43 protein-coding genes, 2 pseudogenes and 1 riboswitch are annotated in these 57,671 nt (G+C 72.0%); of the genes and pseudogenes, 14 read left to right on the forward strand and 31 right to left on the reverse strand.

Annotation, left to right across the window (positions count from 1 at the left end):
* Positions 1-344: 344 nt before the first annotated feature.
* The 4 genes from AB0G84_RS27420 to AB0G84_RS27435 all read right to left on the reverse strand — a co-directional run bounded on the left by AB0G84_RS27420 (position 345) and on the right by AB0G84_RS27435 (position 5,143).
* Positions 345-1,034 carry a GntR family transcriptional regulator gene (locus AB0G84_RS27420; RefSeq protein ID WP_361326170.1) on the reverse strand — a complete coding sequence of 230 codons (690 nt, stop codon included), beginning with the start codon at positions 1,032-1,034 and terminating at the stop codon, positions 345-347.
* A 173-nt stretch (positions 1,035-1,207) separates the two neighbouring features.
* On the reverse strand, positions 1,208-1,996 hold the full coding sequence (locus AB0G84_RS27425; protein WP_361326173.1) for a M23 family metallopeptidase: 789 nt from the start codon (positions 1,994-1,996) through the stop codon (positions 1,208-1,210).
* A 12-nt stretch (positions 1,997-2,008) separates the two neighbouring features.
* Positions 2,009-2,165: riboswitch (cyclic di-AMP (ydaO/yuaA leader) on the reverse strand.
* A gap of 210 nt (positions 2,166-2,375) precedes the next feature.
* A complete protein-coding gene (locus AB0G84_RS27430) occupies positions 2,376-3,767 on the reverse strand; it encodes a pitrilysin family protein (protein ID WP_361326397.1) in 1,392 nt (463 codons plus the stop codon).
* A gap of 29 nt (positions 3,768-3,796) precedes the next feature.
* Positions 3,797-5,143 (reverse strand): pitrilysin family protein, encoded by a 1,347-nt coding sequence (locus AB0G84_RS27435; RefSeq protein WP_361326400.1) that lies wholly within the window; start codon positions 5,141-5,143, stop codon positions 3,797-3,799.
* Positions 5,144-5,444: 301 nt separating this feature from the next.
* On the opposite strand from AB0G84_RS27435, the gene AB0G84_RS27440 reads away from it, so the two are divergent.
* A complete protein-coding gene (locus AB0G84_RS27440; protein WP_361326176.1) occupies positions 5,445-7,892 on the forward strand; it encodes a DNA topoisomerase IV subunit A in 2,448 nt (815 codons plus the stop codon).
* 84 nt (positions 7,893-7,976) lie between these two features.
* Here AB0G84_RS27440 and AB0G84_RS27445 read toward each other — a convergent pair whose 3' ends face one another.
* Both AB0G84_RS27445 and AB0G84_RS27450 read right to left on the reverse strand, forming a co-directional pair.
* On the reverse strand, positions 7,977-9,131 hold the full coding sequence (locus AB0G84_RS27445) for a GTP-binding protein (protein ID WP_361326179.1): 1,155 nt from the start codon (positions 9,129-9,131) through the stop codon (positions 7,977-7,979).
* Between the two features lie 187 nt (positions 9,132-9,318).
* Positions 9,319-10,488 carry a citrate synthase/methylcitrate synthase gene (locus AB0G84_RS27450; protein WP_361326182.1) on the reverse strand — a complete coding sequence of 390 codons (1,170 nt, stop codon included), beginning with the start codon at positions 10,486-10,488 and terminating at the stop codon, positions 9,319-9,321.
* A gap of 111 nt (positions 10,489-10,599) precedes the next feature.
* Here AB0G84_RS27450 and AB0G84_RS27455 point away from each other — a divergent pair, with 111 nt between their 5' ends.
* The 4 genes from AB0G84_RS27455 (at position 10,600) to AB0G84_RS27470 (ending at position 16,024) form a co-directional block, all read left to right on the forward strand.
* Entirely contained in the window at positions 10,600-11,862 is a 1,263-nt protein-coding gene (locus tag AB0G84_RS27455) for a citrate synthase (RefSeq protein ID WP_361326185.1), read from the forward strand.
* A gap of 157 nt (positions 11,863-12,019) precedes the next feature.
* Positions 12,020-13,000 carry a sucrase ferredoxin gene (locus tag AB0G84_RS27460; protein ID WP_361326188.1) on the forward strand — a complete coding sequence of 327 codons (981 nt, stop codon included), beginning with the start codon at positions 12,020-12,022 and terminating at the stop codon, positions 12,998-13,000.
* Positions 13,001-13,691: 691 nt separating this feature from the next.
* Positions 13,692-15,353: a sensor histidine kinase gene (locus tag AB0G84_RS27465; protein WP_361326403.1), complete on the forward strand. Its 1,662-nt coding sequence runs from the start codon at positions 13,692-13,694 to the stop codon at positions 15,351-15,353.
* On the forward strand, positions 15,350-16,024 hold the full coding sequence (locus AB0G84_RS27470) for a response regulator (RefSeq protein ID WP_361326191.1): 675 nt from the start codon (positions 15,350-15,352) through the stop codon (positions 16,022-16,024). The genes AB0G84_RS27465 and AB0G84_RS27470 overlap by 4 nt, the downstream gene beginning before the upstream one ends.
* 65 nt (positions 16,025-16,089) lie before the next feature.
* Here the strand turns inward: AB0G84_RS27470 and AB0G84_RS27475 are convergent, their stop codons facing one another.
* The 6 genes from AB0G84_RS27475 to AB0G84_RS27500 all read right to left on the reverse strand — a co-directional run bounded on the left by AB0G84_RS27475 (position 16,090) and on the right by AB0G84_RS27500 (position 22,946).
* Entirely contained in the window at positions 16,090-17,694 is a 1,605-nt protein-coding gene (locus AB0G84_RS27475; protein WP_361326194.1) for a cation acetate symporter, read from the reverse strand.
* The gene (locus AB0G84_RS27480) at positions 17,691-18,182 is read right to left on the reverse strand and encodes a DUF485 domain-containing protein (RefSeq protein WP_361326197.1); all 492 of its coding nucleotides are present in this window, start codon (positions 18,180-18,182) and stop codon (positions 17,691-17,693) included. The genes AB0G84_RS27475 and AB0G84_RS27480 overlap by 4 nt, the downstream gene beginning before the upstream one ends.
* Before the next feature lie 107 nt (positions 18,183-18,289).
* Complete coding sequence (locus tag AB0G84_RS27485) at positions 18,290-18,964, reverse strand: response regulator transcription factor (RefSeq protein ID WP_361326200.1); 675 nt, start codon at positions 18,962-18,964, stop codon at positions 18,290-18,292.
* A complete protein-coding gene (locus AB0G84_RS27490; protein ID WP_361326203.1) occupies positions 18,961-20,127 on the reverse strand; it encodes a histidine kinase in 1,167 nt (388 codons plus the stop codon). The genes AB0G84_RS27485 and AB0G84_RS27490 overlap by 4 nt, the downstream gene beginning before the upstream one ends.
* Positions 20,128-20,168: 41 nt before the next feature.
* Positions 20,169-20,657, reverse strand: coding sequence for a DUF1453 domain-containing protein (locus tag AB0G84_RS27495; RefSeq protein WP_361326206.1), 489 nt, complete (start codon positions 20,655-20,657; stop codon positions 20,169-20,171).
* A 168-nt stretch (positions 20,658-20,825) separates the two neighbouring features.
* The gene (locus AB0G84_RS27500; RefSeq protein ID WP_361326209.1) at positions 20,826-22,946 is read right to left on the reverse strand and encodes a DNA topoisomerase IV subunit B; all 2,121 of its coding nucleotides are present in this window, start codon (positions 22,944-22,946) and stop codon (positions 20,826-20,828) included.
* A gap of 443 nt (positions 22,947-23,389) precedes the next feature.
* Here AB0G84_RS27500 and AB0G84_RS27505 point away from each other — a divergent pair, with 443 nt between their 5' ends.
* On the forward strand, positions 23,390-23,620 hold the full coding sequence (locus tag AB0G84_RS27505) for a hypothetical protein (protein WP_359360885.1): 231 nt from the start codon (positions 23,390-23,392) through the stop codon (positions 23,618-23,620).
* 141 nt (positions 23,621-23,761) lie between these two features.
* Here AB0G84_RS27505 and AB0G84_RS27510 read toward each other — a convergent pair whose 3' ends face one another.
* From AB0G84_RS27510 to AB0G84_RS27535, 6 genes are all read right to left on the reverse strand, one after another.
* Positions 23,762-24,571, reverse strand: a complete 810-nt coding sequence (locus tag AB0G84_RS27510; protein ID WP_361326212.1) for a serine protease — start codon at positions 24,569-24,571, stop codon at positions 23,762-23,764.
* 138 nt (positions 24,572-24,709) lie between these two features.
* A complete protein-coding gene (locus AB0G84_RS27515; RefSeq protein ID WP_361326215.1) occupies positions 24,710-26,257 on the reverse strand; it encodes an RNA polymerase sigma factor in 1,548 nt (515 codons plus the stop codon).
* Between the two features lie 400 nt (positions 26,258-26,657).
* The gene (locus AB0G84_RS27520; RefSeq protein ID WP_361326218.1) at positions 26,658-27,659 is read right to left on the reverse strand and encodes a FadR/GntR family transcriptional regulator; all 1,002 of its coding nucleotides are present in this window, start codon (positions 27,657-27,659) and stop codon (positions 26,658-26,660) included.
* Positions 27,660-28,499: 840 nt separating this feature from the next.
* On the reverse strand, positions 28,500-29,264 hold the full coding sequence (locus AB0G84_RS27525) for an NUDIX domain-containing protein (RefSeq protein ID WP_361326221.1): 765 nt from the start codon (positions 29,262-29,264) through the stop codon (positions 28,500-28,502).
* A gap of 49 nt (positions 29,265-29,313) precedes the next feature.
* Positions 29,314-31,362, reverse strand: coding sequence for a glycogen debranching N-terminal domain-containing protein (locus tag AB0G84_RS27530; protein ID WP_361326406.1), 2,049 nt, complete (start codon positions 31,360-31,362; stop codon positions 29,314-29,316).
* A 176-nt stretch (positions 31,363-31,538) separates the two neighbouring features.
* Positions 31,539-32,864 carry a DUF4192 domain-containing protein gene (locus tag AB0G84_RS27535; RefSeq protein ID WP_361326224.1) on the reverse strand — a complete coding sequence of 442 codons (1,326 nt, stop codon included), beginning with the start codon at positions 32,862-32,864 and terminating at the stop codon, positions 31,539-31,541.
* A 561-nt stretch (positions 32,865-33,425) separates the two neighbouring features.
* On the opposite strand from AB0G84_RS27535, the gene AB0G84_RS27540 reads away from it, so the two are divergent.
* Positions 33,426-35,591 carry a RecQ family ATP-dependent DNA helicase gene (locus tag AB0G84_RS27540; RefSeq protein WP_361326227.1) on the forward strand — a complete coding sequence of 722 codons (2,166 nt, stop codon included), beginning with the start codon at positions 33,426-33,428 and terminating at the stop codon, positions 35,589-35,591.
* 244 nt (positions 35,592-35,835) lie between these two features.
* On the forward strand, positions 35,836-36,573 hold the full coding sequence (locus tag AB0G84_RS27545) for a hypothetical protein (protein ID WP_361326230.1): 738 nt from the start codon (positions 35,836-35,838) through the stop codon (positions 36,571-36,573).
* Between the two features lie 138 nt (positions 36,574-36,711).
* Here AB0G84_RS27545 and AB0G84_RS27550 read toward each other — a convergent pair whose 3' ends face one another.
* The 5 genes from AB0G84_RS27550 to AB0G84_RS27570 form a co-directional block, all read right to left on the reverse strand.
* Positions 36,712-37,365 carry a hypothetical protein gene (locus AB0G84_RS27550; protein ID WP_361326233.1) on the reverse strand — a complete coding sequence of 218 codons (654 nt, stop codon included), beginning with the start codon at positions 37,363-37,365 and terminating at the stop codon, positions 36,712-36,714.
* A 66-nt stretch (positions 37,366-37,431) separates the two neighbouring features.
* Positions 37,432-38,133: a ribonuclease HII gene (locus tag AB0G84_RS27555; protein ID WP_361326236.1), complete on the reverse strand. Its 702-nt coding sequence runs from the start codon at positions 38,131-38,133 to the stop codon at positions 37,432-37,434.
* 488 nt (positions 38,134-38,621) lie between these two features.
* Complete coding sequence (locus AB0G84_RS27560) at positions 38,622-39,533, reverse strand: ADP-ribosylglycohydrolase family protein (protein ID WP_361326239.1); 912 nt, start codon at positions 39,531-39,533, stop codon at positions 38,622-38,624.
* A gap of 11 nt (positions 39,534-39,544) precedes the next feature.
* Positions 39,545-40,204: a histidine phosphatase family protein gene (locus AB0G84_RS27565; RefSeq protein ID WP_361326242.1), complete on the reverse strand. Its 660-nt coding sequence runs from the start codon at positions 40,202-40,204 to the stop codon at positions 39,545-39,547.
* A gap of 265 nt (positions 40,205-40,469) precedes the next feature.
* Positions 40,470-42,086: an ABC-F family ATP-binding cassette domain-containing protein gene (locus AB0G84_RS27570; protein WP_361326245.1), complete on the reverse strand. Its 1,617-nt coding sequence runs from the start codon at positions 42,084-42,086 to the stop codon at positions 40,470-40,472.
* A gap of 85 nt (positions 42,087-42,171) precedes the next feature.
* On the opposite strand from AB0G84_RS27570, the gene AB0G84_RS27575 reads away from it, so the two are divergent.
* On the forward strand, positions 42,172-42,861 hold the full coding sequence (locus tag AB0G84_RS27575; RefSeq protein ID WP_361326248.1) for a TetR/AcrR family transcriptional regulator C-terminal ligand-binding domain-containing protein: 690 nt from the start codon (positions 42,172-42,174) through the stop codon (positions 42,859-42,861).
* Positions 42,862-42,938: 77 nt separating this feature from the next.
* On the opposite strand, the gene AB0G84_RS27580 is transcribed toward AB0G84_RS27575, so the two are convergent.
* Positions 42,939-43,544: a YdbC family protein gene (locus AB0G84_RS27580; RefSeq protein ID WP_361326251.1), complete on the reverse strand. Its 606-nt coding sequence runs from the start codon at positions 43,542-43,544 to the stop codon at positions 42,939-42,941.
* Positions 43,545-43,614: 70 nt separating this feature from the next.
* Positions 43,615-43,761, reverse strand: a pseudogene (locus tag AB0G84_RS27585) (indole acetimide hydrolase); the annotation flags it as partial.
* On the opposite strand from AB0G84_RS27585, the pseudogene AB0G84_RS27590 reads away from it, so the two are divergent.
* From AB0G84_RS27590 to AB0G84_RS27600, 3 genes and pseudogenes are all read left to right on the forward strand, one after another.
* Positions 43,748-44,053 (forward strand): annotated as a pseudogene (locus AB0G84_RS27590) (TetR family transcriptional regulator C-terminal domain-containing protein); the annotation flags it as partial. The pseudogenes AB0G84_RS27585 and AB0G84_RS27590 sit on opposite strands and share 14 nt — an antisense overlap.
* Before the next feature lie 285 nt (positions 44,054-44,338).
* On the forward strand, positions 44,339-44,860 hold the full coding sequence (locus tag AB0G84_RS27595; RefSeq protein ID WP_361326408.1) for a TerD family protein: 522 nt from the start codon (positions 44,339-44,341) through the stop codon (positions 44,858-44,860).
* Positions 44,861-45,015: 155 nt separating this feature from the next.
* Complete coding sequence (locus tag AB0G84_RS27600) at positions 45,016-45,525, forward strand: hypothetical protein (protein WP_361326254.1); 510 nt, start codon at positions 45,016-45,018, stop codon at positions 45,523-45,525.
* A 239-nt stretch (positions 45,526-45,764) separates the two neighbouring features.
* Here AB0G84_RS27600 and AB0G84_RS27605 read toward each other — a convergent pair whose 3' ends face one another.
* Positions 45,765-46,319, reverse strand: a complete 555-nt coding sequence (locus AB0G84_RS27605; RefSeq protein WP_361326257.1) for a CGNR zinc finger domain-containing protein — start codon at positions 46,317-46,319, stop codon at positions 45,765-45,767.
* Positions 46,320-46,526: 207 nt separating this feature from the next.
* On the opposite strand from AB0G84_RS27605, the gene AB0G84_RS27610 reads away from it, so the two are divergent.
* A complete protein-coding gene (locus AB0G84_RS27610; RefSeq protein WP_361326260.1) occupies positions 46,527-47,810 on the forward strand; it encodes an MFS transporter in 1,284 nt (427 codons plus the stop codon).
* Positions 47,811-47,941: 131 nt separating this feature from the next.
* Here AB0G84_RS27610 and AB0G84_RS27615 read toward each other — a convergent pair whose 3' ends face one another.
* Both AB0G84_RS27615 and nrdR read right to left on the reverse strand, forming a co-directional pair.
* Complete coding sequence (locus AB0G84_RS27615) at positions 47,942-50,821, reverse strand: vitamin B12-dependent ribonucleotide reductase (protein ID WP_361326263.1); 2,880 nt, start codon at positions 50,819-50,821, stop codon at positions 47,942-47,944.
* Between the two features lie 124 nt (positions 50,822-50,945).
* On the reverse strand, positions 50,946-51,476 hold the full coding sequence (nrdR, locus tag AB0G84_RS27620; RefSeq protein ID WP_361326266.1) for a transcriptional regulator NrdR: 531 nt from the start codon (positions 51,474-51,476) through the stop codon (positions 50,946-50,948).
* A 613-nt stretch (positions 51,477-52,089) separates the two neighbouring features.
* Between nrdR and lexA the strand changes: the two genes are divergently transcribed.
* A complete protein-coding gene (lexA, locus tag AB0G84_RS27625; protein WP_361326269.1) occupies positions 52,090-52,890 on the forward strand; it encodes a transcriptional repressor LexA in 801 nt (266 codons plus the stop codon).
* Positions 52,891-52,974: 84 nt separating this feature from the next.
* Here lexA and AB0G84_RS27630 read toward each other — a convergent pair whose 3' ends face one another.
* The 3 genes from AB0G84_RS27630 to AB0G84_RS27640 all read right to left on the reverse strand — a co-directional run bounded on the left by AB0G84_RS27630 (position 52,975) and on the right by AB0G84_RS27640 (position 57,545).
* Positions 52,975-54,945, reverse strand: coding sequence for an ATP-dependent DNA helicase (locus tag AB0G84_RS27630; protein WP_361326272.1), 1,971 nt, complete (start codon positions 54,943-54,945; stop codon positions 52,975-52,977).
* 41 nt (positions 54,946-54,986) lie between these two features.
* Complete coding sequence (locus AB0G84_RS27635) at positions 54,987-56,798, reverse strand: IucA/IucC family siderophore biosynthesis protein (protein ID WP_361326275.1); 1,812 nt, start codon at positions 56,796-56,798, stop codon at positions 54,987-54,989.
* Between the two features lie 69 nt (positions 56,799-56,867).
* Complete coding sequence (locus tag AB0G84_RS27640; protein WP_361326278.1) at positions 56,868-57,545, reverse strand: GNAT family N-acetyltransferase; 678 nt, start codon at positions 57,543-57,545, stop codon at positions 56,868-56,870.
* Positions 57,546-57,671: the final 126 nt, after the last annotated feature.

The raw sequence follows: 57,671 nt of genomic DNA on the forward strand, positions 1-57,671 counted from the left end.
CTGCCCCCCGGCCGGGGTGATCGGTCGTCGCGACGGGGCCGCTGCACATGGTCCGGCAATACCGTGCCGGAAGTTCCGTCCCGGCAGGTCCGTCTCAGCAGTTCCGTGTCGTCGAATCCACGCCGATCGCCCCCGCGCGGGAATTCCACACCTCTCGGCAGGGCAGGTGAATTCCGCGCACGACGGCCCGGCGCGGATCCATTCGCCCGCGCCATTCCACATCCCGGCCGATAAATGCGCGATGCGTACGCCAGCGGCACCGGACCGGAAATGCGGGAGCGAAAGGGCCGACACCCTGCGGTCGGCAACCCGAATTCCGCACCCCTTTGTATACGGCCCGATTGTTAAGAGCGGGCACGCGCCGTGTTGACGGGCCGTTTCGGATCCCTCACGTCGGCGGCGGCCGGGCGGCGCAGCCGGTACACGGGGAGGGAGCGTTCGATGTGGGCCGCCATCAGGGCACGCGCGCGTTCCGCATCCCCTCGGGCCACCGCGTCCAGCACCGCGCCGTGCTCGTCCCACGCCTCACCGGACCGGGCCGGCGGCTCCACCGCGTACATCCACTCGATCTTGCGCCGCAGCTGGGTCAGCAGCGCGGTCAGGCTGGAGCTACCGGCCGCCTGGGCAAGCGTCTCGTGGAACCAGCCGTCCAGTTGCCGCAGGTCGGCGGGGTTCCCGTGGCGGGCCCGGTCGCGGCCGAGCTGCACCAGGCCACGCAGCACCTTCAGATGGGCCGGGCTGCGGCGGGTGGCGGCGCGGGCCGCGCCGAGCGGCTCCAGGAGGGCACGTACGTCGAGCAGGTCGGCGGCCTCCTGCTCGGTGGGCTCGGCGACGCAGGCCCCCGCGTGGTGGCGGGTGGTGACGAAGCCCTCCGACTGCAGGGTGCGCAGGGCTTCGCGCACCGGCACTCTGGAGACGCCGTAACGCGCCGCCAGGATCTCCTCGATCAGCCGGCTCCCCGGCGCCAGCGCACCGGAGACGATGTCCTCGCGAATCGCCGTGCACACTGCATGCGCGGAAATATGGCCTCGCATCGTCCGTGCCTCCGCCGTAATCCCCTGGAAAAGCCGCCGGTCGGCGACTTTTCCGTGACTCTATTCGACCGGAGCGGCTTTTCCGACGGAGTCCGGTTGATCGGGGATAATTTTTGGCCAGCGGACGGATCCGCTGGCCGGAGGTGCGGAGCGCCGGAGGGGCCGGCGCCTCGTCAGACGTTCACGCCGTGCGCGCGCAGATAGGAGATCGGATCGATGTCCGAGCCGTAGTCGGGCGAAGTGCGGGCCTCGAAGTGCAGGTGCGGGCCGGTGACGTTCCCGGTGGCGCCGGAGAGGCCGATCTGCTGGTCCTTGGTGACGGTCTGGCCGACCGAGACGCCGATCGAGGACAGGTGGCCGTACTGGGTGTACGTGCCGTCGTGCATCTTGATCACGATGTTGTTGCCGTACGAGCCGCCCCAGCCGGCCTCGACGACGGTGCCCGAGCCGACGGAGTGCACCGAGGTGCCCGAGGCGGCGTGGAAGTCGATGCCGGTGTGGCTGCCGGAGGACCACAGGCTGCTGGAGGCCTTGTAGCCGGTGGAGACGTATGAGCCGGCGACGGGGGCGACGAAGGTGTTCAGCCGCTTGCGCTCGGCCGCACGGGCGGCGCGCACCTTGGCCTCGTGCTCCGCCTTGGCCTTCTTCCTGGCCGCCTCGGCGAGCCGCCGGGCCTCGTCGGCCCGCTTCTTGGCGAGCGCCTCGGCGTGCTCCTTCGCGGCGACCGCCTGCTGGGCGTCGGCCTGGGCCTCGACCCGGTCGGCCAGTTCGTCACCGAGGACCACGGCCTGCTGCAGACCGGTGTCGTGGGTGCGCGGCTCGTCCGTGGCCGCCAGCGCCGGCGAGGCCACGGAGGCGACGACGCCGGAAGCCGCGAGGGTGGCTATGCCGGCGATGTTGCGGGTCGTACGCGGGGCGGGGGCGGTACGACGGTGCTTCCCGGTGCCACGGGTGAAGGCCATGTGCTGGCTCGTCCTTTCCTTCCTTCTCGCCTACCGGGTTAGCTGACGGGTTCGGAGCAGGAAGGTCTCCTACGGGCTCCTCCGGAGAGGAGTCCGATTCACCCCAGGGGACGTGTGGGTCCCCGGCTCCCCTGGCTCGCGCCGTACGGGGACTCGGCGATGACTGCCCGGTGCCACTGTTGTGGCGGAGTTGTGACGAACAGCCGGACCGACGCTAAACGGGGCAACTTTCAATCGGCAAACAGAACCTGTTTTTTGTGCGGGATGCCACAAGAACCACAGCGGCCAGCCGCCACAAACCGGACATACGACGGCTCCCGCGGCGGCCTGCGCCACGGGAGCCGTGCCGGTACCTGACCAGCTGTCAGGCGACGGGTCGTCAGCCGCTGACGACCGTCACCTCACCGATGCCCAGCGCCTTGATCGGCTCGGCGATCTGCGCCGCGTCCCCCACCAGGACCGTCACCAGTCGGTCCACGGGGAAGGCGCTGACCGCCGCCGCGGTCGCCTCGACCGTGCCGGTCTCCGCGAGCCGGGCGTACAACTGCGCCTGGAAATCGTCCGGGAGCTGCTGCTCCACCTGGTCGGCGAGGGTGCCCGCGACGGCCGCCGCGGTCTCGTACTTCAGCGGGGCGACCCCGACGAGGTTCTGCACCGCGACGTCCCGCTCCTCGTCCGTCAGCCCCTCCGCCGCGAGGGTCCGCAGCACCTGCCACAGGTCCTGGAGCGCGGGGACGGTGGAGGCGGTGTCGACCGAGCCGCTGATGGCGAGCAGCGCGGCGCCGGTGGCCCCCTCCGGGGACGTGGGGGCGGTGGAGCGCAGTACCTGGCCGAAGGCGCGCACCCCGTAGGTGTAGCCCTTCTCCTCCCGCAGCACGCGGTCCAGCCGGGAGGTGAGGGTGCCACCCAGGCAGTACGTGCCGAGGACCTGCGCGGGCCAGACCCGGTCGTGCCGGTCGGAGCCGATGCGGCCGATGAGCAACTGGGTCTGAACGGCACCGGGGCGGTCCACGACCACCACCCTGCCGGTGTCGTCGGCGGTGATCGGCGCGGCCTTCCGCGGCTCGGCCGCGGAGCCGGTCCAGGCGCCGAGGGTGTCGGCCAGCGCCGCGTCCAGGTTCACGCCGGTGAAGTCGCCGACGATCACGGCGGTGGCCGTGGCAGGCCGGACGTGGGCGTCGTAGAAGGCGCGGACGGCCGCGGCGTCGATCCGGGCGACGGTCTCCTCGGTGCCCTGGCGCGGCCGCGACATCCGGGAGGTGGCCGGGAACAGCTCCCTGGACAGCGCCATGGCGGCGCGCCGGGCCGGGTTGGCGAGCTCGTGCGGGATCTCGTCGAGGCGGTTGCGCACCAGCCGCTCGATCTCGCTCTCGGGGAAGGCGGGGGCGCGCAGCGCATCGGCGAGCAGGCCGAGCGCGCGGGGCAGCCGGGAGGCCGGGACCTCCAGGGAGACCCGTACGCCGGGGTGGTCGGCGTGCGCGTCCAACGTGGCGCCGCAGCGCTCCAGCTCGGCGGCGAACTCCTCGGCGTCGTGCTTGTCGGTGCCCTCCGACAGGGCGCGCGCCATGATCGTGGCAACGCCGTCCAGGCTCTCGGGCTCGGCGTCCAACGGGGCCACGAGGTTGACCTCGACCGCGACGACCTGCTGGCCGGGGCGGTGGCTGGTCAGCAGGGTGAGCCCGTTGGACAGTTGGCTGCGCCCCGGCGCCGGGAAGGCCCACGGCTTGGGCGCGCCGCCCCGGGGCTGGGGGTGGAACTCCATGGTGGCCATGGGGGAATCGGTGCGGCTGGTGGCGTCGCTCACTGGTCCGCCTCCCCTTCCTCGGTGTCGGCGTCGGTGGTCTCGGCGGGCTCCGTGGGCTCGTAGACCAGCACCGCACGGTTGTCGGGGCGCAGCCGGGCCTGGGCGACCGCCTGCACCTCCTCGGGCGTGATCTCCAGGACGCGCTGCACGGCGGTCAGCGCGAGCTGCGGATCGCCGAACAGCACGGCGTAGCGGCACAGTTCGTCGGCGCGGCCGCTGACCGTGGCCAGCCGGTCCAGCCACTCCCGCTCCAGCTGGGCCTGTGCGCGCTCCATCTCCTCCGGGGTCGGTCCCTCGGCGGCGAAGCGGGCCAGCTCCTCGTCGACCGCCCGCTCGATGTCCGGGACCTCCACCCCGCCGGACGTCTTCACGTCCAGCCAGCCCAGCGACGGCGCACCGGCCAGCCGCAGCAGGCCGAAGCCGGCGGTCACGGCGCTGCGGTCGCGGCGGACCAGGCGGTTGTAGAGCCGGGAGGACTCGCCGCCGCCCAGCACGGTCAGCGCCAGGTCCGCGGCGTCCGCCTCGCGGGTGTTGTCGTGCGGCAGGCGGTAGGCCGCCATCAGGGCGCGGGAGGGCACCTCCTCCTCGACGACCTCGCGCAGCTCGCCGCCCATGGTCTCCGGCAGGGAGCCCTCACGGGGCGGCTGCTTGCCGTCGTGCCCGGGGATGGAGCCGAAGTACTTCTCGACCCAGGCCAGCGTCTGCGCGGGGTCGATGTCGCCGACGATCGACAGCACGGCGTTGTTGGGCGCGTAGTAGGTGCGGAAGAACGCCCGCGCGTCCTCCAGGGAGGCCGCGTCCAGGTCGGCCATCGATCCGATGGGCGTGTGGTGGTACGGGTGGCCCTCCGGGTACGCCATGGCCGTCAGCTTCTCGAAGGCCGTGCCGTAGGGGACGTTGTCGTAGCGCTGGCGGCGCTCGTTCTTGACGACGTCGCGCTGGTTCTCCAGGGACTCCTCGTCGAGCGCGGTCAGCAGCGAGCCCATCCGGTCCGCCTCCAGCCAGAGCGCGAGCTCCAGCTCGTGGGCGGGCATGGTCTCGAAGTAGTTGGTGCGCTCGAAGCTCGTGGTGCCGTTCAGCGAGCCGCCTGCGCCCTGGACCAGTTCGAAGTGGCCGTTGCCCTTGACCTGGGCGGAGCCCTGGAACATCAGGTGCTCGAAGAGGTGGGCCAGGCCGGTGCGGCCCTTGACCTCGTGGCGGGAGCCGACGTCGTACCAGAGGCAGACCGCTGCGACCGGGGTCAGGTGGTCCTCGGAGAGCACCACGCGCAGGCCGTTGGCCAGCCGGTGCTCGGTCGCTGTCAGGCCGCCGGAGCCGGCTTGTTCTGTGGCCGTGTGACCCATGGGCATGTACGTCCCTTCGATCCGCTTGCGAGGAAGTTCTGTCACTGTATGCAACCGCGTCGGCATCTGGCGAAGTTCCGGGTCCTCCGGCCCCGAACGTGGGCCGCGCACGGCGTCGCGGACGGGACAGGGGGAGTCGCGGTCGGCGTTGTCAGCGGGGCGGTCCACAATGGTCCGCGTCAGACTCAGAGCTACCCGCCGGTTGTTCCCCCGGCCGATCGACCCGACCGCTTGACCGACGTCACCCGACGTCACCCACCCGACCTCGGCAGTAGACGCAGCAGAAGGAGCCGCAGCCGCGATGGCCCGCCGCAGCACGAAGACCCCGCCGCCGGACGACTTCGAGGAGAGGATCCTCGACATCGACGTCGTCGACGAGATGCAGGGTTCCTTCCTTGAGTACGCGTATTCGGTCATCTACTCGCGCGCCCTGCCGGACGCCCGCGACGGTCTCAAGCCGGTGCACCGTCGCATCCTCTACCAGATGAACGAGATGGGCCTGCGCCCCGACCGCGGCTATGTGAAGTGCGCCCGGGTCGTCGGCGAGGTGATGGGTAAGCTCCACCCGCACGGCGACGCCTCGATCTACGACGCCCTGGTGCGGATGGCGCAGCCGTTCTCGATGCGGCTGCCCCTGGTGGACGGCCACGGCAACTTCGGCTCGTTGGGCAACGACGACCCGCCGGCCGCCATGCGGTACACCGAGTGCCGGATGGCGTCCGCGACGTCGCTGATGACCGAGTCCATCGACGAGGACACCGTCGACTTCGCGCCGAACTACGACGGCCAGGAGCAGGAGCCGGTGGCCCTACCGGCCGCCTACCCCAACCTCCTGGTCAACGGCGCCTCCGGCATCGCCGTCGGTATGGCGACGAACATGCCGCCGCACAACCTGGGCGAGGTCATCGCCGCGGCCCGCCACCTGATCAAGCATCCGGGCGCCGACCTCGAGACCCTGATGCGCTTCGTGCCGGGTCCGGACCTGCCGACCGGCGGCCGGATCGTGGGCCTGGGCGGTATCCGGGACGCGTACGAGAAGGGCCGCGGCACGTTCAAGATCCGCGCGACGGCCACGGTGGAGAACGTCACCGCCCGCCGCAAGGGCCTGGTCGTCACGGAACTCCCCTTCACGGTCGGCCCCGAGAAGGTCATCTCCAAGATCAAGGACCTGGTCGGCTCGAAGCGGCTCCAGGGCATCGCCGACGTCAAGGACCTCACCGACCGCGAGCACGGCCTGCGGCTGGTGATCGAGATCAAGAACGGCTTCAACCCCGAGGCCGTCCTGGAGCAGCTCTACAAGCTCACGCCGATGGAGGAGTCCTTCGGCATCAACAACGTCGCGCTGGTGGACGGCCAGCCGCTGACCCTGGGCCTCAAGGAGCTGCTGGAGGTCTACGTCGACCACCGCTTCGAAGTGGTGCGTCGACGCAGCGAGTTCCGGCGCGGCAAGCGGCAGGACCGTCTCCACCTGGTCGAGGGCCTGTTGACGGCCCTGGTGGACATCGACGAGGTGATCCGCCTGATCCGCTCCAGCGAGAACAGCGCGCAGGCCAAGGAGCGGCTGATCGAGCGCTTCTCGCTGAGCGACATCCAGACCCAGTACATCCTCGACACCCCGCTGCGCCGGCTGACCAAGTTCGACCGGATCGAGCTGGAGTCCGAGCGGGACCGGCTGCAGAAGGAGATCGAGGAGCTGACCCGGATCCTGGAGTCGGACGCCGAGCTGCGCAAGCTGGTGTCCGGCGAACTGGCCTCGGTGGCGAAGAAGTACGGCACGGACCGGCGCACGGTCCTGCTGGAGTCGTCCGGCACCACGGTCGGCGCGGTGCCGCTGGAGGTCGCCGACGACCCCTGCCGGGTGCTGCTGTCCTCGACGGGCCTGCTGGCGCGCACGGCCACCGGCGAGCTGCCGTTCGATGTCGACGCCAAGCGGGTCAAGCACGATGTGATCGTCTCGGCGGTGCCGGCGACGACCCGTGGCGAGGTGGGTGCGGTGACGTCCGTGGGCCGGCTGCTGCGGCTCTCGGTGGTGGATCTGCCGCAGCTCCCGGAGACCGCGGCGGCGCCCAGCCTCGCGGGCGGCGCACCGCTGGCGGAGTTCCTCTCGCTGGAGGACGGCGAGGAGGTGGTCTGCCTGACCACACTGGACGAGTCCTCCCCGGGCCTGGCGCTCGGCACGGAACAGGGGGTCGTCAAGCGGGTGGTGCCCGACTACCCGGCCAACAAGGAGGAGTTGGAGGTCATCTCCCTCAGGGAGGGCGACCGCATCGTGGGCGCGGTCGAGCTGCGCACCGGTGAGGAGGACCTGGTCTTCATCACCAGCGAGGCACAGCTGCTGCGCTATCCGGCCTCACAGGTACGGCCGCAGGGCAGGCCGGCCGGCGGTATGGCGGGCGTCAAGCTCGGCGACGGTGCGAAGGTGATCGCGTTCTCGGCGATCGATCCGTCCGTCGAGGCGATGGTGTTCACGGTCGCCGGTGCGCACGACACGCTGGACGACTCGGTCGCGACGGCCAAGCTGACGCCCTTCGACCAGTATCCGCGCAAGGGCCGGGCGACCGGTGGGGTGCGCTGCCAGCGCTTCCTCAAGGGTGAGGACTGCCTGACCCAGGCGTGGGCCGGGCCGGCGCCGGTACGGGCCGCGGACGCCAAGGGCGCGCCGGTCCCGCTGCCGGAGCCGGATCCGCGGCGGGACGGCTCGGGAGTGGCGCTGGCCAAGCCGGTGGCCGTACTGGCGGGGCCGATGTAGGCGCGACGCCGCAACGAAGACGGACGCCGCCGGGCCGGTCACGCACCGGCCCGGCGGCGTCCGTGCGGAAACGCCCGTGCGGCGTTAGTCGTCCTCCTCGTGGGCCGCGACGTACCGCAGCACGCCCCACATGCTGTTCGCGTCGGCCTCCGACGGGCCGGTCTCCCGGCAGTTCGCCAGCTCCTTGCGCAGCGCCGGGGCGTCGATATCGCTGCCGATCATCACGAGCTGGGTGCACCGCTCCTCGCCCTTCGGCCAGGGCTCGGGGTAGAAGCGCAGGAAGTCGCCGACGGCGTGCAGCGTGAACTTCTGGCGGTTCTCGGGGACATCGAAGTGGACGAAGCCCTTGATCCGGTAGAGGCCGGCCGGGCGGCTGTCGAGGACGTCCATCAGCCGACGCGGGTGCAGCGGCTCGGCCGAGGTGAACTCGACGCTCTGGTAGGCGGCATGGAAGTGCCCGGTGTGGTCGGCGTGCTCGGCGTGGTCACAGGGACCGCCGTCGTGGTCGCACGGTGCCTGGCCCTGGCCGTCGGGGTGGTCCCGGTGGTCACCGGTGCGCGGGGCGGGCCCGTCGTGCGCCGCGGCCTCCCTCAGCAGGTCCTCGAAGGACAGCTGGCGCACCGGCGCATCGCGGTCGTCCCCCGCTCCGCGGTCGAAGAACAGCTCGGGGTCGATCCGCCCGTACGCCGTGCAGAGCACCGGCCTACCGGGAGCGAGCTCCGCCAGGGTGTCCTTCAGGGACTGCCGGGCCGCGGCGTCGATCCGGTCGGCCTTGTTGAGCACCACGATGTCGGCGATGCCCACGTGCCGGTCGAGTTCCGGGTGCCGGGCCCTGGTGGCCTCGAACTCGGCGGCGTCCACGACCTCGATCAGCCCGCCGTAGACGATCCGGTCGTTGTCGCTGGCGAGGATCATCCGGATGAGTTCCTGGGGCTCGGCGAGCCCGCTGGCCTCGATCACGATCACATCGATACGGGCGGAGGGGCGGGCCAGCCGCTCCAGATAGGTGTCCAGTTCGCTGGTGTCGACGGCACAGCACAGACAGCCGTTGCCGAGCGAGACCATCGAGTCCACCTGCCCCGCGACGGTCATCGCGTCGATCTCGATGCTGCCGAAGTCATTGACGATGGCGCCAATACGGGTCCCGTCGCCGGCGCCCAGCAGGTGGTTGAGGAGCGTCGTCTTGCCCGATCCGAGGAAGCCGGCGAGGACGACGACCGGGATCTGCTGCATGGCCAAGAGGGCGCCTCCAGAGTGCGGGTGGCGGGCCGCACGGACCGGCGGCGGACGAGCTGTCGATCGTAACGGACCGCCGGTGGCGCGGCCCGGGGCCGGGGCCGCGTCACGGAGAGCGGACCGGCCCCCGCGCGCCGCCGGGGCCGGGGCGGCGCCACTCCGACCGCCGCGGGGCCGGGACCTGTGTGCCCTAGCGGGGCGCGACCTCGGGCAGCGGCTGCGGCGGGGGCGGGCCGACGTAGCGCGCCGCCGGGCGAATGATCTTCGTGTCCTCCGCCTGCTCCAGGATGTTGGCGCTCCAGCCGACCACCCGGGCCGCGCAGAAGGTGGGGGTGAACATCTCCCGCGGCAGCCCGCACAGCTCCATGACGACGCCTGCGTAGAGCTCCACGTTCGTGTGCAGTTCCCGGCCGGGCTTGAGCTCTGCCAGCAGCTCCTCCACCCTCGCCTCCACCTGGACGGCGAATTCCACCAGCGGGCCGCCCAGCTGCTGGGCGATCCCGCGCAGCATCCGCGAGCGCGGGTCCTCGGTGCGGTAGACGGAGTGGCCGAAGCCCATGATCCGGTCGCCGGTCAGCACCCGCTCGCGGACCCAGTCGTCGATGCGGTCCGGGGTGCCGATGGCGTCGAGCATGTCCAGGGCGCGGCTGGGCGCGCCACCGTGCAGCGGCCCGGAGAGCGCTCCGACGGCGCCCACGAGGCAGGCCGCGAGGTCGGCTCCGGTGGAGGTGATGACGCGGGCGGTGAAGGTCGAGGCGTTGAAACCGTGGTCGATGGTGGAGATCAGATAGGACTCGATCGCCCGGACCTGCTCGGGGTCCGGTTCCTCGCCGGTGAGCATGTAGAGGTAGTTGGCGGCGTGGCCGAGGTCCGCCCGCGGCTCCACCGGCTGCTGTCCTCGGCCGAGCCGGTGCAGCGCGGTCAGCAGGGTCGGTACGGCCGCGCAGGTGGCGAGTGCATCGGCGCGGCGGCGGCCGGCGTCGATGTCGTACAGCGGCCGGAAGCCGGCCGACGCGCCGAGGAGCGACAGGGCGGTGCGCAGCCCGGCCAGCGGTCCGGCGAGCGCCCCAGCCCGGGCGAGGGCGGGCAGTGCGTCCCGTACGGCCGGCGGCAGCGGGCGCAGTGCGGCGGTCTCGGCGGTGAAGGCCGCCCGCTGCGTCGCGTCGGGCAGGGTGCCGTGGAACATCAGGTACCAGACGTCCTCGAAGCTCCGGCTGGTGGCCAACTCGACGGCGGAGTACTGCCGGTAGTGGTAGAAGCCCTCGCGGCCCCGTACATCGCCGAGCCGGGTCTCGGTGACGATGACGCCGGAAAGCCCGCGGGGCACGTCGACAGGTGCGTTCGCCTCAGCGATCGACATGGCGGAACTCCTCTTCTTCCTCCCTGGATATTGATTCGACTATCTATGCTTGACTCAATAATCGTCAATATTGATTGAATCAATGTGTATGGGTCTGGATACGGTGACCCCATGGCGGATCAGGACAGGGCACAGGACCCGGGCGAGCGGCGACTGAGCACCCGGGAAACGGCCGACCGGCTCGGCGTGAAGCCGGAGACGGTGTACGCGTATGTCAGCCGCGGCCAACTGACCAGCCGGCGTGGGCCCGGCGGCCGGGGCAGCACCTTCGACGCGAAGGAGGTCGAGGCGCTGGCCCGGCGCGGCGGCCGGCGCGAACCGGCCAGCCCCAGCAGCGAGTTGGCGGTGCGCACCGGCATCACGCTGATCGACCGCGACCACTGCTACTTCCGCGGCGTCGACTCCTCCGAGCTCGCCGCCCACTACCGCTACGAGGAGGTCGCCGAGTGGCTGTGGACCGGTGAGATGCACCGCGGCAAGCGGTTCGTCGCCCCGCGCGACGCGCTCGCCGCGGCCCGCCGCGCAGTGGCGGCGCTCCCCGCCCACAGCGGCCCGATGGACCAGCTGCGGGTCTCGGTGATCGCCGCCGCGGCCGCCGACCCGCTCCGCTTCGACCTCTCCGAGCGCGCCGTCCTCGACACCGCCCGCACCCTGATCCCCACCCTCGTCGACGCCCTGCCGACACCCGCCTCCGGGCAGCCGGCCGTCGAACAACCGGACACCGGCCCGCTGGCTCCCCGGCTGTGGTCACGGCTGACTGCCGAGCCGTCCGACGCGCCCTGCCTCCGCGCCCTGGACGCCGCACTGGTCCTGCTCATCGACCATGACCTCGCCGGCTCGACGCTCGCGGTCCGGGTGGCCGCCTCCGCGCGCGCCCATCCGTACGCGATCGTCTCCGCCGGCTTCGGGGCGCTGGACGGCGCCCTGCACGGCGCGGCGAGCGGGCTCGCCCACCGGATGTTGCTGGAGGTACTGGAGCGGGGCAGCGCGGCCGCGGTCGTCGCCGACCATCTACGGGCCGGCCGCCGGGTGCCGGGGCTGGGGCACCCCGTCTACCCGGGTGAGGATCCGCGGGCCCGCACCCTCTTCGGACTATTGGAGGACGTACCGCGGGCCCGCCCGGCCCTCCAGGCCGCCCGCGAGGTGATCACCACCACCGCCCGGCACACGGAGCTCCACGCCAATATCGACCTGGCCCTGGCCGTGCTCACCGTCGCGACCGGTATGCCGGCCGAGGCCGGGGAGACCGTCTTCGCCGTGGCCCGCACCGCTGGGTGGGTCGCCCATGCCCTGGAGGAGTACGAGGAGACTCCCGCCCGGTTGCGGCCCCGCGGGCAGTACTGCGGCCCCCGGCCGCCGCAGCCGCTGCCCTGACGCCGCTCGGCACGCGGGGCGCGGCCCGGCTCCGGCCGCCCACCACGACACCGCCCCCATCCCTGACACCGCCATCGCCACCGTCATCGCCGTCGCCGTGGCCGTCGACCACCCTCCCGACCACCGGCCGCCGGCTAATGAGGTTAGGCTCGCCTATGTGAGTCTCTGCGCCAGCGCCTCCCAGGAAGCCGCCGAACCTCTCGCCGGCACCGCGGCCACCGCCCGGACCTGGCTGCTCATCGAGCAGACCGGGCCCTGGGGTGCCCACGCCCTGACCAACAGCCACCTCGACCCCGACCTCGGCCGGGCCCTGGAAGCCGCCGCCGAGGGCACCGGCGTCCGTATCGCGCTCATCCGCAGACCGGGCCGCCATGCCGACTGCCACGGCGTCTCCAAGCGCCGACTGTTCCTCGCGCACACCGCCCCGGGGCGGTCCTGGATCCGTACGACCACCGTCGCGGATCCGCGGGAGGCCCTCGACCTGGACTTCACCGCACTGGGAACGGGCGAACACGGCGGCCGGTGGGCGGAGTACACCGGCGAACCGCTGGTCCTGGTATGCACCAACGGCAAGCGGGACCGCTGCTGCGCCCTCCTCGGCCGCCCGCTCGCCGCCGAACTCGCCGCCGCCGGAACCGAAGCCTGGGAGGTCACCCACATCGGCGGCCACCGCTTCTCCCCCACGCTCTTCGTCCTCCCCTACGGCTACGCCTATGGACGCGCCTCGGCCCCGCTGGTCAAGGACGCCATCGAGGCGGCGCGCGACGGCCGGATCACCCTCGACCACTGCCGGGGCCGCTCGGCGTGGGACCGACCGGCCCAGGCCGCCGATCTCGCCGTCCGCCGGCTCACCAGGGAAGACCGCGCGGACGCCCTGGAGATCATCGAGACCGTACGGATCCACCGCCCCCTGCCGTCGGACGGCGCCACGCCGGGCCACCCGGCGACGGTCACCGACTCCCCCGCCTGGGTCGTGACCGTCGCCCACAACGACGGCCGCGTCTGGCACGTGACCGTCGAGCAGCGGGCCGACGGCGCCGCCGCACCGGCCAGTTGCGGAGCCCCCCTCGGTCCGCCCGCCCGGATGGCGGTCACCTCCGTCACCGCCGCAGAGGCCCTGCCGGCCCTGTCGGCCTGACCGCAGGCGGAAACACCGCCAGCTTCCCGCGTCCCCGGCCCCTCCTCGGGCCGCGGCGCAGCCCCCTACCCTCTGGGCCCAGCTCCTTACCCTCTGCATGTCCTCGCTCCCTTCCACACGGCTCCCCACTCCCTTGACCGCGCCCCCGCGAGCGCATCGCTCGCCCTGATCCCGGCGGAGCCCCGACCGGCCCCGGTCCGAGCCCGACCGGCCCCGGTCCGAGCCCGACCGGGCCCCACTGCTCCCGGGCGGAGCCCCGACTTCCCTCAATCCCTCCGACGTCAAGGCCACTTCGCCGCCTCCGGCATCGCCCCGCCCAGCACGCCCAGCACGCCCGGCGCCCCCGGCACACCCGCCGCGTCGCGATCAACTTCACGCTTCGAGATTAAGTGCGCACACTCAGCGATCGAAAGCCCTGTGGATAACTCTCGCGGCGCGCCACCTCTCACGGACGTCGCCGCCCGGACACCCTCCGCATTCGGTGTCCCAGGGATTACCCGCCCGGTCGTCACCGCGCTTACTGTTCGTTCGTATGGGCGAGAAGGAAGCGTCGGTACCGCGCCCGAGAGCCGCCAGGTCCTCGGGCTCCCCACGGTTTCCCGCCGATGCTCCGACCGCCGGCACCGCCCGCAGACCGCGCCTGGCACGAGCCCGGCTGGGCTGGCCGCGCCGGGTCTTCGCACAGGTCCTGATGGTGCAGCTGGCCATCGCCGCGGGCGTCACCGCGCTGGCGACCGGGCTGTTCCTCGCCCCGCTCAGCGCGCAACTCGACGACCAGGCGATGCGGCGGGCGCTGGCCATCGCCCAGACCACCGCCGCCGAGTCGCACCTGGACGACGCGCTGGAGTCCTCCCGTCCGTCCCGCCACGGCCCCGTCCAGAACGCCGCGGAGCGGATCCGCGCCGCCACCGGGGCCGAATACGTAGTGATCATGGACCGGCGGGGGGTCCGCTGGTCGCACACCGACCCGGACGAGATCGGGCGCCACGTCTCCACCGACCCCAGCGCCGTGCTCTCCGGCCAGGAGGTCATGCAGATCGACGAGGGCACCCTCGGGCGCTCGGCGCGGGGCAAGGTCCCGCTGCGCGACGAGGACGGCACGGTCATCGGCGCCGTCTCGGTGGGCATCTCCTACGAGAGCGTGCAGCAGCGGCTGCTCTCCACCGTGCCGCAGCTGCTGGCCTACGCCGGCGGGGCGCTCGCGGTGGGTGCGCTCGCCGCCTATCTCGTCTCCCGCCGCCTCCAGCGCCGCACCCACGACCTGGCGTTCTCCGACATCTCCGCGCTGCTCGCCGAGCGGGAGGCGATGCTGCACGGCATCCGCGAGGGGTTCCTCGCCCTCGACGGGCAGGGCCGGATCCGCCTGATGAACGACGAGGCACAGCGCCTGCTCGACCTGCGCGCCGAGGACACCGGCCGCCCGCTGGACACCGTCCTCCCCCCGGGCCGGACGACCGATGTGCTGGCCGGCCGTGCCTCGGGCTCCGACCTCCTCGCCGTCAGCGGGCATCGGGTCCTGGTGGCGAACCGGATGCCGACCGACGACGGGGGCGCCGTGGTCACCCTGCGCGACCGCACCGAGCTGGAGCGGCTGGGCCGTGAACTGGACGGCACCCGGGGCCTGATCGACGCCCTGCGCGCCCAGGACCACGAACACGCCAACCGGTTGCACACCCTCCTGGGCCTGCTGGAACTGGGGCTGCAAGAGGAAGCCGTGGAGTTCGTGACCCGGGCGGTGGGCGTGCACCGCGCCACCGCGGAGCAGGTCACCGAGCGCATCCACGATCCGCTGCTGGCCGCCCTCCTGGTGGGCAAGGCCACCGTCGCCACCGAACGGGGCGTCTCGCTGCGTATCGCGCCCGCGACCCGGCTGCCCGACCGGCTGGTCGACCCGCACAGCCTGGTCACCGTGCTCGGCAACCTCGTCGACAACGCCCTGGACGCCACCTCTGGGCAGCGCGATGCCCACCTGGAGGTCGAGGTCCGCACCGAGGGCCGGACCGCCGTCGTACGCGTCAGCGACAACGGGCCGGGCGTGCCCGAGGCGCACCATGCGGAGATCTTCACCGAGGGCTGGTCGACCAAGGAACCGCCCTCCCACGGGCAGCGGGGCATCGGCCTGGCGCTGGTACGCAGGCTCGCCGAGCGCTACGGGGGCGGTGCCGAGGTCGGCGAACGCCCGGGCGGCGGCGCGGTGTTCACCGTAACGGTCCCCGACGCGCTCTCCGATGAGCCGCCCGCAGCACAGCCCGCGCCTCACCAGGGCGAGGCCGGGGAGGGCACCGCCACCGGGCGGGCCGCTGGCACCGAGGGCGCGCGCCGCGCCAACGACACCACGGAGGCCGGACGATGATCGACGTACTGGTCGTGGACGACGATGCGCAGGTCGCGCGGATCAACGCGGCGTACGTCGCCAAGGTGGCCGGTTTCCGCGTGAGTTGCGTCGCGCACAGTGTCGGCGAGGCCCTCGCCGCCCTGGAGACCCACTCCGTCGATCTGATCCTCCTGGACCACTACCTCCCCGACCGTACGGGGCTGCAGCTGGTCGCTGACCTGCGGCGGCGGGGCCTGCTCACCGACGTGATCATGGTGACGGCGGCCCGCGACGTCGCCACCGTCCAAGCAGCGATGCGGCACGGCGCCCTGCAGTACCTGGTCAAGCCGTTCACCTTCGCGGGGCTGCGGTCCAAGCTGGAGGGCTATGCGGCGCTGCACCGCACCTTCGCGGACGGCGGACAGGCCGAACAGTCGGAGGTCGACCGGATCTTCGGGGCGTTGGGCGCCGCGAACGCCGGCCCGGCCGAGCTGCCCAAGGGCCACTCCGCCGCCACCGCCGACCGGGTGCGTGCGGTGCTGCGGTCCGCGGACGCCCCGCTGTCGGCCCAGGACGTCGCCCTCCAGGCGGGGCTGAGCCGGCAGACCGCCCAGCGCTACCTCAAGCTGCTGGAACGGGCCGGGCGGGTGCGTCTCACCCTCCGGTACGGCGAGACGGGCCGCCCCGAGCACCGCTACGAGTGGGTCTGACCCACGGCCCCATGGTCGGCCCCAGTGGCGCCCCGGCTGTCCCGGCCCGCACCGCGCTCCGTGCGCTACACCGCCCCGGCCCCGGTCAGCGACCGCACCTCCGTCTCCGCGTACCGGGCCGCGTCGGTGCCCACCGGGGAGAGCACCGTTCCCAGCCAGCCCATCAGGAAGCCCAGCGGAATCGACACCACCCCGGGGTTGTCGAGCGGGAAGACGGCGAAGTCCGGGCCGGGGAAGAGGGAGTCCGGGCTGCCGGAGACCACCGGTGAGAGGGCGACCAGGGTGACCGCCGGGATCAGTCCGCCGTAGACGGACCAGACCGCTCCCCTGGTGGTGAAGCGCCGCCAGAACAGGGCATACAGGAGGGCCGGCAGATTGGCCGACGCCGCGACGGCGAACGCCAGGCCCACCAGGAAGGCGACGTTCAGGTCCCGGGCGAGCAGCGCCAGGCCGATGGCGGTCGCACCGACCGCCACGGCGGCGATGCGGGCCACCGCCACCTCGCCACGCTCGGTGCCCCGTTCCCGGCCGCGCGGTCGCCGCAGCGAGGCGTACAGGTCGTGCGCGACGGAGGCCGACGAGGCGAGCGTGATGCCGGCGACCACCGCCAGGATGGTGGCGAACGCGACCGCGGCCACCACGGCGAAGAGCACCGTTCCGCCGGTCGACCCGCTGCCGCCTCCCAGGTCGAGGGCGAGCAGCGGAACGGCGGTGTTGCCGGACGCGCTGGACGCGCGGACGGCACCGCTGCCCAGAACGGCCGCCGCGCCGAAGCCCAGCACGATGGTCATCAGGTAGAAGCCGCCGATCAGCGCGATGGCCCAGACAGTGGACCGGCGGGCGGCGCGCGCCGTGGGGACGGTGTAGAAGCGGGACAGGATGTGCGGCAGTCCGGCCGTCCCCAGGACCAGCGCGAGCCCCAGGCTGATGAAGTCCAGCCGCGCGGTCCAGCCGCCTCCGTATTTGAGGCCGGGTGCGAGGAAGTCCCTCCCGTGGCCGCTGTGTTCGGCGGCGGTGGTCAGCAGCGCATTGGGGTCACCGTGGAAGCGGAGGACCACCAGGACGGTCAGCGCGACGGCACCGCCCAGGAGGAGCACGGCCTTCACGATCTGGATCCAGGTGGTGGCTCGCATACCGCCGAAGGCGACGTAGACCACCATCAGGGCGCCGACCCCGATCACCATCCAGGTACGGGCCTGCGCTCCCCCACCGCCCAGCAGCAACGCCACCAGGCTGCCGGCACCGACCATCTGAGCCACCAGATAGAGCACGGACACGGTGACCGACGCGGTGCCGACCGCGATCCGGACCGGACGTTCCCGCATCCGGGCGGCCAGCACGTCGGCGAGGGTGAACCGCCCGCAGTTGCGGACCAGTTCGGCGACCAGGAGGAGCACCACGAGCCAGGCGACCAGGAAACCGACCACGTACAGCAGGCCGTCGTACCCGAAGAGGGCGATCAGCCCGGCGATGCCGAGGAAGGACGCGGCGGACATGTAGTCACCCGCGATGGCGAAACCATTCTCCATGGGCGAGAAGAGCCGGCCGCCGGCGTAGAACTCCTCGGCGGAACCCTGCCGGCGGCGGCTCACCCAGGTGGTGATCGCGAGGGTGACCGCGATGAAGGCGCTGAACAGGACGAGCGCCAGGGTCTGGTGGTCGCCGGTCACCGGGCGTTCCCTCCGGTCAGTTCCTGGGTCTCCCAGCGGATGTCGAGCGCGGCACGGTCCCGGCGCAGCCGCGCATGGCGGGCGTACGCCCAGGTGAGCAGGAAGGTCGTGACGAACTGCCCGAGCCCGGCCAGCAGCGCCACGTTGAGCGCGCCGGCGACGGGCCGGGCCATCAGGCCCGGCGCGGCGACCGAAGCGATCACATACGCGAGGTACCAGGCCAGAAAGGCCACCGTGGCGGGCACGACGAACCGCCGGTAGCGCCGGCGCACCTCCTGGAAGGCCCCGCTGCGCTGCACCGCCAGATAGACCTCGTCGTACGCCGCGGGCCGCGCAGCGGGCGGGGCCTCCGGGGCACTGACCGGCCCGCCCACCGGGTCCGCCGTGCCGTCGTGCTCGCCCCACCCGGAGGCGAGCGTGTCGTACCAGGGGTCGTCGAGCCCTACGGCCCCTGGCTCACCGGCCGAGCGGCCGTCCTGCTTGTCCACCGAACTCTCCTTGGTGCACGGGGTGGTTGTCCGTGCGGCCCAAGGGTGGACAGAAAGGAAGATCCCGGATGGTTCATTCCGGACCCTTCACCCCATCAGGTGATGAGTTATCCGGGTGGCTGTGCGAGACCATGACGATAGGCGTAACGGACGGCCTGGGCGCGGTCCCGCAGCCCCGCTTTGCCGAAGAGGTTGTTGATGTGGGTCTTCACGGTCGCGGTGGAGACGTGCAGGGTGCGCGCGATCTCCGGGTTCGACTGCCCCTCGGCCACCAGCCGCAGCACCTCCACCTCCCGGGCGGTCAGCCCGTCCGGCGGCTCCTCGCGCGGCTGCGGTGCGGTCCGTACGGGCTCGGTGACCCGCTCCAGGAGCCGGCGCTGGATCTTCGGCGAGAGACCGGCCTCCCCGGAGAGCACCCCGGTGAGGGCGCGGGCGATCTCGTCGCCGTCGGCGTCCTTGGTCAGGTAGCCGCGTGCGCCGGCCTGCAACGCCGGGAAGAGCGAGTCGTCATCGGCGTAGGTGGTGAGCACCACGACCTGGGTGCCGGGGTGTGCGGCGCGGATCCGCCGGGTGGCCTCCACGCCGTCGCAGCGCGGCATCCGCAGGTCCATCAGGACGACGTCGGGGGCGTGTTCGGCGACCATCCGGACCGCCTCCTCGCCGTCCGCGGCCGATCCGACCACCTCGACCTCCGGCAGCAGCCCCAGCAGCATCACGATTCCCTCGCGCACCACCGTCTGATCATCGGCGACCACGACCCGCGCCACCGCACGCGCCGTCATGCGGGCACCCGCAACCGCACCACGAAACCCTCCTCATCGGGGCCGGACTCCAGGGTTCCGCCGAGGAGTTCGGCCCGCTCCCGCATCCCGAGCAGACCGTACCCGGAGCCGCTCCCGGCCAGTTCACCGGGCGCGGCGCGGCCACCGGAGTCGCACACCTCCAGCCCCACGTCGTCGGCCGCGTACTCCAGCCGCACCCGCACCCGGGCCCCCGGCGCGTGCTTGCGTACGTTGGTCAGCGCCTCCTGGACCACTCTGCGGAGCGCGAGCCCGGCCTCGGTCGGCAGGGCGCGCGCCTCGCCCGTGACATCCAGCTGAACGCCCTCAGTGGCGGCCAGACGGCGCAGGAAGTCCTCGACCGGGGCCATCTCCCCCCGCAGCGCCGAAAGGGCCTCACGGGTGCCGTCCAGCCCTTCACGGGCCATGCCCCGGCAGGCCACCACCCGCTCCAGGAGCCGTGCGCGGTCCTCCTCCAGGTCGGTGCTGCGCTGGATCATCATCCGCACCGCCTCCAGGTGGACCAGCTGGGCGCTGAGGCTGTGGGCGAGGACGTCGTGGATCTCCCGTGCGATCCGGCTCCGTTCGGCCAGCGCCGCCGATTCCGCCTCGGCCGCGCGCGCCGCCCGCTCCTGGGCCAGCAGCCGCCGGGTGTTGCCACGGGACTCCGCGTCCAGCCGTACGACGTAGCCCGCCAGCGCCAGCCCTCCGGCGGTCGTGACGGTCGTCAGCAGGTTGTCGCTGCGCACCAGGGCGAAGGTGCCCAGGGCGGCGGCGGAGCACGGGATGCCGGCCGCCAGCGGCAGCCGCTCCAGGGCGGTCAGACCGCAGGCGCACCACAGGACCGTGGCCGGCAGGTGCGCCCCGCCGGACTCGAAGCCGAAGGCCCCCGCCTCCAGAGCGGCGAACAGCGCGACCGACGGCCACAGCCGGTGTGCCAGCGTCGTCCGGAAGAAGGCCCGGAACGCCATCAGCGTCGCGGCCGTCCCCGCCAGCGCCGCCACCAGGGCCCAGCCCCGGAAGCCCGGGCCCACCAGGGTCGACCACATCAGCGCCACGACCGCCACCGCTCGGACGCAGCGGCCGATCCACCGGCGTGCCCCGCTGTCGTCCGCGCGGGACAGTGCCTCCGGCAGCGGCCAGCTCGTCCAGACGTTCAGCGGCACATACGGTCCTTCGTCGGTGCGGAGCGGGTCGGGTGCGGGCCTCACCCCGCGACAGGGACACGGTACGGCTGCTGGATCCCCCGGGACCGCCAGACCGTGACGCCGGAGCGGGCCAGCAGCATGGCGGCGACGCCGAGCATCAGGGCCGCGCCCCCCAGGTGGACGCCCAGACCCCCGGCGAAGACCGCGAGCCCTCCGCGCACCGCCATGCCGCCGAGCCAGACGCCGGCCGCGGCCCAGCTGCCCTTGGTCCACACCGCACCGTCCGCGCCGGTCCAGATGCGCATCGTCCACGCCCAACCGGCGCCGCAAGCCAGCCCCGTCAGGAGCTCCGCGCTGAGCAGTGCGGCCGAGACCGCCGGGTGCTCGGCGTCCAGGAGGCCCGGCTGCCGCAGCGCCAGGAAGACCAGCACGGCGGGGAGCAGCCACCACCTACGGCCGTCGGCGGCGACCCGCTGCGCCTTGAACTGTCGGGCGAACACCCAGATGACGACCGCAGCGATCACCACGATGTTGAGCAGGCCGGACATGGCCTCAGCCTCCGAGGAAGGGAATGGTGGAAGGTTCTTCGACCCTCCCGACGCTACGGAGGAGCGCCCCCGGCCGGATCGGCGCCAGGGTGGGTCCCGGGTGGAAAAGGCGGCGGGCGCCCGTCCACCCAGGGGTGGAGGGGCGCCCGCCGGGGAGCAGCGGCGTGCTCAGGTGTCGATACGCGAACGGTCCAGGGTGGAAGCGGAGTTGGTGATGAACTCCTTACGGGGCGCGACCTCGTTGCCCATGAGGAGGTCGAAGGCCTGCTCCGCCGCCTCGAGGTCGCTGATGTTGATCCGGCGCAGGGTGCGGTGCCGCGGGTCCATGGTCGTCTCGGCCAGCTGGTCGGCGTCCATCTCGCCCAGGCCCTTGTAGCGCTGGATGCTGTCCTTGTAGCGGATCTTCTTGGCCTGGAGTTCGAGCAGCGTCTGGCGCAGCTCGTTGTCCGAGTAGGTGTAGATGTACTTCTCCTGGCCCTTCTTGGGGTTGATCAGCTCGATGCGGTGCAGCGGCGGCACCGCCGAGAAGACCCGGCCCTGCTCGACCATCGGGCGCATATAGCGCTGGAAGAGGGTGAGCAGCAGGATGCGGATGTGGGCGCCGTCGACATCCGCGTCCGCCAGGAAGATGACCTTGCCGTAGCGGGCGGCGTCGATGTCGAAGGTACGACCGGATCCGGCCCCTATGACCTGGATGATGGCACCGCACTCGGCGTTCTTGAGCATGTCCGAGACCGACGCCTTCTGGACGTTCAGGATCTTCCCGCGAATCGGCAGCAGTGCCTGGAACTCCGAACTCCGCGCCAGCTTCGCGGTGCCCAGCGCCGAGTCCCCCTCGACGATGAAGAGTTCGCTGCGGTCGACGTCGTCGCTGCGACAGTCCGCGAGCTTGGCCGGCAGCGAGGAGGACTCCAGCGCGGTCTTCCGCCGCTGGGCCTCCTTGTGCTGGCGGGCGGCGATGCGCGTACGGGCTGCGGCGACGACCTTCTCCAGGACGGCGCGGGCCTGCTGCTTGGCGTCCCGCTTGGTGGAGGTCAGGAACGCCTTGAGCTCCCGGCTCACCACCTGGGCGACGATCCGCGAGGCCGCGGAGGTGCCCAGCACCTCCTTGGTCTGGCCCTCGAACTGCGGCTCCGCGAGCCGTACGGTCACCACGGCCGTGAGGCCCTCCATGGCGTCGTCCTTGACGACGTCGTCCTCGGCGACGCGCAGCAGCTTGCTGGAGCGCAGGACCTCGTTGACGGTCTTGGCGACCGAGCGCTCGAAGCCGGAGACGTGGGTGCCGCCCTTGGGCGTGGCGATGATGTTGACGAACGAGCGGATCGTGGAGTCGTAGCCGGTGCCCCAGCGCAGCGCGATGTCGACGCCCAGCTCCCGGGTGACCTCGGTCGGCGTCATATGGCCGCGCTCGTCGAGCACCGGCACGGTCTCCTTGAAGGTGCCCTGGCCGGTGAGCCGCAGCACATCGCAGACGGCCTTGTCCTGCGCGAGGTACTCGCAGAACTCGCTGATGCCGCCGTCGTAGCGGAAGACCTCCTCGGTCTTGCCCGCGCCGTCGATGCCTCGCTCGTCCCGGACGACCAGGGTCAGGCCCGGCACGAGGAAGGCGGTCTGGCGGGCCCGGGCGTACAGCGTCTCCAGGGAGAGCTTGGCGTCCTTGAGGAAGATCTGCCGGTCGGCCCAGTAACGCACCCGGGTGCCGGTCTTCGTCTTGGGGATCCGCTTGCCCTTGACCAGGCCGTTGCCCGGGTCGAACGGGGCGTCGGGGCCGGACTCGGTGAAGATGCCGGGGACGCCGCGGCGGAAGCTGATCGAGTGCGTCTTGCTGCTGCGGTCGACCTCGACGTCGAGCCGTGCGGAAAGGGCGTTGACGACCGATGCGCCGACGCCGTGCAGACCGCCGGAGGCCGCGTACGAGCCACCGCCGAACTTTCCGCCAGCGTGCAGCTTGGTCATCACGACCTCGACGCCGCTGAGGCCGGTCTTCGGCTCGACATCGACGGGAATGCCACGGCCGTTGTCGCGGACCTCCACCGACCCGTCGTCGTGGAGGATCACCTCGATATGGTCGCAGTAGCCGCCCAGCGCCTCATCGACGGAGTTGTCGATGATCTCCCAGAGGCAGTGCATCAGGCCACGGCTGTCCGTGGAGCCGATGTACATGCCAGGGCGCTTGCGAACGGCTTCGAGACCCTCGAGGACGAGCAGATGCCGCGCGGTGTAGTTGGATCCGTCCCGGTCTGCCCCGGTCAGCACGGCGGTGGACGGCACGGACATCTCGGCGGTCACGCGGTTCGCTCCTCGCTGAATTTCTGGCAGTCCGCATTCCGCGGACTCGGTTGTGGCGGTGTCGCCGGTCAGAGCGTACCGAGGCCTGGTAGAGCCGATGTGACGCCACCCGTGTGCATGCTCATGGTAGTAGAATTTCGCTCGTGCGTTCGATCGCTCGTTGGGGTGACGTCCGAGTGACGTGCACATCACGTTCCCTTCGAGGCATGAACCATTTAGGCTCCGGGCACGTCCTCATCAACAACCGGCAAGCCAGCCGGGAGGACCGACCCAGCACCCAACGTGAATCAGACCACCAGCAATACGGCTCATTCGCCGCCACCCGGCAGCACCCGGCCCCCTCGGAAAAGTTTTTTCGAGGAAAAGGCACGAGCGGGAACGTTTTCGGCCTGGTTGGATGTTGACCCTGGTACGACAGCTCGTCGAGCTAGAGAAGAGGCGACGTGACTACTGTTCTGACACCCGCGAGCCCGCTGACGGCCGCTGACCGCTGCGACCGCTGCGGCGCCCAGGCATACCTGCGCGTCGTCCTGATGTCCGGCGGAGAACTGCTCTTTTGCGCCCACCACGGTCGCAAGTTCGAGCCGGAACTCAAGAAGATCGCCGCGGAAATACAGGACGAGACGGAGCGGCTGACCGCTTCTCCGGCGTCCACATCCGACGAGGAACGCTGACACTTCGCATCCACGACGAGCGAGCAGCGGCCCAGCGCCGTGCGACGGGCGGTCCCCCGGCACCACCGGGGAGGCCGCCCGCACTCGTGCGACCACCCGGCGCCCTCGGGCGCTTCTTTCGGATCTTCGTGGGCTCGCGGATCAGCCGGCCCCTTGGGCCGCCACCGCGGGAAGCAGCGCCGAGGCCCGCGTATAGACCCCCGGACGGCCGGCCTGACCGCACCCGGTCCCCCATGACACCAGCCCCACGAGGCGCCCGCGAACGACCAGCGGTCCCCCACTGTCGCCCTGGCAGGCGTCCCGTCCACCGTGCCGCGCCCCCGCGCACAGCATCGAACCGGAGCGGTACGTCCCGTCCGCACTGCCCGGATAGGCCCGGGCGCAGACGGTGTCGCGCAGCACGCTGACCCGCGCTGAGCGCAGCCGTGTCGCATATCTGCCCGCGCCGGTGGTGTCCCCCCAGCCGTAGACGGTGGCCCGGTTGCCGGGCCGGTAGGCAGCGTCCTGCCGGCCCGCTATCGGGATGGGCCGGTTCGCAACGGGCCTTTCCAGCGTGAGGACGGCCATGTCGCCCTCGTTCGTCAAGCCGTTGTAGCCCGGGTTCACCCACACCTTCGCGGGTTTCAGCTCTTGACCTCCGCCGCCGGTGAGGTTGTCCCGCCCGACCACGATGCGTAGGTCCCGCACCTGCTGCCAGGGGACGCCCAGCACCTCCTTGCTCAGACAGTGCGCGGCGGTCACCACCGTGGAGTGCCCGACGAGCACACCGCCGCAGAACTGTCCGGAACGCTGCGCCCCGAAACGGTCATGGGAGGCCAGCGCCACCGCCCACGGGCTCTGGGACAGTAGGGCGGGCTTTCCGCCGATCACGGAGCCGTCCGCGGCCGCCGAGGCCGGCAGGGCGAGGACCAGCGCGAGCGCGCCGGAAGCGGCGCGTGCGGACGGGCGCATACGGACTCCTGACTCTGGGACAGCGTGCGCCCACCCAGAGTGAGTCAACCGGCCCCGCCACGCACTCGGACGCGCAAGCGAGCCCGGCCCCTCCACACGGGAGGGACCGGGCTCATGGCGTGTTTCAGGCCGGTTGGACTAGTCGAGGTAGTCGCGCAGCACCTGGGAGCGGGACGGGTGACGCAGCTTGGACATCGTCTTCGACTCGATCTGACGGATCCGCTCACGCGTGACGCCGTAGACCTTGCCGATCTCGTCCAGCGTCTTGGGCTGGCCGTCGGTGAGGCCGAAGCGCATGGACACCACACCGGCCTCGCGCTCGGAGAGCGTGTCCAAAACCGAGTGCAGCTGCTCCTGCAGGAGCGTGAAGCTGACCGCGTCGGCCGGGACGACGGCCTCGGAGTCCTCGATGAGGTCACCGAACTCGCTGTCGCCGTCCTCGCCCAGCGGGGTGTGCAGAGAGATCGGCTCGCGGCCGTACTTCTGGACCTCGATGACCTTCTCGGGGGTCATGTCGAGTTCCTTGGCCAGCTCCTCCGGGGTGGGCTCGCGGCCCAGGTCCTGGAGCATCTGGCGCTGGACACGGGCCAGCTTGTTGATGACCTCGACCATGTGGACGGGGATACGGATGGTGCGGGCCTGGTCGGCCATGGCGCGGGTGATGGCCTGACGGATCCACCACGTCGCGTAGGTCGAGAACTTGTAGCCCTTGGTGTAGTCGAACTTCTCGACCGCACGGATCAGACCGAGGTTGCCCTCCTGGATCAGGTCCAGGAAGAGCATGCCGCGGCCGGTGTAGCGCTTGGCCAGGGACACGACCAGACGGAGGTTGGCCTCCAGCAGGTGGTTCTTGGCCCGGCGGCCGTCCTCGGCGATGATCTCCAGCTCGCGCTTGAGCTTCGGCGCCAGCTTGTCGGAGTTCGCCAGCTTGTCCTCGGCGAACAGACCCGCCTCGATGCGCTTGGCGAGCTCGACCTCCTGCTCCGCGTTGAGGAGCGGGACCTTGCCGATCTGCTTGAGGTAGTCCTTGACCGGGTCGGCGGTGGCACCGGCCGCGGCGACCTGCTGCGCGGGGGCGTCGTCCTCGTCGTCGTCGGACAGGACGAAGCCGGCGTTCTCCGCGCCCTCGGTGGGCTCGGCGTCCTTGCCCGGCACCGGGGTCTCCTCGACCACCTCGTCGTCGAGCAGCTCGTCGACGTCCTTCTTGGACGCGGTCTTCTTTGCGGTGGCCTTCTTGGCCGTGGTCTTCTTCGCGACCGCCTTCTTGGCGGTCGCCTTCTTCGCCGCCGCCTTCTTCGCAGGCGCGGACTCGGACTCACCGACCGACGGGTCCGCCATGGGGGCGGTGGCCGCGGCGGCGGTGGTCTTCTTGACCGTGGCGGTCTTGGCCGCGACGGTCTTGGTGGCGGTGCGCTTCGCCGGACTCTTCGCTGCGACGCTCTTGCGGGTGCGCTTGGGCGCCTCTGCGGCACTGACCATCAGCGTCACACCCTCCTCGTCGAGGATCTGGTTGAGGCTGCGCAGAACGTTCTTCCACTGGGTTGGAGGAATCTGGTCAGCCTCGAAGGCCCGACGCACGTCATCGCCGGCGATCTGCCCATCTGCCTTTCCCCGCTCGATGAGCGCCATCACAGACTCGGACTCGGCGATCTCCGGCGGGAGCGTACGGGATGTGCTGGCCGACACGAACAACCTCTCGGAACGATGGAAACGGCTTCCGACCCCGTCCACTGTGGATCGGAGCCGACGACCGCCGGTGGGGATGGACCGACGGCGCAGGGGCAACCGGGGAGTTGAACAGCGTCACGAACGCCGCTCGTATTCCCTCCTCGGCTATCACCTCTTAAGTCATCGCGCTTCCCTGAAGAGCGTTACGCCCAATCTGCGTGGCCCGAGTCACACCCCATAACGACCCATTCCCAGTCATATGACATGCAACCCTCCCTAGGTCTGTCGCCGGATCCGGTCGATGCCCGGATCCGGCGATCTCGTGCGCCTTCGCCGCGTACGGCGTGCCCCGCCCGAGGGGTACGCGGGGCACGGGGCCGCGCGGCGCCTACGGTCCGTACGCGGTCGAGTACGGGCCTCAGTGCTCGCGGGGCGCGGGGACGACGTGGTCCGCGGGCGTCCCGGAGCCCTGGCCGGCGCCCTCACTGTGGGCGGCGAGGAGCTGACGCATCGCGTTCTCGGCGGCCGAGGCATCGCCGGCCCCGATGGCGTCGACGACCCTCATGTGCTGCCCCACCGAGGTGTCGACCGGCCGCTCACAGCCGCCGGCGGAGCCGCCGGAGACGTGCAGGGCGGCGGAGACGATGCCGGAGAGGTGCTCCAGCATGCGGTTGCCGGCGAGCTGCAGCAGCAGCGAGTGGAACTCGGCGTCCGCGCGGGAGAAGGTCATGGCGTCACCCTGGGCCGCGGAGTGGCCCATGATCTCCACCATGTCGGCGAGGCGCTGCTGGACGTCCTCGCGGCCATGACAGGCCGCGAGCCGGGCGGCCAGCGGCTCGATGGTCCAGCGCAGCTCGCACAGCTCACGGCGCTGGTCGTCGCGCTGCGGCCCGTAGGCCCGCCACTCGATGATGTCGGGGTCGAGGAGGTTCCAGTCGCTGACCGGACGCACTCGGGTGCCCACGTTGGGGCGCGCGCTGACGAGGCCCTTTGCCTCCAGGACGCGCAGCGACTCGCGGACGACGGTGCGGGAGACCTCGAACCGCTGACCGATCTCCTCGGGGACGAGCGGGCGGTCGGCACCCAGATCGCCGGAGACGATCATCTGGCCGAGCTGCTGGACGAGTTGGCCGTGCAGTCCTCGGCCACGACTGCCGGCCGCGCGTCGGCCTACCCGGCCGATATCTGCCTCGGAGCCGTCCCAGACCTGCGAAACGCGCTCAGAACGGTCCGGACCCGCTGCGTTGTTTGCGTTCGCAGCGTTGGCGGCGTTGGCGTAGGGGTAGCGGTCAAGCTCGCCCGGGCCTGCGAGGCCGGTGTCGCCGGGGCGAGCCGCGGTCATCATGGTGTGCGCAAGGGTACTCACGCATCCTTTGTCGGCGACACCCTGAACACCCTTGAGGTCTTTGGTGAAAAGCACACGAAAGGGTGATCGCCCCCCATCTCTGAATTGACGCTTTATCGGAAAGAAATGGGCCCCCTGCGGCGGGTTGTGAGCAAGGGCCACCACAACACCACGTCAAAACAGGCGCATTACCCGGTCAGAAGGCGAAGCCCTTCGGCGCCATGGCCATATCACCGCAGGCCAGGGCGTGTTCGCCCCAACGCTGGGGCGCAACCGGAGATTTGCTTCGCGAGCCGTCGCACGACCGGAATGCACCGGTCGATTTCGGAGGGCCACTTGACGGCCTTCCGAAGATCGGCGAGCCGGGCAGACCGAATGCGGGAATCACGGGATGCGCTTATCAACCTTGGCGCGGCAAAACGGAGTACGACGCCATCGCTATCGCCTCATCATGCACAGCCGTTGCAGGCAAAAGCAGTTGGGGAGATGCGCGTGGGGGTGGCGCGCCGCGCGTGCCGGCGGCGCCGGGGCAGCCGGCACGGCGCCGGGGCGGTCGACACGGCCGGGACTGCCGCTATGGTCGGCGCCGCGGGTCGGGGCGGCGTCCGAGTGCGGGAGCGGCGGGCTGAGCGACAGCGAACGGCACCCCACCGCGAGCCACGGGCCACTAAGGGCGGCCTCTTCACGGCCCGCCTAGCCCGCATCTCCCCTGAAACGCCTCTCAGCAGCGATCCGCCCCGCGAGAGGACGAGGCGGTCAGGCGGCTATCGGGCACGCTGGGAGGCTCACCCCGCCAAGCTACCGCAATATGTCCTATTTTCTCGTAATGCTTCAATCATGATGGCGCGTCGTGTCTCGGCGAGTGCGAACGACGTTTCCAGGGCCCCGCCGGTCAGAGCGACCGGCAAGCTCGGCTCAGACCTCCGGGCGCAGCATCGGCGGGTTGAGCAGCGTCGCCCCGCCCGCCCTGAACAGTTGTGCCGGACGGCCGCCCTGGCGGGTAGTGGTGCCGCCGGTCGGGACCAGGAATCCCGGAGTGCCGGTCACCTTGCGATGGAAGTTACGGGGGTCCAGGGCCACGCCCCAGACGGCTTCGTAGACCCGGCGCAGCTCACCCACGGTGAACTCGGGCGGGCAGAAGGCCGTGGCCAGCGAGGAGTATTCGATCTTCGACCGGGCACGCTCGACGCCATCGCCGAGGATCTGGGCGTGGTCGAAGGCGAGCGGCGCCCCCAGCTCGCCCTCGCGGGCGTGGGTGTCGTCCTGCCCCAGCAGGGTCTCCACCGTCGCCCAGCGCGCGCTGCGGGCGTCACCACCGGGCGTCGGTGCGGGCAGGTCGGGCGCCAGTACCAGGTGCGCGACGCTGACGACCCGCATCCGGGGGTCGCGCTGGGGATCGCCGTACGTGGCGAGCTGTTCGAGGTGCGCGCCGTACGTGGGCGAGGCGTCCGCCGGGGACTGGGCATGCAGCCCGGTCTCTTCGGACAGTTCCCGGGCAGCCGCGGCCTCCAGGTCTTCGTCGGCCCGGACGAAGCCACCGGGCAGGGCCCAACGGCCCTGGTACGGCGGCTCACCGCGGCGCACAGCCAGCGCACACAGCGCGTGGCGGCGCACGGTGAGCACCACCAGATCGACGGTGACAGCGAAGGGCGGGAAGGCCGACGGGTCGTAGGGAGGCATGGCGTGATCATAGTCGTCCGCCTGACGATAAACAGGCCCATCGAGCACCTCACGACCCCAGTTGCAGGCCATCCGCCGCCGCCTCCACCATCCCCATGCCGAGCCGGCTGATCCGCAGGGCGAAGGGCTGCTCCGCGACGCTCAGACCGGTCAACTGAAGGGCGCCGAGCGGGGCGGTGCCCAGCGGCCGGAGGGCGACCGACCTGGCGGGGACATCGGGGCGCAGACCGGCGAGCGCGATGAGCAGGTGTATCGCGCCGGCCGCTGCCAGGGCCGCCGGCCGGCAGGCCGCCGGGTGCGGAACCGGAACAGCGTCGGCGGTGCGCTGCTCCCCCGCGTACATCTCGGGCAGGCGGTACCCGAAGCTCTCGGCGGCATCGAGGACGCCTTTGATCAGGGCGCCGGCCGCCCGCTCGTGGCCGGCCGCGGCGAGCCCGGCTGCGGCGATCGCCGTCTCATGGACCCGCACCGCGCCACCGCGGTGGCCGAACGGGTTGTAGCCGGACTCCTTGGCGCCCAGGCTGCGCAGCCCCCATCCGGAGTCCATTGCCGGGCCGCCCAGCAGACTGGCCAGCCGCCCCGTCCGGGTGGCATCGAGCAGCCCGGGGGCGAGGGTGCCGCCACCGAGCAGGCCGGTGTCGAGCAGGTGGGCTGCGGCGGAGCCGAGGTGGGGGACCGGCCTGCCGTCGGCGGTGAGCAGGGCGGCGGGCCGGCCGCCGGCCCGGTCCTCGACCCAGAAGTCCGCACGGAACCGTGTGCCCAGTTCCTCGGCCCACTCCCGCAGGGCGACCGCATCGGACGAGCCGTACGCCGCCAGGAGATCGGCACCCAGGAGGGCGGCACGGTGGGCATGCGCCTGGGTCTCACAGCGGTAGGGCCCCTCGGGTACGGGATCGGGGACATAGCCGCGGCGGCTGCCCCGCCGTCCTAGGTCGGCGGCACTCCGCAGCCACCGCAGACAGCGCTCGGCGGTGGGCAGCAGACGCTCGGTCTCCTGCTCGGGCAGGCCCCAGCGGCGTGCCTCCGCAAGGACCGTGGGGAACAGCAGGGTCGCCTCGATGCCCGTGCAACTGGGCGGGGAGTGCGGTCCGGCGTCGCGGAGGGCACCGGGGATCCGTCCGAAGTCGGCGCCCGGTGCGGTGTGTTGACTGCGGGCGAGGACACGCAGCGTGCCCGCGGCGAGCCGGGTGCCGAGCGGCAGCAGCATCCGGGAGGCCCACAGCGCCTCGGCCGGGGCGAAGCCGCAGCGCCAGGGGAATCCCCCGGCGACCCACACGTCCGCTGGTGCGGCTGGGTCACGCACCGCCAGGCCTTGGAGATCGCCGAGACTCGCCACCATCAGGGCATCGGCACGGTGGTCCTCGCAATCCAGCCGGGCCGCCGCCCAGGGGTGCGGCGACCGGTCACCGCGGGCTGGTGCCCCGAACACTCCGCTGCGCGGGCCGGGGACACCAGCGGCCGCGGAGCGCCGACGCCCCGTGGACGGGTCGCTGCCCGGGCCACCGGAGGCGTGCTCCAGCACAACACGCAGGTCGATCGTGCGAGCGCCGCCGGGCGGCAACTCCAGTTCCCAGCGCAGCAGTCCGGCCGACGCCAGGGCGTCCTGCGGCGTGGGCGTCGCGGAGACCACCGCGTGCATACCGGGCCCGGACCAGCGGAGCCCCGCCCCGTGGACGGCTGGCGGCAGGTCGGACCCGGGGAAGCCCACGGCGACAGCCCCGAGCTCCGCGAGGTCCGTCGCCAGCCTGATCTCCACCGGCAGCCGGACGGGCCGTGCGGCGCTGCTGCGGAAGGTGATCCGTTCGGTGCCGTCGGCGTTCCGCAGCCGCTCCAAGTGGACTTCCGGATCGGGGCCGCGTTCACCGGCTCTGCGGACCGTACCGATGAACCGGGCACGGTCTGCACCGGTCAACCGTCCCTGGACGACGAGTGGTTCGTCACCCGCCACCCACAGTTCACAGCGGGACAGCACCCGCCGTCCGTCACGGTAGAAGCCGTGCAGGCCCCGACCGGTCAGCTGTCCCGAAGCGGGGGACACCGCGAGGGCCGGCAGCGCCACACAGACCAGCGAGGAGTGGAAGGGCTGCGGCTGCAGCACCTGAGGCGGTGCGGTGCGCCGCTCTTCGGCCGGTCCGCGGACCGGCCGGGTGGTGGGGACAATGCCTGGCACGCTCTGCGCTCCCTGGTGAGGTCGGGGCCTCGTACGGCTTACTCCACACGGGTGAACGGCCCGGCCGGCGCCCAGGTCACGCCGGCCGTACGAGGTTGGCGCGATCACCGCCGGCTCCGGTCCTCACCCCGGCCGGCCCTCCGGCTGCCCCACCCGTCGGTCGTCCGCCCGCCGGGCCCCGTGCCTCCGCGTCGCCCAGGGGGACGGCCCACGGGTCCCGGGCGGGACGTACCCCGTCGCTTCGTGGCGGGCGAGGCCTCCGTGCCGGCGGATGAGGGGGCAGTGGCGGGTGGGGGCACGGCTGCGGTCAGCGCCTCCCGCTGCTGCTCCCTCAGGCAGCGGCGCAGCGGTTCCGGGTCGAGCCCCTCGTTGATGGCGCGGTGCAGCAGTTTGGCGAAGACATAGTCGGGATCGATGCTCAGGGCACAGCTGAGGGCGACCCGCGCGGACGGTCCGTCGTCGGTGGACCAGCTCACCCAGCCGGCGAGGGTGAGGGGTGCCACCGCGTGTTCGGAGTAGCTTCCAGCACAGCGCCGGGCGAGGGCGCGCCAGAGCCGGAGCGCCGGCGCGGCGACGGAGCCGTCCATCCACTCGGCCGCCCGGTCGCGGGTGGTCCGGTCCTGGAGGCCCAGGATGAGATCGGCTGCCTCCGCGTCGGTGATCAGCGCGTCGTCGCAGGCGTCCCGGGCCCGGTTGCTGCCCGAGGGGATGTCGTTCCGGAACCGGTGGATCATGGCGCCGGCTCGTTCCAGGGTGCGCCGGCGGACGGCTGTGACGCCGTCCTTGTGGAGCATCCGCGGCACCAGCGCTGCGGCGGCCTTGTCCAGGGCCTTCTCCTGCTCGGCGGCGCGCGGCCCGGTGCGGGGCTTCAGCCGCGCCTCCATCTCCTTGAGCGAGCCGCGGACCTGCATCCCGGCGTAGGCGGCAGCCGCCGCCATCACGGAGGTACCAGGCATGACCATCGGCGTACCGTCGGCGGGACAACACCGGAAGTCGGGGCAGCAGTACGACCAGAATCGCCCCTTGGAAAGGCACAGCGCCTCGAGGACGGGGACGTCGAGTGCGCCACAGGCGGTGCGGAGCCGTTGGGCGAGGGGGCGGAGCCGGTCCCTGACGTCCCTGCCGCTCTCGCCCTTGCCGGGCTCCTGGCAGAGGTAGACGATGATCGCCATAGGCCGCTCGGATCCCTCGGGTCCTGCCGAGATCAGGCACTCGGCGAGCTGGTCGGCGACGTCCGGCCACTGTTCCTTGTCGGTGGGGATGCCCAGCCGCAACCGGCCGCCGAAGCGCCCGCGCTCGCCGTGCAGCGCCACCAGAACTACCGAATCATCTGGATAGAAGCCCATGAGGTACGGCAGGGCGTCGGCGAGCTCCGCCGGGCCGCGCAGGGTGACCTGGGCTTCGGTAGTCGGACCGGTGGCAGCTTCCACGGCGGAGACAGAGTGGCCGGGGGCCGGGGATTCAGTGCGGGCCTCCGCGGGGCCGGAGGCGGAGGGCCGGCTGGTCGTCGGATCGTCGGTGCGATGAGCAGGGCTGATGAGGTCGGAGGGACTGGTGGGGCCGGTAGGGCTGGCCGAGTCGACGTTCCTGACGGCTTGGGTGGGATCGGTCGCCTTGGTGCGGTCGGTGGCTTGGGTGGGGTCGCTGGCTTTGGCAGGGTCGACGGGAGCGCCCGGGGCAGTCGAGGACGCTGAGGAGGCCGAAGTGGTGGGCGGACCTGAGGGCCCAGCGACGTCCGCGGGGGTGGTGGAGGGTGTCGGGCTCGCTGGGTGCGGAGGCGGGGACGCCTGGCGGGGCGAGGGGATCCTCGGCGGCTCGGAGGGGTTGGTCTCGGCGTTGGGCTTGCGCGGTTCGCTGTGCGGATTCATGGCTCGAAGATCCCGCGATCGACCGCCGCGCCGCGACCCCTGTGGATAACTTCCGGTGCCGGGTTATCCACAGCTTCGGGCGGGGGTTCGCGCGGTGTCAGTGGCATCGGGTTGCATGGAGGCATGAGCAACGAAGATCTGCGTGCCGCAGCCGACGCCGTCCTGTCCCGCCTCGTCGGGGACCCCGGCGGCACGGCCCGTCTGCGCGAGGACCAGTGGCGGGCGATCGAGGCGCTGGTCGCCGACCGTCGCCGGGCGCTGGTCGTGCAGCGCACGGGCTGGGGCAAGTCCGCGGTGTACTTCGTCGCAACGGCACTGCTACGGGAGCGCGGCAACGGGCCAACCGTGATCGTCTCTCCACTCCTGGCGCTGATGCGCAATCAGGTCGAGGCGGCGGCGCGGGCCGGGATCCGCGCGCGCACGATCAACTCCGCCAACACCGAGGAGTGGGACACCGTCCAGGCCGAAGTGGCGGCCGGCGAGGTGGATGTCCTGCTGGTGAGCCCCGAGCGGCTCAACAACCCCGACTTCCGCGATCAGGTGCTGCCCAAGCTGGCGGCGGCGACCGGTCTGCTGGTGGTCGACGAGGCGCACTGTATCTCCGACTGGGGCCACGACTTCCGCCCCGACTACCGGAGGCTGCGCACCATGCTCGCCGACCTCCCGTCCGGCGTACCCGTGCTCGCCACGACGGCCACCGCCAATGCCCGGGTGACCGCCGATGTGGCCGAGCAACTGGGGACGGGTGAGGGGACGGCCGAGGCACTGGTGCTGCGCGGTCCGCTCGACCGGGAGAGCCTGAGCCTGGGGGTGCTGGCGCTGCCGGACGCCGCGCACCGGCTCGCCTGGCTCGCCGACCATCTGCACGAACTGCCGGGCTCGGGGATCATCTACACGCTCACCGTCGCTGCCGCCGAGGAGGTCACCGCCTTCCTGCGCCACCGTGGCCACACGGTGGCCTCGTACACCGGTAGGACGGAGAACGCAGACCGCCAGCAGGCCGAGGAGGATCTGCTCGCCAACCGGGTCAAGGCGCTGGTGGCGACCTCCGCGCTGGGCATGGGCTTCGACAAGCCCGACCTGGGGTTCGTGGTGCACCTGGGTTCACCGTCGTCCCCCATCGCCTACTACCAGCAGGTGGGCCGGGCCGGCCGCGGCGTGGAGCACGCCGAGGTGCTGCTGCTGCCCGGCCGGGAGGACGAGGCGATCTGGAAGTACTTCGCCTCGCTGGCGTTCCCACCGGAGGCACAGGTGCGGGAGACCCTGGACGTGCTGGCCGCCGCCGGGCGCCCAGTGTCTCTGCCTGCCCTGGAGCCGCAGGTCGAACTGCGCCGTTCACGCCTGGAGATCATGCTCAAGGTGCTCGATGTGGACGGCGCCGTGCAGCGTGTCAAGGGCGGCTGGCTCGCCACCGGGCAGCCCTGGGCGTACGACACCGAGCGCTATGCCTGGGTGGCCCGCCAGCGTGAGGCGGAGCAGCAGGCGATGCGGGAGTACGCCACTACGACCGGCTGCCGAATGGAGTTTCTGCGCCGGCAGTTGGACGACGAGGCGGCGGTGGCATGCGGCCGGTGCGACAATTGCGCCGGCGCGAGGTTCGGTACGGAGGTGTCGGCGGCCTCGCTCGACGCGGCGCGCGGTGAACTGGGGCGCCCGGGAGTGGAGGTGGAGCCGCGGCGGATGTGGCCCACGGGACTGCCGGCAGTCGGTGTCGACCTCAAGGGCCGCATCCCGGCGAACGAACTGGCCGCGACGGGGCGGGCCCTGGGGCGGCTGTCCGACATCGGGTGGGGCAATCGTCTGCGGCCGATGCTGGCGCCGCAGGCGCCGGACGGCCCGGTTCCGGACGATGTGGCCTCCGCGGTGGTCACGGTGCTCGCCGACTGGGCCAAGGGGCCCGGGGGTTGGGCATCGGGCGCGCCGGGTGCCCCTGCCCGGCCGACGGGCGTGGTCTGTCTCTCCTCGCTCAGCCGGCCGCAGCTGATCCGGTCGCTCGCGGAGCAGATCGCCGCGGTCGGCCGGATGCCGTTCCTGGGCACCGTGACATCGGCGGACGACGGCACCGGAGGCCGGATTCCGCGCAGCAACAGCGCCCAGCGGCTGCGGGCCCTGCACGGGTCGCTCGGCGTACCGCCGGAGCTGGCTCAGGCCCTGACGTCCACGGGTGGCCCGGTGTTGCTGGTGGACGACTACGCCGATACCGGCTGGACGCTGGCGGTGGCGGCCCGGCTGCTCCGCAGGGCCGGGGCGGAGGAGGTGTTTCCGCTGGTCCTCGCGGTACAGGGGTAACGGCGGCGGGCGTCCACGGCCAGCGCGACGCATGGAGATACCGGTACGACGCGGGGGATATTTGCGGTGTACCGCGCCATTACGGACAGGCGCGGGAATTGCTCGTTGCCCGCATGCCCGTACGACCGCAAGAATTGGAGGTGCTTCCCCGTACCGGCCGTCCGTGGTCAGACAGGGCCCTGTCCTGGTGCAACGGCGCACCCGGTCGTGCCCGATGCGCTGACGTGTGGACGAAGGGAGGACCGTGACCTTCGGATTCGCGCCGCCCCCGCACATGTCCCCGCCCACGTCCACCGATCCCGCTGCCCGCCTGGGCCGGATGCTGGAGCCCGCCGAATGGGCCTCCGCCGGTATCCCGTTGCTGCGTAGCCCCCGTGAGGTCGTCGCCGGCCTGTACGAGCGGCATCGCCCGGGACCGTCGACGGTCATCGTGGCGGTCCTCGATGCTCAGGAGAGGGTGACCGCCAGCGCGTCGTTCACCGAGCCCTCGGCCGCTCCGGACGGTTGGGAGTACCGCAACGCCCTGCTGACCCATCTGCGCCGGGTCATCCCGCACGACCTGCGGCTGCGCGCCCCGGTCCGCACGGCAGTGCTGCTCTACTGCCGTGCGGGCGAGCCCCGTTGGACGGAAACGGACGGCGCGTGGATGTGGGGGCTGCGCGATGCCTGCACCCTCCACGGACTCCGCTGCGGTGCGTACATCACGCTGACGCCCGACCGGTGGCAGGTGCTCGGAGAGGGCCGCGGCGGGCGCCGCCCCGGCCCGTCCGCCAGCGATGAGCAGGGCGCCGGACGACGCGGTGCCGGCACCGATCGGCCGGCCGCACGCCGCACGACGGCAGCGCTCCCGGAGCCCCTGCGTACGGCGGCGGCCCACCCCGATTCCCCGTGTCCAGCCGGGGCCGTGACGACGGGCCGGGCGACGCCGCGCAGCGCCGGCGGCGGGGCCCCGGAGGCTCACCGCCACACAGCGGCACGCTGACCCGACCGGACGGCGGCACGCCGCAGGGGCGGGCACGGGCGGACCGGGCGCGTGCCGCGCGTCAGCCGCCGAGGCCGCCCGGAACGCAAGCGAGCCCGACGGCCTCGGGGGCCGACGGGCTGCTGCGAGCCGGAGCGGTCAGGCGTTCGCGCCGAGAACGCTGTTGATCCGCTGCGGGTCGCCGCAGACGATCAGCAGCGTTCCGGCGCGGGCCATCGCGGAGGGCAGCGCCAGCGCGGCGCTCTCGTCCGTGCCGCCGTTGACGGCAACGATCACGACCGGCCGGCCGGTGGCGCGCTCCGCGGTGGCGTCCGCGTAGAACACGTCCTCCGCGGCGTCGTGTTGGGCCCAGTAGGACGCCTCGCCGAAGGACAGCTCGTGCGCGGCCCACGGGTGGCGCTCACCGGTGGTCAGCACCAGGATCTCGCCCGGGGCGCGCCCGGAGTCCAGCAGCAGGTCCACGGCTTCGTCGGCGGCGTCGATGGCGCCGGCGACGGGGGCCGGGATCAGCTGGAGCTGCGCTCCAGTGGTGCCGGCCTTGCCGGCCGGGGGCTGCGACGAGCCGGTGCGCTGCGCCGGCGGAGCGGCGACCGGGCCACGCGGCGGGGCAGCAGGTCCGGGCTTGCCCGGACGGGCACTGGACGCGGGGGCTCCACGCGGAGGCGCGGGGCGGGGACCGGGACCGGGACCAGGAACGGGACGGGGGGTCGGCGCGGTACGGCCTGCGGCCGAAGATGCGCGGGGACCCGGGACACTCTCGTGAATCTGAGGCTCCTCGGGGATGAGAGGCATAAGACGATGTCTATCAAACATAGGTGCGGGACATGTCATCGGGTACCGAATTGATGCCCGCACCGCTCAGAAGTCGAAGCCGAGTTGGCCACCGGCTTCCAGAGCGGCTGCTTCGGGGGTGACGCGCACCTTCTTCAGATGCCGCCACCGGGGCAGGGCGTCCAGGTAGGACCACGACAGTCGGTGGTGCGGCGTGGGACCGTACTCCTCCAGGGCGATGCGATGGGTCGGCGAGGGATAGCCGGCGTTGGCCGCAAAGTCGAACTCGGCGTGTTCCAGGCCCAGTTCGACCATCATCGCATCACGGTGCACCTTGGCGATCACGGAGGCCGCAGCAACCGCGATACAGGACTGGTCGCCCTTGATGACCGTCCGGACGCGCCAGGGCGCGCCCAGGTAGTCGTGCTTGCCGTCGAGAATGACCGCGTCCGGCCGGACCGGCAGCGCCTCCAGGGCGCGGACGGCCGCGAGCCGCAGCGCCGCGGTCATACCCAGCTCGTCGATCTCCTCCGGAGAGGAGTGCCCAAGGGCGTACGACGTCACCCAGGCGCCGAGCACCTCGCACAGTTCGGTGCGGCGCTTGGGAGTTAGCAGCTTGGAATCGGTGAGTCCGTCGGGCGGCCGGCGCAGGCCGGTGACGGCGGCGCAGACGCTGACGGGACCGGCCCAGGCACCGCGCCCGACCTCGTCGATCCCTGCAACGATCTTGGCACCGGTCGTGGCGCGCAATGATCGCTCGACGGAATGTGTGGGGGGCTCGTACGGCATGGCGCCAGCCAGGTTACGCCTATTCGGCCCGGCCGTCCGCATCGGATCCGCACCTGGTGACGAACGACAGCGGCGGCAGTCCGGGCAGAGCCGTCCAAAACCGCTACCGACGGGTATCCGGAAGGGTGCGCGGGCCGGGCAGGGCCCGCGCCGATCGACAGGGCCGGTGCGCCCCACGTAGCGACTGAGAGACCCTAACCGGCCCTGCGGCACCGCGCGTTGAGGACATCAGCGCCCAGGCCGGACCGGCGGCGGGCGATCATCCTGTGACGGGGCGGGCGGGCCCCGTGATGCTGAGGTTTTTTTGGATCTCCGTGGATCAGGGAGCGGGGTCCGGTGCGTGCGGCTACACGGCGGAGCAGGACAGCGAAGCAGCGCTGCGTGCGACGACGACAGCGCCGCAGATGCGCGCGCCGGACCCCCGCGGCCCCGCGAAGATCCGAAAGAACGGCCCTGGCGGCGCGGGCGCGGAAGCGGCGCGGTAGCGGTCAGTCGGCCAGGACGGGCGTCCAGGACGGCAGGCGTTCGGTGCCGTCCAGCCAGGTCCCGGGCGGGGCACCGGCGGAGCCGGAGGCGGCAACGACGCCGCCGACGATCGCGCAGGTGGTGTCGACGTCACCGCCGGCCTGCACGGTGGTCCAGAACGCCCGCTCGTAGTTCCCGAGGTGCCGGGCCGCGGCCCACAGGGCGAAGGGCACGGTGTCATGGGCGCTGGTACGCCGTCCGCAGCCCAGGACGGCGGCGACGGTGCCGGGGTCGGCGTAGTCGAGCATGTCGCGGGCGCGGCGCAGCCCGGCCTGGACGGCGCTGCGCGGGATCAGTTCCAGCACACCGTCGAGCAGCTGCTCGGGGCCGGTCTCCCGGGCTGGGTCGGCCACCAGGGCGGCCGCCGCGGCCACGGCCATGGCCCCGACGACGGCCTCACGGTGCTGGTGGGTGGGGTAGGAGGAGATCTCCGCCTGGTGGGTGGCCTGCTCGGGGTCGTCGGCGTACCAGGCGCCGAGCGGGGCGATGCGCATGGCGGCTCCGTTGCCCCAGGAGCCCTGGCCGTTGAAGAGCCCGGACGCCAGCTCCCGCCAGTCGCCGCCCTCACGGATCAGCCGGAGCAGGCGGTTGACGGCGGGGCCGTAACCGCGGTCGAAGTCGTGGTGCTCGGCGAAGGAGCGGGCGAGGGCGTCCTGGTCGATCCGGCCGTGGGCGGTGAGGACGGCCAGCACGGAACAGGCCATCTCGGTGTCATCGGTCCACTGCCACGGTCCGGCCGGCAGCGCGCGGCGTCTGAGCAGGGGGTAATTGGCGGGGACGAAGAACTGGGATCCGAGGGCGTCGCCCACGGAGAGGCCGCGCAGGCTGGCCAGGGCCCGCGCACTGCGGTCTGCGTCACGATGGTCAGGGCTCATCGCTGTGCACTTTAACCGGTGACGCCATAAGACCGGGGTTCACACCAGTGCGCGAAGGGCCGGTCGAGGGTGTACCGGCCGTCCGGGCCGAGCAGCAGGGTGCGCCACTCCGCGTTGCCCGGGTTGGACAGCGACTCGAACTCGGCGACCGTCCAGTGGAACCAGCGCATACAGAACAGCCGCATGGTGAGACCGTGCGTGACGATCAGGACGTTCGGTGGGTGGTGCGGATCCTCGAAGCTGCGCCACAGGCTCTCCAGGAAGGCTCCGACCCGGTCGTAGACGTCCGCGCCGGACTCGCCCTGCGCGAAGCGGTAGAAGAAGTGGCCGTAGGCGTCGCGGTAGGCCTTCTGCAGACGGACGTCGTCGCGGTCCTGCCAGTTCCCCCAGTCCTGCTCACGCAGCCGGGGTTCCTCACGGACGCGGACCCGGTCGGGGTCGAGGGCGAGCGCCTCGAAGGTCTGGTGGGTGCGGCGGTAGGGCGAGACGTAAGCGGAGATCCACTCATCACCGAACATCTCGCGCAGTACGGCGCCGGCCTCCTCGGCCTGCCGCCAGCCGGTCTTCGTCAGCGCGAGCGCATGGTCCGGCTCCCGCTCGTACACGGTGTCGTCGATGTTGCCCTCCGATTCGCCGTGCCGGAGGAGGACGATGCGCCGGGGCCGTACCATGCCGCCAGCCTAAGGGCTGTCCCGTCACCCCTGGCAGGACAGCCCTTAGGGCGTGAACGGGGGGCCGGTCGCGGCGTCCGGTCGCGGTGTCCGGTCGCGGTGTCCGTACCGGGCCGAGGGCACCGCCCCGGTACGGCGGATCACCAGCAGGGCCGCGGAGTGCCCCGCACAGCGGCCCAGGCAGCTGCCGGGGCAGCGGCTCGCCCGCCCCGGTCGCACACTGATGCGGCCCCGGGGCGCGGGAGGGCACGGTACGAGGGACGGGTCAGGAAGCGACGAGGACCGGACGGCCTTCGCCTATCTCGTACGGGCGGCCATCGAAGCGGCGGCGCAGCAGACGGTCGTGGGAGACCACGACCAGCGCGCCGGGCCAGGCCGCCAGCGCCGCTTCGAGCTCCTCGACCAGGCCGGGCGCCAGGTGGTTGGCCGGCTCGTCGAGCAGCAGCAGGTCGGCGGGGCGGGCCAGCAGCCGGGCCAGGGCGAGCCGGCGCCGCTGACCGACGGAGAGCGAGCCGACCGGCACCTGGAGGTCGCCCTCGCGGAAGAGACCGAAGGAGAGCAGCAGCTCGGACAGCTCCTCGGGGTCGCCTGCCAGCCCCCGGCGGAAGGCGGCCGAGAGCGGTTCGGCGGGGCGGGAGACCGGGACCTCCTGTGCGAGGTAGCCGATCCTGCCCCGGTGCCGCACCGTGCCGCTGTCCGGCGCGGTGACGCCGGCCAGGACCCGAAGCAGTGTGCTCTTGCCGGCACCGTTGGCACCGTGGACGAGGAGCCGGTCGCCGGCGGCGACGGTGAGCGAGTCGACGCTGAGCCGGTCCCCGACGCGCACCCCGTCGAGGTGGACGAGGGTGCCCTCGATGTCGCCGGCATGCGGCGCCGCCCGGAAGCGGAGCGGCTCGGGCGGCGCGGGGACCGGCTTCTCGCGGAGCCTGCGCAGCCGTTCCTGGGCGTTGCGCACCCTGCTGGAGACGGATGCCTGGGCCCGTCCCCGGTGCCGGTCGTGGGCCATCTTGTTGCCATCCTTGATGGCCCGGCCCGGCGCCACGCTACGTGCCGCGCCGGCCGCGAAGTCACTGAGCTGCGTGACCTGTTCGCACCACTGGGCGTACTCCTGCTCCCAGCGGCGGCGGGCCGCTGCCTTGGCGGCGACGAAGGTGCCGTAGCCCTCGCCATAGCGGACGACGCCGCGGCGGTCGGCGTCGACCTCGACGATCGCGGTGGCGGTCCGCTGGAGGAAGAGCCGGTCGTGCGAGACGGCGACCACCGTCCCGCGGTGGGCGAGCAGGGACTCCTCCAGCCAGTCGAGGGCCGTCGCGTCGAGGTGGTTGGTGGGCTCGTCGAGGAGCATGACCTCTGGGGACGCGGAGATCAGACAGGCCAGCCCGAGCCGGGCCTGCTGGCCGCCGGAGAGGCTGCCGAGCGTGCGGTCGTGCCCGAGCCGTTCGAGGTCCAGGGCGTGCAGCGCCTGCTCGACGCGGGCATCGGCCTCGTAGCCGCCGCGCAGCTCGAAGAGGGTGAGCAGGTCGCCGTACTCCGCCAGCTCGCCGGGCGTCTCCCCGAGCTCGCGCTCCAGCGCCCGCAGCCGGCGCTCCAGCCCCCGAAGGTCCGCCAGGGCGGTGTCGATCGCGTCCTGGACGGTGCACTCGGGCGGCAGGCCGAGGGTCTGGCCCAGATGACCAATGCCGCCTTCGGCGCGGACCACCACCTGACCGTCGTCAGGCCGCTCGGCACCCACGATGAGACGCAGCAGGGTCGACTTGCCGGCACCGTTCTCCCCGACGATGCCGATGCGTTCGCCGGGGCGGACGGACAGCGAGACGCCGTCGAGCAGCAGCCGATCTCCGTAGGACTTGGTGATGCCGTGCAGTGAGATCTGAGTGGGCAAGCGGACCTCCCCTCGCAAACGCAACCAGCGTTGCGTTACGCTGATGATGACACGACGCGACCGGCTAACGCAACAGGAGTTGTCATTGCCTGACGAGACCGTGCATGAGAACGCGCCGGACACCGGCGCCCCCGCGCCCGGCACCCGGCGGCCCGGCGGCCGCACCGCCCGCACCCGCGCCGCCGTCCGCGACGCCGTGCTGGCCGGCCTGACCGAGCACGGCTACCCCGGCCTCACCGTCGAATATGTCGCCGAGCACTCGGGCGTCCACAAAACGACGCTCTACCGGCGTTGGAAGGACGTCGAGGGGCTGGTCGCCGACGCGCTGGACCTGGCGGGCGAGGACGGCTGGGCGCCACCCGACACCGGCTCCCTGGAGGGCGATCTGCGCGCCCTCGCCCAGGAGGTCGTCGACTCGTTCGCCGACCCCTTGGTGGCGGCGCCGGGCTCCGCGATGATCGCCGCGGCCTTCCAGTCGGAGCGCGCGGCCACCGCGCTGCGGGCGTACTACGCCGAGCGGTTCGCGCGCTGCGAGGCGCTCGTGGCGCGCGCCGTCCAGCGGGGAGAGCTGCCCGAGCCGCCGAGCGGCACCGTCGACGCCGGCGCCCTGGTCCGTTCGGTCTCCGCGCCGCTGTTCTTCCGCCTGTTCATCACCCGTGAGCCGATCGGCCACGAACAGGCCGACCAGGCGGTGGCGGCGACGCTGGCGGCCGCCCATGCGGGCGTGTTCTCCTCCGGCCGCACGGCCGGATGGGCCACCGGCCCGGCCTCATGACCGCCCCGGGCGGCACGCCCTCGCCCGTCCCACGGTCCCGGGCGGTCCGGCTGCCGCACGGCCGGCGGTCCACCCCGTCACACCGTCCAGGACGGTTCGAGCTGCACCACGTCCCCGGCGATCGCCCGGACGTCCGCGGCTATCTGGGCCCGCAGGGCCAGCCGTTCCACCCGTTCGGGCCGGTACTTGCCCCGCTCGGCCGCCGACTGCCACATGGACAGGACCAGGAACTCCTCCCCCGGAGCCCGCCCCAGCATCCCCCGCAGCATTCCCGGCGAACCGGCCATCGCCGGGTTCCAGACCTTCTCCTGCATCAGCATGAAGTGATCCACCCGGTCCTGGCGCACCTGGCAGTGCGCCAGCCGCAACACATCCACATCGCCGAACACCGGGCGGAAGCCGACCTTCACATCAAACTCGTGCTCGAACAGCCGCACTTGGGCGTCCTTGTACGTGCCGACCTGCGAGGCCGCCAGCCGGTCGTGCGAGCGCGCCATGAACGAGTCGTAGAAGGCCCGGCTCTCCCAGAAGGCCACCAGGTGCGCCACGCCCGGCCGCCCCCGGCTCCACCCGCCGCCCTGCCCTCGGAACCCCGGCTCACCCAGCAGCCCCGCCCATTTCCGCTGCCCCCGCTCGAACCCTCGACGGTCCACAACGGTGAGGCGAATCCACTTGACCAGCACCGCGCCATCGTACGGCCCGAGAACGCATGCGGATCACTGCGCGTCACACTCCAACCACCCCCGAACTTCCTTACGGGCGTGGGTCGACGAGCGTATGGAGGCTCAGCCTCCGCTCCGCCGCCCCGGCTGCCTCCAGACACAGCTCTTTCCGGCAGGGGCGCCCGATCAGCTGCACGCCGCACGGAGGCCCCTCCACCACCCCCGTGGGCACGGCCACCGCGGACCGCGCCTGCCACACGACGGGGTGGACTCCGCGGGCCACCGGGGCCGCACACCCCTGGTCCCGGAGGAGCGCCGGGCCGAGCCGGGTCCGGCCGGCCTTCGTCGCCCGGGCCGCCGCCCGTCCACCGCTGGCCGAAATCCTGCGCTCCAACTCCTCCGCACTGGAGCCGGTATTCACCGGGCTGATCAGCAAGGCCTGCGATACCGCGGCCCCGCGGCGGGCAGCCCGTGCCCTCCTCGCCCTCGCCGACGGCCTCACCGCCCACGTTCTGATCGCCCCCTCTCCCCCGCCGCGGCGCTGGGCGCCCTCGACGGGCACCTCACCCACCACGGACGCCCCACCCGCCTCTGGGGCGCAACGGCCGGTTGACGGACCCGCTGGCCAGCGCAGATTTCCGGCCGCCCCAAGCACGTCCCGGCTCCTCGATCCGCCCCTGAGCAACGGCAGTTCATCCCGCCCCGGGGACGGCCGAGCGTGGCACGATGGTCAGCCAACGGGAAGTCCTGGGGAGCTGTCCCGCATGACCGCGTGGGTCGAGCCGCGCCCCGGGAGACGAAGGAAGGGAAGCCCGGTGAGCACGCTCAACAAAGGGATCGAGAAGGCCGAGGTCACGCTCAAGTGGGACCCCAGCCCCCTCGGCACGCCGGACAACGACCTGGACATCATCGCGGCGACCTATACGGTCAACGCGCCGCACGGCGACCCGGCCTATCTGGTGCACTTCGACAGCCGGTCGCCCGACGGGACCATCACCCTCAACCGGGACAGCCGGAACGGCCAGGGCTTCGGCTTCGACGAGATCATGACGCTGGAGCTGGACCGGCTCTCCGAGACCTACACCCGGGTCATCGTCGGCGTGGCCATCCAACAGGGCGCGGGCCGCAAGGTCTTCGGCGACATCGCGAACACCGCCGTAGTGATCCGTGAGGGCTACACCGAGCTGGCGTCCAGCGACTTCACCGGGGTGGCGGGGTCCACCGCCGCAACGGTCGCCGAATTCGCCCGGGACGAGGCGGGCAACTGGCGGTTCCACACGTCGGTCCGGGGCTTTGACGCCGACCCGGAGGTGTTCGCCCGGACCATGGGGCACTGACTACCGGACGGGGAACCCGGCTCCCGGCGGCCTCCCCCGCCGGGAGCTGCCGACGGCGGGCCCGTCGAAGTGGCGGCCGCCTCCCTGCCGCAGAACCGCACGTTCCCGAAGTACCCGGCGGACAACGGCAGGAAGATCAGTACCTGCCTCCTACAATGACCGCCGTGGAGATCGAACTCGACCCGCCGAACGGCATCACGGGCTTCCCCTTGGGCATGCCCGCCGAGGCCGTCAAAGCGGCAGCCGCAGAACTGGGCGAGATCAGAGTCCGGGACGAGGACGCCCCGGACTTCTTCCACCCCATGCGGATCCTCGCCCTGCACCCCCAGTTCGAGATCAACTTCGGCATGGAAAACGCCAAAACCCTTGAGTACGCCGAACTGTGGATCCCCCGCTCCGGCCCCGAGGAGATCACGGTCCGCTTCCGTGGCATCGACGTCTTCCGCACCCCGGCCCGCCAACTGCTCCGGAAGGTCGAAGACATGGGCTTCACCGTCCTGCACGACGAGCCCAGCTACTGGGTCGTACCCCGCCTCTCGCTCGGCTTCACCCGCACGGCCGGACATGAGGTACCACTCGACACAGACGGCGAACCGCTCTACTTCCAGGCCGTCCTCACCGGACCGAGCGACTACTACGACTACAAACTCGACAGAACCAGCTGAGCACGTAAGCACCGGCTGAGCTGGCACCTGCGCACCTCGGACCCGCAGGCCCCCGGGCCCACAGGCACCATCGGTCCCTTCTGCACCGGTGGATCCGCACGCGGAGGGTGGGAAGTCGCACCGGACGAGGCAACTGACTGCGCCGGATTCTTGCGGCGGCCCCGCACACACCGCTGTGGGAGGCCTCAGTCGTCGGCGTACGCCGGACGAGCCCTCGCCCCTCCCGCGCCTCCGGCACCTCAGCCCGGACCGCCCTCCCGTCGCCGGCGGCGGTGCGCCGCCACCCGTTCCCGCGAAGCACACGCCGTCGAGCAGTACCGGCGGGCGCTCCCCGGCCCGGTGCCCAGGTAGAGCCTGCCGCACCGGGAGGATGCACACGCCCCCCAGGGCAGCCGCCCGTAGGCGGTGAGGATCTCCGCCAGGGCCAGGGCACTTGAGGCCAGGAACCACTCGGCCCAGCCCGCCTCGTCCCCCCGGTCGACATGCAGGTGCCAGGGGTGCCCACCGTGCCGGGAGAGGCGTGGCCGCGCCCCGCACTCGGCCAGCACGTCGTTGAGGGCGTGTGCCGCCCGGTCGGTGTCGGTCTCGGTGAGCACGCCGGTCAGCCGGGTGACCGCAGCCCTCAGCTCCGTTGCGTCACGCACGGAGAACGCCCGCTCGGTGAGGTCGTCCGCCCTCTCCCCGTGCCGCGCCAGCAGCTCCACCAGCGCGCGCCGGGAGAGTTCCGGGTCCGCGCGCACCGCATTGGCCAGATCGATCAGCCGCTCGGCCGGCCGGAAGCCCTGCCGCGACACTCCCGTCTCACCCTGCACGGCCCGCCCGTCCCTCGCACTCGATGTCGCCGTTCCGTGGTTCCGCGCCTTGCACGGTTCCGCTCTTCCCGTCGGCAGGGTAACGCCTTATAAAAGAAAGGCGTTACACGCGGCCGGCCTCCTGGTGTTCCTCCATGGAGCTCGCCGACCGGCACACAGGAAGCCCGGACCGTACCCCTGGAGATGCACATGCCACCGTGCCCCGCCCCCGCTGGACCGCGGTCGGGATTACGGCGCTATCTGGCCACCGCCTTCTGCGCCCGCCTTGCGGAGGAGGGCATGGCCGTGGCGGTGGCACTGCTGGCGGTGCAGCGTGCCGGAAGCGCCGCCCAGGGCGCGTTCGTGCTCACGGCCTGGATGGCGCCCCATGTCGTGGCCGCGCCCCTGGTGGGTGCGCTCGCCACCCGGATGCGCCACCCCCGGCTGGGACACCTCGGGGCGCTGGGCGGGTTCGCCGGATCCATCGTGGCGCTCTCCGTGCTCCTGGGGCGGGCACCCACGCCGCTCACCCTCGCCGTCGCCGCGGCCGGTGGCTGCTGCGGGCCGGTCGTCTCCGGCGGGCTGTCCGGCCTGGTCGCCGTCCTGCTGCCGGACGGCCCCCCGCGGGACCGGGCGTACGCGCTGGATGCGGCGGTCTACAACGCCGCGTCGGTGGCCGGTCCCGCGGTGGCCGGCGCCGGCGCCGCGCTAGCGTCGCCCGGTGCCGCCCTGCTGCTCCTCGGCGGGGTCGCCGCCCTGGCCGTGGCGCTGGCCGCCGGGCTCCCGTACGAACGGCCTCGAGGTCTCGCGGACGCCGCCCCGGCCACCACGCTGCGCGCCGACCTGGCCGCGGGCCTGACGGCCGTCTGGCGCACCCGGGAACTGCGCGCGATCACCGCGGCCGGCTGCCTGGCCTTCATCGGCATCGGCGGCCTCACCACCACCGCCGTCCTGCTCACCGCCCACCGTGGGCACCCCGGTGCGGGCGGTGCGCTGATGACCGCGTTCGCCGTCGGCGCGCTCCTCGGCTCCCTGGCGGTGGCACGGTGGCGGCCGCCCCTCTCGGACCAGCGCCTCGCCGCGCTCTCCCTGTGCGGCACCGGTCTCGCGCTGGGCGCGGCCGCGCTCATCCCCGCGCCGGCCGCCGGCGCAGCCCTGTTCGTCGTCGCGGGCGGCTTCGACGGTCCGTTGCTGACGGCGACCTTCCGCATCCGGGCCGGCCACGCCCGACCGGACGTCCGGACGCAGGTCTTCACCCTGGGGGCGGGCCTGAAGATCACCGCGGCATCCTGCGGAGCCACCCTCGTCGGCGTGGCCGCCGCCCTTCCGCCGCCCCTGCTACTGCTCGCCATCGCTGCCGCCCAACTGGCCGCCGCGCTCCTCTACATGCTCACCCGGCCGCGCCCTGAGGGCGGGGGAACCCGCAGGGGCCCGGCGCTCCCGGACACGGCGAAGGGGGCCGGCACCAGGCCGGCCCCCTTCACGGGCCGATGAGCCACCGCCACTGGGGCGGACGGCCCGGGTGTGCGGGGAAAGCCTCCCCGTGCACCCCTCGGTCAGGAACTCGGCGAACCCGCCGGACGGGGCGTCCGGCGGGTTCGACCGGGCTCAGCCTTCCACCGGACTCAGCTGCAGCCGCTGGTCGAGCCGCAGCCCTCGCAGAGGTAGCAGCTGCCGGCCCGCTGCATCTTCGTCCCGCAGGAGAAGCACAGCGGCGCATCGGCGTTGATGCCCAGCTGCATCTCGACGAGTTCGGCGTTGGTGTGCGCCTGCTTGGCGGCCGGGGCAGCGGTCTCGCCGACGGCCTTCGCGGCCGGGGCGGGGTCCTGCACGGACTCCGTCTGGCGCGGCGCCGACTGGGCCAGGCCCTCGACGTCGACCTCGTCCTCGGTCGGCTCGTACGAACCGGTCTCCAGGTGGCGCTGGCGCTCCTCGACGGAGTGGATGCCGAGGGCCGAGCGGGTCTCGAACGGCAGGAAGTCCAGCGCCAGGCGGCGGAAGATGTAGTCGACGATCGACTGCGCCATCCGCACGTCCGGGTCGTCGGTCATACCCGCCGGCTCGAAGCGCATGTTGGTGAACTTCGAGACGTAGGTCTCCAGCGGGACGCCGTACTGCAGGCCCACCGACACCGCGATGGAGAAGGCGTCCATCATGCCCGCGAGGGTCGAGCCCTGCTTGGACATCTTCAGGAAGACCTCACCGAGACCGTCGTCCGGGTAGGAGTTGGCGGTCATGTAGCCCTCGGCGCCGCCGACCGTGAAGGAGGTGGTGATGCCGGGACGACCCTTCGGGAGGCGCTTGCGGACCGGGCGGTACTCGACGACCTTCTTCTCGGCGACCGGCTCGACCTCGGCCTTCTCCTCCTCCTTCTTCTTGGCGGAGAGCGGCTGGCCGACCTTGCAGTTGTCGCGGTAGATCGCCAGTGCCTTCAGGCCGAGCTTCCAGCCCTGGAAGTAGACGTCCTCGATCTCCTCGACGGTGGCCGACTCCGGGACGTTGACCGTCTTGGAGATGGCACCGGAGAGGAACGGCTGCGCGGCGGCCATCATCCGGACGTGGCCCATCGGGGAGATGGCGCGCTCGCCCATGGCGCAGTCGAACACCTCGTAGTGCTCGGGCTTCAGGCCGGGGGCGTTGACGACATTGCCGTGGTCGGCGATGTGCGCGACGATCGCCTCGACCTGCTCGGGCTGGTAGCCGAGCCGCTTGAGCGCCTTGGGGACCGTGTTGTTCACGATCTGCATGGAGCCGCCGCCGACCAGCTTCTTGAACTTGACCAGCGCCAGGTCCGGCTCGACGCCCGTGGTGTCGCAGTCCATCATCAGGCCGATGGTGCCGGTCGGGGCCAGCACGGAGGCCTGGGCGTTGCGGAAGCCGTTCTTCTCGCCGAGGCGCAGCACGTCCTGCCAGGCCTCGGTGGCCGCGGCCCACACCGGGGTGTCCAGGTCGTCCATCCGCACCGCGGTGCCGTTGGCGTCGGAGTGCTGCTTCATGACGCGCTTGTGGGCGTCGGCGTTCCGGGCGTAGCCGTCGTACGCGCCGACGACCGCGGCCAGCTCGGCGGAGCGCTTGTAGGAGGTGCCGGTCATCAGGGAGGTGATGGCACCGGCCAGCGCGCGGCCGCCGTCGGAGTCGTAGGCGTGGCCGGTGGCCATCAGCAGGGCGCCGAGGTTGGCGTAGCCGATGCCCAGCTGGCGGTAGGCGCGGGTGGTCTCGCCGATCTTCTGGGTGGGGAAGTCGGCGAAGCAGATGGAGATGTCCATCGCGGTGATGACCAGCTCGACGACCTTGGCGAAGCGCGCCGCGTCGAAAGACTGGTTGCCCAGGTCGTCGTCGCGCAGGAACTTCAGGAGGTTGAGCGAGGCGAGGTTGCACGAGGAGTTGTCCAGGTGCATGTACTCGCTGCACGGGTTGGACGCGGTGATCCGGCCCGTCTCCGGCGAGGTGTGCCAGTGGTTGATGGTGTCGTCGTACTGGATGCCGGGGTCGGCGCACGCCCAGGCGGCCTCCGCCATCTTGCGGAACAGGCCCTTGGCGTCGACCTCCTCGATGACCTCGCCGTTCAGCCGGCCGCGCAGGCCGAACTGGGCGCCGGCCTCGACGGCCTTCATGAACTCGTCGTTCACCCGGACCGAGTTGTTGGCGTTCTGGTACTGGACGGACGTGATGTCGTCGCCGCCCAGGTCCATGTCGAAGCCCGCGTCGCGCAGCGCGCGGATCTTCTCCTCCTCCTTCACCTTGGTCTCGATGAAGGCCTCGACGTCCGGGTGGTCGACGTCCAGGACGACCATCTTGGCCGCACGGCGGGTGGCGCCGCCCGACTTGATCGTTCCGGCGGACGCGTCGGCGCCACGCATGAACGAGACCGGACCGGAGGCGTTGCCGCCGGAGGAGAGCAGCTCCTTGGAGGAGCGGATGCGGGAGAGGTTCAGGCCGGCACCGGAGCCGCCCTTGAAGATCATCCCCTCTTCCTTGTACCACTCCAGGATCGACTCCATGGAGTCGTCCACGGAGAGGATGAAGCAGGCGCTGACCTGCTGCGGCTGCTGGGTGCCGACGTTGAACCACACCGGCGAGTTGAAGCTGAACACCTGGTGCAGCAGGGCGTACGCCAGCTCGTGCTCGAAGATCTCGGCGTCCGCCGGAGAGGCGAAGTAGCCGTTCTCCTCACCGCTCTTGCGGTACGTCTTCACCACGCGGTCGATCAGCTGCTTCAGGCTCGACTCGCGGGTGGGAGAACCCACCGCACCGCGGAAGTACTTGCTCGTGACGATGTTGACCGCGTTCACCGACCAGAACTCGGGGAACTCGACGCCACGCTGCTCGAAGTTGACCGAGCCGTCGCGCCAGTTGGTCATGACGACGTCACGGCTCGCCCACTCCACCTCGTCGTACGGGTGCACGCCGGGCGTGGTGTGGATGCGCTCGATACGCAGACCCTTGCTCACCTTGCTGCCCTTGGCGCGGGAGCCTCGTGCCGGGCCGCTCGTCGTCTCTGTCATTCCGCCTCCCTGTATACGGGCAAACGCCCATATGTGCGCACTCATTCCGTGGCACGGTGTTTGTCTTTCTGCTACCGGGGCGCCCTGCTCTCGCCCCGGTACAGGTCCTGGATGCGCGCCGAGCTCAGTCGGCGGCGGTGGCGGGCACCGGAACGGCCGGGTCGCCGGCCTCCCCGTCGGTCCCGCACTCCTGCTCGGGCGGCCGCTGCGCGCGCTGCTCCCGCAGCTCGGCGATGGCCGCCTCGAAGTCGTCGAGCGAATCGAATGCCCGGTAAACGGATGCGAAGCGCAGGTACGCGACGAGGTCGAGTTCCTGCAGTGGGCCCAGTATGGCCAGCCCCACGTCATGGGTGGACAGCTCCGCGCTACCGGTGGCGCGCACCGCCTCCTCGACCCGCTGGCCGAGCTTGGCGAGCGCGTCCTCGGTGACCGGGCGCCCCTGGCACGCCTTGCGCACCCCCGCGATGACCTTGTTGCGACTGAACGGCTCGGTGACCCCGCTCCGCTTGATCACCATCAGCGACGCCGTCTCGATCGTCGTGAAACGGCGGGAGCAGTCGGGGCACTGGCGGCGCCGACGGATCGCCGTCCCGTCATCGGTGGTCCGGCTGTCGACGACCCGGCTGTCTGGGTGCCTGCAGAAGGGGCAGTGCATGGCTCCACCCTCCTCACCCTCGATATACGGACGTACGTACGCCATCGATCCCGACGTACGACGAATAACCCCGCCAGGCCCGCTCAGGACCCTTCGGAGCAGCCACAAGCATAGGCGATCCCATGACCCCTGAAGCACCAGCACCACAACTTGTGGGCGGCCGAACGCATTGAACCACTAGATGTGGTGTCGGCCTGCTTACAACCGCCTACCGCGTGTCGCGGTGGAGGCGGGCCGTGGGGTCGCCCATGAGAGTACGGGAAGCCACCCGGCGGGAGGTGCGGCGGGGCGGGGATGACAGAATCGAGCACGTCACAGCGGACCGAACGGAACCACTCCGTCCGCCGGCGGACCGGACCCGGAAGCCGACCCCGGGATCGGACCCCGAAACGGGCCCTGGGGCCGACCGGAGGGCTCGGACGGACGGCCGGGAACGACCCCCGGAAGGTGGCTGGGATGCGGGGCGGCACACCCGAACACCCGTCGGCCATACACCAGCAGCTTGATCAGGTCAGGCAATCCGTGAATTTTTCACTCGAACGTGTGTTTGGCGCAACCTTTCGAAAGCAACTACCGTTGGCTAATTAGGGAGAACATTCCGAGAGGGGCCGACGTGACCACCACCGCAGACAGCGCGACCATCACCGCACAAAGCCACTCCCAGGGCCGATTCGAGCATCCGCAAAAGGCACCGCGGCCGGCGATGGACGACGCCACGTTGGACTCCGAACAGCAGAAGCCTGCCCGCTCGTTGCCCGGCCGGCCACCAGGGATCCGGGCCGACAGCTCGGGGCTCACGGACCGCCAGCGCCGGGTGATCGAGGTGATCCGGGATTCGGTGCAGCGGCGCGGGTACCCGCCGTCCATGCGGGAGATCGGCCAGGCCGTCGGGCTCTCCAGCACCTCCTCCGTCGCCCACCAGCTGATGGCCCTGGAGCGCAAGGGCTTCCTGCGCCGCGACCCGCACCGCCCCCGGGCGTACGAGGTCCGGGGCTCCGACCAGGCGGCGACCGCGGCGACGGAGACCGCCGGCAAGCCGGCCGCGTCGTACGTCCCGCTGGTGGGCCGGATCGCCGCCGGTGGACCGATCCTCGCGGAGGAGTCGGTCGAGGATGTCTTCCCGCTCCCCCGCCAGCTCGTCGGCGACGGTGAGCTGTTCGTGCTGAAGGTCGTCGGCGACTCCATGATCGAGGCCGCCATCTGCGACGGCGACTGGGTCACGGTCCGCCGCCAGCCGGTCGCCGAGAACGGCGACATCGTCGCCGCCATGCTCGACGGCGAGGCCACCGTCAAGCGTTTCAAGCGCGAGGACGGACATGTCTGGCTGCTGCCGCACAACTCCGCGTACCAGCCGATCCCCGGTGACGAGGCGACCATCCTCGGCAAGGTGGTGGCGGTGCTGCGACGCGTCTGACCCGCGCCTCACGACCGGGCTCCGGGACCACTGCGCCGGTCCCGGGGCCCTGCTGTGTGTACGGGCCCCCGGACCCGCGCCCCCCTACTGCTCCGCCGCCTTCGCCGCCGCGTCGATGGCGGCCAGCGAGCGGCGGACCTGGTTGCGGTCGGTGGTGTACCAGAAGTCCGGCATCGACCTGCGCAGGAACGAGCCGTAGCGCGCCCGCTCCACCCGGGGATCCAGCACGGCGACCACGCCGCGGTCGCCGGTGGCGCGGACCAGACGGCCGGCGCCCTGCGCCATCAGCAGCGCCGCATGGGTCGCCGCCACGGCCATGAAGCCATTGCCGCCGGCCTCCTCCACGGCCTTCTGGCGGGCGCTCATCAGCGGGTCGTCCGGGCGCGGGAACGGCACCCGGTCCATCACCACCAACTGGCAGTTCGCGCCCGGTACGTCCACGCCCTGCCACAGGGACAGCGTGCCGAACAGGCAGGTCCGGGCATCGGCGGCGAAGGTGCGGATCAGCTCGCCCAGGGTCTCCTCACCCTGGAGCAGGATCGGCATGTCCAACCGTCCGCGCAGCTCCTCGGCGGCGGCCTGGGCGGCACGCATCGAGGAGAACAGGCCGAGCGTACGACCGCCGGCGGCCTCGATCAGCTCGGCGAGCTCGTCGAGCATGTCCCCGCGGCTGCCCTCCCGCCCCGGCTGGGCGAGGTGCTTGGCGACGTAGAGGATGCCCTGCTTCGCATAGTCGAAGGGGGAGCCGACATCGAGGCCCTTCCACGGCGGTACGTCCTCGCCCTCGGTGCCCTCGGGGGCCAGCCCCAGGGAGGCCGCGACCCCGTTGAAGTCACCGCCCAGTTTGAGGGTGGCGGAGGTGAGGGTGACGGAGCGGTCCTCGAAGAGCTTCTCGCGCAGCAGGCCGGAGACCGACAGCGGGGCGACCCGGAGGGACGCACCGAAGCGGTCGTGGCGTTCGTACCAGACCACGTCGTACTCGGAGCCGTTGGCGATGCGCTCGGCGACGTCATGGACGTTCTCGACCGAGGCGAGGGCCTGCTTGCGGACCGCGTCCTCATCCTGGACCGACTTGTCGCGGGTCGAGCCGAGCGCGGAGATCACCATACGGGCGGCGTCCCGCAGCGCCATCAGGCAGTAGCCGAGGTCCTCCGGGATCTCTTCGAGACGCCCGGGCAGCGCCAGCTCCATCAGCCGCTCGAAGGTCTCGGCGGCGGTCTGCAACTGGTCGGCGGCCTTTTCATTGACGAGCTTCGCGGCCCGGCGCACCGCGCGGTTGACCTGCCCGGGGGTGAGCTCCCCGGTGGCGACGCCGGTGACCCGGGAGACCAGCTCATGGGCCTCATCGATGATCAGGACCTCGTGCTGCGGGAGCACGGGCGCCCCCTCGATCGCGTCGATGGCCAGCAGCGCGTGGTTGGTGATGACGACATCGGCGAGCTTGGCCCGCTCCCTGGCGGCCTCGGCGAAGCACTCCGCCCCGTAGGCGCACTTCGAGGCGCCCAGGCACTCTCGGGAGGAGACCGAGACCTGCCCCCAGGCGCGGTCGGAGACACCGGGAGTCAGGGCGTCGCGGTCACCGGTCTCGGTCTCGTCCGCCCAGTCCCGCAGCCGCAGCAGGTCCTTGCCGAGCTTGCTGGTCGGGGTCGCCTGCTCGAAGACGTCGAAGAGGCCGTCCTCCTCTTCCTGCGGGACGCCCTCATGGAGGCGGTGCAGGCACAGGTAGTTCGAACGGCCCTTGAGCATGGCGAACTCCGGGCGGCGGCGCAGCAACGGGTGCAGCGCGTCGACCGTGCGCGGCAGGTCGCGCTCCACCAGCTGCCGCTGCAGCGCCAGGGTGGCCGTGGCCACCACCACGCGCTCGCCGTGGGCGAGCGCCGGCACCAGATAGCCGAGGGACTTTCCGGTGCCGGTGCCGGCCTGGACGAGGAGGTGGGAGTTCTCGTCCACGGCCTCGGCGACGGCCTCGGCCATCGCCACCTGACCGGGGCGCTCGGTGCCGCCAACAGCGGTGACGGCGGCATGCAGCAGTTCGGGGAGGGAGGGCTTCGTCATAGCGCTGCAAGCCTACGCGGGACCACTGACAGCCGCTCCCGTCACGGCGCGTGCAGGGGGTTGGGGACGGTGCCGTGCACCACGGCGTGCGGGCGCTCGCGGCGGTCGCGGTAGCCGTCCACATGCAGACGGTTACGGTTCAGGCAGAGCCGCTCGATCCGCGGGGTGAGCAGGTCGAAGGTCTCGTACCGGTCCTTCAGGCCGGGGAACCGCTCGTGGTGGCGCAGGATCTCCGCCCGTACGAGTGACCAGAACTCCGCCTCGGGTACGTCCAGTTGGTCCGCGCACAGCGGCGCGAGGTAGCGGAACACGCCGACGAACAGGCCGGAGTGGATGAACTGGGTGAGGAAGGCGGGCGGTTCGGTCAGCAGCACCGCGCGGACGTCGTCCGGCATCGCGTCGTGCTCGGGCAGCGGCAAGGAGCTGGTGTTGACGTCGTCGACGAAGTCCTTGACCGCGAGCCGGGTGGGCACGTCGTGCTCGTCGAAGACCACGATGGCGTTCTCGCCGTGCGGGGAGAAGACCGTGCCGTACTGGTAGAGGAAGTGCAGCAGCGGCGGCAGCAGGGCGGCGAAGAGCCGGGCGAGCCAGTCCCGCGGGGCCAGTCCCGAGCGGTGCACCAGCTCCGCGGTCAGCGCGCGCCCCCGGGGGTCGGTCTGCAGCAGCGCGGCGAGCGTACGGGCGCGCTCCCCGGGGTCGAGCCGGCCGGTCAGCGGCTCGCGCCAGATACAGCCCAGGAGCTCCTTGAACTGGTAGGGGACGCCGGGCAGCCGGTCGTAGAGCGGGTGCTCGACGGTGACCGAGGCGGTCTCGCCGAGCAGGATCACCCGGGTCTCGTCGCGCAGGTAGGGGTCGGCGTCGCGCAGGCCGTGGACCCAGCGGGTGACGCTCGGTGCCGCGAGGGTGCGCTCGGTGGGCAGTCCCCGCCACACCAGGGTGTTGAGGATGGACAGCGGCAGCTTGACCGTGCGCGCCCGGGGCCGGCTGACGTTGAGGAAGGTCCGGATCGACTGCTGCGGCAGGCGGAGGTCGTTGTCAGTGGGCAGCGCGATGATGGATCCGTCCGCGAGTTGCGGGGCGAAGAGCGGGGCGATGGTCTCGTCCCACTGCCAGGGGTGCACGGGCAGATAGAGGTAGTCGGCGGGGTCGCGGCCCGCGTCGGCGATGGTGCGGGCGAAGGTGTGACGGGTGGCGGGGGCCAGCTCCTCGCCGTAGAGACGGTCGGGGGTGGCCAAGGTGGGGATACCGCGGTAGTGGGCGATGCGGTGGTGTGCGGCGAGCCAGGGCAGGCGCTGGGGGGTGCGGGCCTCGGGGGCCCAGGTGGCGGCGTCGCCGGCGGAGAAGCCGAGCCGCCCCTTGTTCGCGACGAGCCAGGGGTGGCCGGTCTGGTGGCCTTCGAGGGAGGCGTAGTCCAGGTCGGCGAGTTCGGCGGAGCTCAGGGCAGTGGCGTCGAGGCGGGTGTCGGCGGCGAGGGTGGCGGTCAGCTCGCGGATGAGGTGGCCGGTGGTGTCGCCGGACAGGCCCAGGACGGTGTCGTGGGCGTGGGTGAGGAAGACGAAGGGGTCGGCGTCGGGGGTGAGGGAGCGGGGATCGACGCGCCAGTGCCCGTAGGCGCCGCGGCGGGCGCGGAAGCGGTAGACCAGTGCGTCGCTGACCGGCAGGCGGTACTGCGGGGTGCCGTCGGGGGCGGTGCCGTCGGGCTCGGGGGTGAGGACTTCCTCGTACGCGAACTCCGCAAGGATCTTGGCGAAAAGGCGGCGCGCGGCGTGCTGCCAGGCGCGGTGCGAAGGCTGGGATGCAGGGTACGCAGAGGGCACGGTGGGACTCCTCGCAACGGGACCGCCCCGGCACATAAGGGGGACAACCGGGACGGCAGGGTGGGCGGCGGACCGGGGCGGGGCCGTCGACGGACGGCCCCGGGGTCAGAGCAGATGACGGTGGGCGCGGTCGCGGACCATCAACGCCGCGCGCTTTCCGGGCAGTTCCAGCTCGTCGACGAAGCGGAACCCCGCGGTCAGGAAGGCCGCGACGGAGGCGGTGTTGCGCAGATCGGGCTCGGCCAGGACCCGTGCGCAGTCCGGGCGGTGATCGAGCACGAGATCGGCGGTGGCCCGCAGCAGGGCGCTTCCCAGGCCGTGCCCGCGGTCGGCGCCCCGCCCGATGAGGAGGTGGATCCCGGTGTCCTGGGGCCGCGCCGGGTAGTGGCGGGCGAGGGGATCCAGGTCGGCGCGGTAGATCTCCCAGTAGCTCATGGGCACGCCGGCCAGCACTCCGAGGCACGGCACGCTGCGGCCGTCGCCGTCGAGCTGGGTGCGCAGATGAGCCGCGGTGGTCTCCGGCGGGCCGGCCAGCTCCCAGAAGGCCGCCACGGCCGGATCGTTCATCCAGCCGGTGATCCGGTCCAGGTCGCGCTCCGGCCGGACGGGGACCAGTCCGAACGGTCCGGCAGGGGTGTCGGCCCTGCCCCAGTCCGCCGGGTCGCCCAGCGGCGGACCGGGGGCCGGACCGCCGGCCGGGACGGCTCCGTACGTGCCGGGGAGCGCGTGGTCGAGGGTGCCGGATGGGGGGCCGGAGCTGAGGTCGGAGTCGGTGGGTGGCACGGCGACGCTCTCCTCTCATGGCCGCATGCCGCGTGGCCTGGTGGGTCGCGGGGCGTCGGCGCCGGGGTCGGTGGGCGGAAACCTGGGACAGGGACCGGGACAGGAATCGGGACGGGGATCGGACGC

The organism is Streptomyces sp. NPDC020742, from assembly GCF_040641675.1.
GTDB lineage: Bacteria > Actinomycetota > Actinomycetes > Streptomycetales > Streptomycetaceae > Streptomyces.

Coding starts and splice junctions, on each gene's coding strand:
- AB0G84_RS27420 (WP_361326170.1), bottom strand. CDS start 1,034: ATGCGAGGCCATATTTCCGCGCATGCAGTGTGCACGGCGATTCGCGAG.
- AB0G84_RS27425 (WP_361326173.1), bottom strand. CDS start 1,996: ATGGCCTTCACCCGTGGCACCGGGAAGCACCGTCGTACCGCCCCCGCC.
- AB0G84_RS27430 (WP_361326397.1), bottom strand. CDS start 3,767: ATGGCCACCATGGAGTTCCACCCCCAGCCCCGGGGCGGCGCGCCCAAG.
- AB0G84_RS27435 (WP_361326400.1), bottom strand. CDS start 5,143: ATGGGTCACACGGCCACAGAACAAGCCGGCTCCGGCGGCCTGACAGCG.
- AB0G84_RS27440 (WP_361326176.1), top strand. CDS start 5,445: ATGGCCCGCCGCAGCACGAAGACCCCGCCGCCGGACGACTTCGAGGAG.
- AB0G84_RS27450 (WP_361326182.1), bottom strand. CDS start 10,488: ATGTCGATCGCTGAGGCGAACGCACCTGTCGACGTGCCCCGCGGGCTT.
- AB0G84_RS27455 (WP_361326185.1), top strand. CDS start 10,600: ATGGCGGATCAGGACAGGGCACAGGACCCGGGCGAGCGGCGACTGAGC.
- AB0G84_RS27465 (WP_361326403.1), top strand. CDS start 13,692: ATGGTGCAGCTGGCCATCGCCGCGGGCGTCACCGCGCTGGCGACCGGG.
- AB0G84_RS27470 (WP_361326191.1), top strand. CDS start 15,350: ATGATCGACGTACTGGTCGTGGACGACGATGCGCAGGTCGCGCGGATC.
- AB0G84_RS27485 (WP_361326200.1), bottom strand. CDS start 18,964: ATGACGGCGCGTGCGGTGGCGCGGGTCGTGGTCGCCGATGATCAGACG.
- AB0G84_RS27495 (WP_361326206.1), bottom strand. CDS start 20,657: ATGTCCGGCCTGCTCAACATCGTGGTGATCGCTGCGGTCGTCATCTGG.
- AB0G84_RS27510 (WP_361326212.1), bottom strand. CDS start 24,571: ATGCGCCCGTCCGCACGCGCCGCTTCCGGCGCGCTCGCGCTGGTCCTC.
- AB0G84_RS27525 (WP_361326221.1), bottom strand. CDS start 29,264: ATGCCTCCCTACGACCCGTCGGCCTTCCCGCCCTTCGCTGTCACCGTC.
- AB0G84_RS27540 (WP_361326227.1), top strand. CDS start 33,426: ATGAGCAACGAAGATCTGCGTGCCGCAGCCGACGCCGTCCTGTCCCGC.
- AB0G84_RS27550 (WP_361326233.1), bottom strand. CDS start 37,365: ATGCCTCTCATCCCCGAGGAGCCTCAGATTCACGAGAGTGTCCCGGGT.
- AB0G84_RS27555 (WP_361326236.1), bottom strand. CDS start 38,133: ATGCCGTACGAGCCCCCCACACATTCCGTCGAGCGATCATTGCGCGCC.
- AB0G84_RS27560 (WP_361326239.1), bottom strand. CDS start 39,533: ATGAGCCCTGACCATCGTGACGCAGACCGCAGTGCGCGGGCCCTGGCC.
- AB0G84_RS27565 (WP_361326242.1), bottom strand. CDS start 40,204: ATGGTACGGCCCCGGCGCATCGTCCTCCTCCGGCACGGCGAATCGGAG.
- AB0G84_RS27600 (WP_361326254.1), top strand. CDS start 45,016: ATGACCGCCGTGGAGATCGAACTCGACCCGCCGAACGGCATCACGGGC.
- AB0G84_RS27610 (WP_361326260.1), top strand. CDS start 46,527: ATGCCACCGTGCCCCGCCCCCGCTGGACCGCGGTCGGGATTACGGCGC.
- AB0G84_RS27615 (WP_361326263.1), bottom strand. CDS start 50,821: ATGACAGAGACGACGAGCGGCCCGGCACGAGGCTCCCGCGCCAAGGGC.
- nrdR (WP_361326266.1), bottom strand. CDS start 51,476: ATGCACTGCCCCTTCTGCAGGCACCCAGACAGCCGGGTCGTCGACAGC.
- AB0G84_RS27630 (WP_361326272.1), bottom strand. CDS start 54,945: ATGACGAAGCCCTCCCTCCCCGAACTGCTGCATGCCGCCGTCACCGCT.
- AB0G84_RS27635 (WP_361326275.1), bottom strand. CDS start 56,798: ATGTGCCGGGGCGGTCCCGTTGCGAGGAGTCCCACCGTGCCCTCTGCG.